55 protein-coding genes (2 of these 55 running past the window's edge) are annotated in these 56,327 nt (G+C 63.3%); 23 read left to right on the forward strand and 32 right to left on the reverse strand.

Features of this window, described 5'->3' with window-relative positions:
* The 5 genes from CLU94_RS09505 to CLU94_RS09520 form a co-directional block, all read right to left on the reverse strand.
* On the reverse strand, positions 1–521 hold the 5' portion of the coding sequence (locus CLU94_RS09505; protein ID WP_099668235.1) for a cytochrome c oxidase assembly protein. Its footprint begins 52 nt before the window's first position; only the first 521 of its 573 coding nucleotides appear in the window; it begins with the start codon at positions 519–521; its stop codon lies beyond the left edge, outside the window.
* Positions 518–637: a cytochrome oxidase small assembly protein gene (locus CLU94_RS28530; protein WP_218965284.1), complete on the reverse strand. Its 120-nt coding sequence runs from the start codon at positions 635–637 to the stop codon at positions 518–520. Before CLU94_RS28530 ends, CLU94_RS09505 begins: the two co-directional genes overlap by 4 nt.
* A 68-nt stretch (positions 638–705) precedes the next feature.
* Positions 706–2,304, reverse strand: a complete 1,599-nt coding sequence (ctaD, locus tag CLU94_RS09510) for a cytochrome c oxidase subunit I (protein WP_099665460.1) — start codon at positions 2,302–2,304, stop codon at positions 706–708.
* 13 nt (positions 2,305–2,317) lie between these two features.
* Positions 2,318–3,526 (reverse strand): cytochrome c oxidase subunit II, encoded by a 1,209-nt coding sequence (gene coxB, locus CLU94_RS09515; protein WP_099665461.1) that lies wholly within the window; start codon positions 3,524–3,526, stop codon positions 2,318–2,320.
* 465 nt (positions 3,527–3,991) lie between these two features.
* Complete coding sequence (locus CLU94_RS09520) at positions 3,992–4,915, reverse strand: methyltransferase domain-containing protein (RefSeq protein ID WP_251351052.1); 924 nt, start codon at positions 4,913–4,915, stop codon at positions 3,992–3,994.
* Positions 4,916–4,972: 57 nt separating this feature from the next.
* Between CLU94_RS09520 and CLU94_RS09525 the strand changes: the two genes are divergently transcribed.
* Both CLU94_RS09525 and trmL read left to right on the forward strand, forming a co-directional pair.
* Positions 4,973–5,722, forward strand: a complete 750-nt coding sequence (locus CLU94_RS09525) for a ComF family protein (protein ID WP_099665462.1) — start codon at positions 4,973–4,975, stop codon at positions 5,720–5,722.
* A gap of 38 nt (positions 5,723–5,760) precedes the next feature.
* The gene (gene trmL / locus CLU94_RS09530) at positions 5,761–6,231 is read left to right on the forward strand and encodes a tRNA (uridine(34)/cytosine(34)/5-carboxymethylaminomethyluridine(34)-2'-O)-methyltransferase TrmL (RefSeq protein ID WP_099665463.1); all 471 of its coding nucleotides are present in this window, start codon (positions 5,761–5,763) and stop codon (positions 6,229–6,231) included.
* 142 nt (positions 6,232–6,373) lie between these two features.
* On the opposite strand, the gene CLU94_RS09535 is transcribed toward trmL, so the two are convergent.
* The 8 genes from CLU94_RS09535 to CLU94_RS09570 form a co-directional block, all read right to left on the reverse strand.
* Positions 6,374–7,123, reverse strand: coding sequence for a hypothetical protein (locus CLU94_RS09535; RefSeq protein WP_099665464.1), 750 nt, complete (start codon positions 7,121–7,123; stop codon positions 6,374–6,376).
* Positions 7,124–7,140: 17 nt separating this feature from the next.
* Positions 7,141–8,379, reverse strand: a complete 1,239-nt coding sequence (locus tag CLU94_RS28345; RefSeq protein ID WP_180278623.1) for a hypothetical protein — start codon at positions 8,377–8,379, stop codon at positions 7,141–7,143.
* A 33-nt stretch (positions 8,380–8,412) separates the two neighbouring features.
* The gene (locus CLU94_RS09545; protein ID WP_099665465.1) at positions 8,413–12,111 is read right to left on the reverse strand and encodes a tubulin-like doman-containing protein; all 3,699 of its coding nucleotides are present in this window, start codon (positions 12,109–12,111) and stop codon (positions 8,413–8,415) included.
* Between the two features lie 36 nt (positions 12,112–12,147).
* Entirely contained in the window at positions 12,148–12,603 is a 456-nt protein-coding gene (locus CLU94_RS09550) for a hypothetical protein (protein WP_099665466.1), read from the reverse strand.
* Positions 12,604–12,647: 44 nt separating this feature from the next.
* Positions 12,648–14,123, reverse strand: coding sequence for a hypothetical protein (locus CLU94_RS09555; RefSeq protein ID WP_099665467.1), 1,476 nt, complete (start codon positions 14,121–14,123; stop codon positions 12,648–12,650).
* The gene (locus tag CLU94_RS09560) at positions 14,120–15,604 is read right to left on the reverse strand and encodes a hypothetical protein (protein WP_143451387.1); all 1,485 of its coding nucleotides are present in this window, start codon (positions 15,602–15,604) and stop codon (positions 14,120–14,122) included. Before CLU94_RS09560 ends, CLU94_RS09555 begins: the two co-directional genes overlap by 4 nt.
* Positions 15,605–15,730: 126 nt before the next feature.
* Entirely contained in the window at positions 15,731–16,213 is a 483-nt protein-coding gene (gene rfaE2 / locus CLU94_RS09565; RefSeq protein ID WP_099665469.1) for a D-glycero-beta-D-manno-heptose 1-phosphate adenylyltransferase, read from the reverse strand.
* A gap of 44 nt (positions 16,214–16,257) precedes the next feature.
* Positions 16,258–16,497 (reverse strand): DUF3717 domain-containing protein, encoded by a 240-nt coding sequence (locus tag CLU94_RS09570; RefSeq protein WP_099668236.1) that lies wholly within the window; start codon positions 16,495–16,497, stop codon positions 16,258–16,260.
* A 134-nt stretch (positions 16,498–16,631) separates the two neighbouring features.
* On the opposite strand from CLU94_RS09570, the gene CLU94_RS09575 reads away from it, so the two are divergent.
* The 8 genes from CLU94_RS09575 to CLU94_RS09610 all read left to right on the forward strand — a co-directional run bounded on the left by CLU94_RS09575 (position 16,632) and on the right by CLU94_RS09610 (position 21,765).
* Entirely contained in the window at positions 16,632–17,570 is a 939-nt protein-coding gene (locus CLU94_RS09575; protein ID WP_099665470.1) for a hydrogen peroxide-inducible genes activator, read from the forward strand.
* Positions 17,571–17,647: 77 nt separating this feature from the next.
* Positions 17,648–18,502: a 4-hydroxybenzoate octaprenyltransferase gene (gene ubiA / locus CLU94_RS09580; RefSeq protein ID WP_034784859.1), complete on the forward strand. Its 855-nt coding sequence runs from the start codon at positions 17,648–17,650 to the stop codon at positions 18,500–18,502.
* A 108-nt stretch (positions 18,503–18,610) separates the two neighbouring features.
* On the forward strand, positions 18,611–18,967 hold the full coding sequence (locus CLU94_RS09585) for a glycine zipper domain-containing protein (protein WP_099665471.1): 357 nt from the start codon (positions 18,611–18,613) through the stop codon (positions 18,965–18,967).
* Between the two features lie 56 nt (positions 18,968–19,023).
* Positions 19,024–19,410: a phage holin family protein gene (locus CLU94_RS09590; RefSeq protein ID WP_046683403.1), complete on the forward strand. Its 387-nt coding sequence runs from the start codon at positions 19,024–19,026 to the stop codon at positions 19,408–19,410.
* Positions 19,407–19,754, forward strand: coding sequence for a hypothetical protein (locus CLU94_RS09595; protein WP_077399688.1), 348 nt, complete (start codon positions 19,407–19,409; stop codon positions 19,752–19,754). The genes CLU94_RS09590 and CLU94_RS09595 overlap by 4 nt, the downstream gene beginning before the upstream one ends.
* A gap of 89 nt (positions 19,755–19,843) precedes the next feature.
* Positions 19,844–20,401 (forward strand): DUF3455 domain-containing protein, encoded by a 558-nt coding sequence (locus CLU94_RS09600; protein ID WP_099665472.1) that lies wholly within the window; start codon positions 19,844–19,846, stop codon positions 20,399–20,401.
* Positions 20,402–20,458: 57 nt separating this feature from the next.
* Positions 20,459–21,052, forward strand: coding sequence for a sigma-70 family RNA polymerase sigma factor (locus CLU94_RS09605; RefSeq protein ID WP_257218741.1), 594 nt, complete (start codon positions 20,459–20,461; stop codon positions 21,050–21,052).
* Positions 21,049–21,765, forward strand: coding sequence for an anti-sigma factor (locus tag CLU94_RS09610; protein WP_099665473.1), 717 nt, complete (start codon positions 21,049–21,051; stop codon positions 21,763–21,765). The genes CLU94_RS09605 and CLU94_RS09610 overlap by 4 nt, the downstream gene beginning before the upstream one ends.
* Here the strand turns inward: CLU94_RS09610 and proC are convergent, their stop codons facing one another.
* Positions 21,766–22,596 carry a pyrroline-5-carboxylate reductase gene (gene proC, locus CLU94_RS09615; protein ID WP_099665474.1) on the reverse strand — a complete coding sequence of 277 codons (831 nt, stop codon included), beginning with the start codon at positions 22,594–22,596 and terminating at the stop codon, positions 21,766–21,768.
* Positions 22,597–22,618: 22 nt separating this feature from the next.
* On the reverse strand, positions 22,619–23,320 hold the full coding sequence (locus tag CLU94_RS09620) for a YggS family pyridoxal phosphate-dependent enzyme (RefSeq protein ID WP_099665475.1): 702 nt from the start codon (positions 23,318–23,320) through the stop codon (positions 22,619–22,621).
* A 70-nt stretch (positions 23,321–23,390) separates the two neighbouring features.
* On the opposite strand from CLU94_RS09620, the gene CLU94_RS09625 reads away from it, so the two are divergent.
* The 4 genes from CLU94_RS09625 to CLU94_RS09640 all read left to right on the forward strand — a co-directional run bounded on the left by CLU94_RS09625 (position 23,391) and on the right by CLU94_RS09640 (position 28,361).
* Entirely contained in the window at positions 23,391–24,434 is a 1,044-nt protein-coding gene (locus CLU94_RS09625) for a type IV pilus twitching motility protein PilT (RefSeq protein ID WP_099665476.1), read from the forward strand.
* Positions 24,435–24,437: 3 nt separating this feature from the next.
* Positions 24,438–25,577, forward strand: coding sequence for a PilT/PilU family type 4a pilus ATPase (locus tag CLU94_RS09630; RefSeq protein WP_180278624.1), 1,140 nt, complete (start codon positions 24,438–24,440; stop codon positions 25,575–25,577).
* Position 25,578: 1 nt separating this feature from the next.
* Positions 25,579–26,064, forward strand: a complete 486-nt coding sequence (locus CLU94_RS09635) for a glutathione peroxidase (RefSeq protein ID WP_099665477.1) — start codon at positions 25,579–25,581, stop codon at positions 26,062–26,064.
* 185 nt (positions 26,065–26,249) lie between these two features.
* Positions 26,250–28,361 carry a putative bifunctional diguanylate cyclase/phosphodiesterase gene (locus CLU94_RS09640; RefSeq protein ID WP_099665478.1) on the forward strand — a complete coding sequence of 704 codons (2,112 nt, stop codon included), beginning with the start codon at positions 26,250–26,252 and terminating at the stop codon, positions 28,359–28,361.
* Here CLU94_RS09640 and glcF read toward each other — a convergent pair.
* Genes glcF through CLU94_RS09655 form a run of 3 tightly spaced genes read right to left on the reverse strand, consistent with a single transcriptional unit; the run spans position 28,354 to position 32,174 of the window.
* Positions 28,354–29,592, reverse strand: coding sequence for a glycolate oxidase subunit GlcF (gene glcF, locus CLU94_RS09645; protein WP_099665479.1), 1,239 nt, complete (start codon positions 29,590–29,592; stop codon positions 28,354–28,356). The genes CLU94_RS09640 and glcF overlap by 8 nt on opposite strands.
* A gap of 4 nt (positions 29,593–29,596) precedes the next feature.
* Positions 29,597–30,667: a glycolate oxidase subunit GlcE gene (gene glcE / locus CLU94_RS09650; protein ID WP_099665480.1), complete on the reverse strand. Its 1,071-nt coding sequence runs from the start codon at positions 30,665–30,667 to the stop codon at positions 29,597–29,599.
* 16 nt (positions 30,668–30,683) lie between these two features.
* Positions 30,684–32,174: an FAD-linked oxidase C-terminal domain-containing protein gene (locus CLU94_RS09655; protein WP_099665481.1), complete on the reverse strand. Its 1,491-nt coding sequence runs from the start codon at positions 32,172–32,174 to the stop codon at positions 30,684–30,686.
* A 150-nt stretch (positions 32,175–32,324) separates the two neighbouring features.
* Here CLU94_RS09655 and CLU94_RS09660 point away from each other — a divergent pair, with 150 nt between their 5' ends.
* On the forward strand, positions 32,325–32,879 hold the full coding sequence (locus tag CLU94_RS09660) for a cob(I)yrinic acid a,c-diamide adenosyltransferase (protein ID WP_099665482.1): 555 nt from the start codon (positions 32,325–32,327) through the stop codon (positions 32,877–32,879).
* 64 nt (positions 32,880–32,943) lie between these two features.
* Here CLU94_RS09660 and CLU94_RS09665 read toward each other — a convergent pair whose 3' ends face one another.
* The 9 genes from CLU94_RS09665 to CLU94_RS09705 form a co-directional block, all read right to left on the reverse strand.
* Positions 32,944–33,132, reverse strand: coding sequence for a hypothetical protein (locus tag CLU94_RS09665; protein WP_099665483.1), 189 nt, complete (start codon positions 33,130–33,132; stop codon positions 32,944–32,946).
* Positions 33,133–33,228: 96 nt separating this feature from the next.
* Entirely contained in the window at positions 33,229–33,420 is a 192-nt protein-coding gene (locus CLU94_RS09670; protein WP_099665484.1) for a hypothetical protein, read from the reverse strand.
* Between the two features lie 72 nt (positions 33,421–33,492).
* Positions 33,493–33,873 (reverse strand): glutaredoxin family protein, encoded by a 381-nt coding sequence (locus tag CLU94_RS09675; RefSeq protein ID WP_257218742.1) that lies wholly within the window; start codon positions 33,871–33,873, stop codon positions 33,493–33,495.
* 66 nt (positions 33,874–33,939) lie between these two features.
* The gene (locus CLU94_RS09680; RefSeq protein WP_099665485.1) at positions 33,940–34,137 is read right to left on the reverse strand and encodes a hypothetical protein; all 198 of its coding nucleotides are present in this window, start codon (positions 34,135–34,137) and stop codon (positions 33,940–33,942) included.
* A 266-nt stretch (positions 34,138–34,403) separates the two neighbouring features.
* Positions 34,404–35,543 carry a cytochrome-c peroxidase gene (locus tag CLU94_RS09685; RefSeq protein WP_218965285.1) on the reverse strand — a complete coding sequence of 380 codons (1,140 nt, stop codon included), beginning with the start codon at positions 35,541–35,543 and terminating at the stop codon, positions 34,404–34,406.
* A gap of 86 nt (positions 35,544–35,629) precedes the next feature.
* The gene (locus CLU94_RS09690; RefSeq protein ID WP_257218743.1) at positions 35,630–37,771 is read right to left on the reverse strand and encodes an FUSC family protein; all 2,142 of its coding nucleotides are present in this window, start codon (positions 37,769–37,771) and stop codon (positions 35,630–35,632) included.
* A 131-nt stretch (positions 37,772–37,902) separates the two neighbouring features.
* Positions 37,903–39,774, reverse strand: coding sequence for a 1-deoxy-D-xylulose-5-phosphate synthase (gene dxs / locus CLU94_RS09695; protein ID WP_099665486.1), 1,872 nt, complete (start codon positions 39,772–39,774; stop codon positions 37,903–37,905).
* A complete protein-coding gene (locus CLU94_RS09700) occupies positions 39,775–40,674 on the reverse strand; it encodes a polyprenyl synthetase family protein (protein ID WP_180278625.1) in 900 nt (299 codons plus the stop codon).
* 8 nt (positions 40,675–40,682) lie between these two features.
* Positions 40,683–40,934 (reverse strand): exodeoxyribonuclease VII small subunit, encoded by a 252-nt coding sequence (locus CLU94_RS09705; RefSeq protein ID WP_099665488.1) that lies wholly within the window; start codon positions 40,932–40,934, stop codon positions 40,683–40,685.
* A 405-nt stretch (positions 40,935–41,339) separates the two neighbouring features.
* On the opposite strand from CLU94_RS09705, the gene CLU94_RS09710 reads away from it, so the two are divergent.
* The 3 genes from CLU94_RS09710 to CLU94_RS09720 are packed head-to-tail and all read left to right on the forward strand — an operon-like array spanning position 41,340 to position 44,285.
* Entirely contained in the window at positions 41,340–42,440 is a 1,101-nt protein-coding gene (locus CLU94_RS09710) for an aromatic ring-hydroxylating oxygenase subunit alpha (RefSeq protein ID WP_092612841.1), read from the forward strand.
* A gap of 57 nt (positions 42,441–42,497) precedes the next feature.
* Positions 42,498–43,421, forward strand: coding sequence for a DMT family transporter (locus CLU94_RS28940; RefSeq protein ID WP_034784818.1), 924 nt, complete (start codon positions 42,498–42,500; stop codon positions 43,419–43,421).
* Positions 43,422–43,433: 12 nt separating this feature from the next.
* Positions 43,434–44,285 (forward strand): sulfurtransferase, encoded by an 852-nt coding sequence (locus tag CLU94_RS09720; RefSeq protein WP_099668242.1) that lies wholly within the window; start codon positions 43,434–43,436, stop codon positions 44,283–44,285.
* Positions 44,286–44,328: 43 nt separating this feature from the next.
* On the opposite strand, the gene CLU94_RS09725 is transcribed toward CLU94_RS09720, so the two are convergent.
* From CLU94_RS09725 to polA, 4 genes are all read right to left on the reverse strand, one after another.
* The gene (locus CLU94_RS09725; protein ID WP_099665489.1) at positions 44,329–46,071 is read right to left on the reverse strand and encodes an ABC-F family ATP-binding cassette domain-containing protein; all 1,743 of its coding nucleotides are present in this window, start codon (positions 46,069–46,071) and stop codon (positions 44,329–44,331) included.
* Positions 46,072–46,347: 276 nt separating this feature from the next.
* Positions 46,348–47,106: a ZIP family metal transporter gene (locus CLU94_RS09730; protein WP_099665490.1), complete on the reverse strand. Its 759-nt coding sequence runs from the start codon at positions 47,104–47,106 to the stop codon at positions 46,348–46,350.
* A gap of 246 nt (positions 47,107–47,352) precedes the next feature.
* Positions 47,353–48,237 (reverse strand): dienelactone hydrolase family protein, encoded by an 885-nt coding sequence (locus CLU94_RS09735; RefSeq protein WP_099665491.1) that lies wholly within the window; start codon positions 48,235–48,237, stop codon positions 47,353–47,355.
* Between the two features lie 28 nt (positions 48,238–48,265).
* Positions 48,266–51,025: a DNA polymerase I gene (polA, locus tag CLU94_RS09740; RefSeq protein ID WP_099665492.1), complete on the reverse strand. Its 2,760-nt coding sequence runs from the start codon at positions 51,023–51,025 to the stop codon at positions 48,266–48,268.
* Positions 51,026–51,329: 304 nt separating this feature from the next.
* Here polA and CLU94_RS09745 point away from each other — a divergent pair, with 304 nt between their 5' ends.
* The 3 genes from CLU94_RS09745 (at position 51,330) to CLU94_RS09755 (ending at position 53,559) form a co-directional block, all read left to right on the forward strand.
* On the forward strand, positions 51,330–51,725 hold the full coding sequence (locus CLU94_RS09745; protein ID WP_070278239.1) for a hypothetical protein: 396 nt from the start codon (positions 51,330–51,332) through the stop codon (positions 51,723–51,725).
* A gap of 83 nt (positions 51,726–51,808) precedes the next feature.
* Complete coding sequence (locus CLU94_RS09750; RefSeq protein ID WP_099665493.1) at positions 51,809–52,765, forward strand: homoserine kinase; 957 nt, start codon at positions 51,809–51,811, stop codon at positions 52,763–52,765.
* A 2-nt stretch (positions 52,766–52,767) separates the two neighbouring features.
* Positions 52,768–53,559, forward strand: coding sequence for a BPSS1780 family membrane protein (locus tag CLU94_RS09755; protein WP_034784808.1), 792 nt, complete (start codon positions 52,768–52,770; stop codon positions 53,557–53,559).
* A 64-nt stretch (positions 53,560–53,623) separates the two neighbouring features.
* Here CLU94_RS09755 and CLU94_RS09760 read toward each other — a convergent pair whose 3' ends face one another.
* On the reverse strand, positions 53,624–55,933 hold the full coding sequence (locus CLU94_RS09760) for a UvrD-helicase domain-containing protein (RefSeq protein ID WP_099665494.1): 2,310 nt from the start codon (positions 55,931–55,933) through the stop codon (positions 53,624–53,626).
* A 114-nt stretch (positions 55,934–56,047) separates the two neighbouring features.
* Here CLU94_RS09760 and CLU94_RS09765 point away from each other — a divergent pair, with 114 nt between their 5' ends.
* The gene (locus tag CLU94_RS09765) at positions 56,048–56,320 is read left to right on the forward strand and encodes a hypothetical protein (RefSeq protein WP_099665495.1); all 273 of its coding nucleotides are present in this window, start codon (positions 56,048–56,050) and stop codon (positions 56,318–56,320) included.
* Positions 56,317–56,327, forward strand: partial view of a GNAT family N-acetyltransferase gene (locus tag CLU94_RS09770; protein WP_099665496.1) — the start only. 514 nt of this gene lie beyond the right edge of the window; the window shows 11 of its 525 coding nt (coding positions 1–11); its start codon is at positions 56,317–56,319; its stop codon lies beyond the right edge, outside the window. Before CLU94_RS09765 ends, CLU94_RS09770 begins: the two co-directional genes overlap by 4 nt.

Here is a 56,327-nt window from a genome sequence, read left to right on the forward strand (position 1 = left end):
GTGTACGACAGGGTGATGGTCTTGACCTCTTTCGGCAGGGCCGGGTCGAGGAAGAACACCACCGGCATCTGCCGCGCTTCCTTCGGTTTCAAGGTCTGCTGCTTGAAGCAGAAGCACTCGACCTTCTTGAAATGCGGCGTGGCGCTCTGCGGCGCGTAACTGGGGATGGCTTGCGCATTGACGACGCGGTCTTGCGTGTTGACCACTTCATACATGACGGTCACCAGCTCGCCCGGATGCACTTGCATGCTCGACACGGTCGGGCGGAAGCGCCATGGCCCCTGCGCATTGCCGTCGAACTCGACGGTGATGCTGCGCGTCGTGTCGACTTGCGTATTGTTGTCGTAGGCTACCGTGCCATCTTTTTGCGTCAGCACGTTGATGCCCATCACTTCGCAAATCTGCTTGTAGACGGGAATCAGGGCATAGCCAAAGCCAAACATCAGCACGGCAATGACGAGCAGCTTGCCCAGCATCTTGCGGTTCAGGCCGCGTGTTTCCTGTTGGTGGGGCGTCGTCACGACAGCCACAGCCGCTTGGCGAAGACGGACAGGAAGAAGAAGGCCGCCAGGGCCCCCAGTATCAGTCCCGTACGCAGGTTGTTCGGTTTCTTGCGCTCAGTTTTCACTTCGGTCATGGCAGGCACTCTATTCAAAGGGGCCGGCAGCGGCGCCGGCCCGTGACACTGGCATTACTTGCGGATGACTACTTGACGGTAGGCGGCGTTTCAAACGTGTGGAAAGGCGCCGGGCTCGGCACGGTCCATTCCAGGCCTTCCGCGCCTTCCCATGGTTTCGCCGGGGCAGCCTTGCCGCCGCGGATGGTCGGCAAGACAACGAAGAACAGGAAGTACACCTGCATCAGGCCGAAACCGAAGCCGCCGATCGAGGCGATCATGTTGAAGTCGGTGAACTGCGCCGGATAGTCGGCGTAGCGGCGCGGCATGCCGGCCAGGCCCAGGAAGTGCATCGGGAAGAAGGTCACGTTGAACGTGATCAGCGACAGCCAGAAGTGGATCTTGCCGCGCGTCTCGTTGTACATGTGGCCCGTCCATTTCGGCGACCAGTAGTAGAAGCCGGCAAACAGGGCAAACAGCGAACCGGCCACCAGCACGTAGTGGAAGTGCGCCACCACATAATAGGTATCCTGCAGCTGGATGTCGATCGGCGTCACGGCCAGGATCAGGCCCGTGAAGCCGCCCATGGTAAACACGAAGATGAAGCCCACCGAGAACAGCATCGGCGTCTCGAACGTCATGGAACCCTTCCACATCGTGGCGATCCAGTTGAACACTTTCACGCCCGTCGGCACGGCGATCAGCATGGTCGCGTACATGAAGAACAGCTGGCTGGTCACCGGCATGCCGGTAGTAAACATGTGGTGCGCCCAGACGATGAAGGACAGGATGGCGATGGAAGCCGTGGCGTACACCATCGAGGCATAGCCGAACAGGGGTTTGCGGGCAAACGCGGGCAGGATCTGCGAGACGATGCCGAAAGCCGGCAAGATCATGATGTAGACCTCGGGATGGCCGAAGAACCAGAAGATGTGCTGGTACATGACGGGATCGCCGCCGCCTGCCGCGTTAAAGAAGGACGTGCCGAAATGGCGGTCCGTCAGGGTCATGGTAATGGCGCCAGCCAGCACCGGCATGACGGCGATCAACAGATACGCGGTAATCAGCCAGGTCCAGCAGAACATCGGCATTTTCATCAGGGTCATGCCAGGGGCGCGCATGTTCAGGATGGTGACGATGATGTTGATCGAACCCATGATGGACGAGGCGCCCATCAGATGCATGGCAAAAATGGCCATGTCCATGCCAGGGCCCATCTGCGTCGACAGCGGCGCATACAGGGTCCAGCCGGCGGCGGTGGCGCCGCCCGGCACGAGGAAGGACGTGGCCAGCAGCAGCGCAGCCGGCGGCAGCAGCCAGAACGAGAAGTTGTTCATGCGGGCAAACGCCATGTCGGACGCGCCCACTTGCAGCGGGATCATCCAGTTGGCGTAGCCGACGAAGGCCGGCATGATGGCGCCAAACACCATCACCAGGCCGTGCATGGTGGTCAGTTGATTAAAAAATTCTGGGTGGAAAAATTGCAAGCCTGGGTGAAACAGTTCCGTACGGATCATCAGGGCCAGCACGCCGCCCGACAGCAGCATGATGAACGAAAACCACAGGTACAAGGTACCGATATCCTTGTGGTTGGTGGCAAACAGCCAGCGGCGGTAGCCGGTCGGGTGGTCGTGGGCATGGTCGTGATCGGCGTGGTCCAAGGTACTCGTGCTCGTGCTAGTACTCATCTGCGGCTCCTAATTACTTGCGTGCAGCCACGACTTCGGCTGGTTGAACGATGTTCTCTGCGGCCTTGTTCGACCAGGTATTGCGCGTGTAAGTGATCACTGCGGCAATTTCCGTGTCGGACAGCTGTTTCCATGCTGGCATTTCAGCGGGATACTTGCCGCTCTTTTGCCCGTTCAGCAAGACGTGGATCTGATCCGCTTTCGGACCGTTCACCACGGCCGAGCCATCCAGCGGTGCAAACGCACCGGGCACGCCCTTGCCTGTCGCCTGGTGGCAGACCACGCAGTTGGCTGCATACACTTTCTCGCCCTTGACCTTCAATTCGTCGATGGTCCACACCTTGCTTGGATCATCAGCCAATGCGGCCATTTCCTTTTGTTTTACATCAACCCAGGCCTTGTAATCGTCGGCCGAGACGACCTTGACGACGATGGGCATGAATGCATGTTCCTTGCCGCACAGTTCGGCGCAATTGCCGCGGAAGGTGCCGATATGGTCGGCCTTGAACCAGGTGTCGCGCACGAAACCGGGAATCGCATCTTGCTTGACGCCAAAGGCAGGCACGGACCAGGCGTGGATGACGTCGTTGGCCGTCAGCACCACGCGGATCTTCTTGTTAACCGGCACGACGACTTCATTGTCGACTTCGATCAGGTAGTTTTCGCCCCGTTTTTCCGTCGGCGGCGCGCCTGGCGCACCCACTTGCGAGCGCGGCGTGGCCAGGTTGGAAAGGAAGGAAATGCCTTCGCCCTCGCCTTTCAGGTAGTCATAGCCCCATTTCCACTGCATGCCGGTGGCCTTGATGGTGATGTCGGCGTTCGACGTGTCCTTCATGCCGACGACCGTGCGCGTGGCAGGCAGGGCCATGCCGATGACGATCAGGAAAGGCACGACGGTCCAGGCGATCTCGACGGTGGTGCTTTCGTGGAAAGTGGCCGGTTTGTGGCCCAGGGACTTGCGGTGCTTGAAGATGGAATAAAACATGACGCCGAACACGGCCACGAAGATCACCAGGCAGATGATCATCATCAGGGTGTGCAAATCGTAGATTTCATGGGCGATCTGTGTCGCCGGCGGTTGCAGATTCATTTCGAACGGCACGGGACCGCCGGTGCCGGGATAGGTGCTGGCAGCCGGTGCCGCCGTGGCCCATCGCCCGATGCCAAACGCTGTCAAAGACAGCCCGAGCAGCAACGATTGAAGTCGCTTTGCATGTGTCATGTTTTCCCCAACCACCCAAAAATAATGATATTTTAAACGGCTGCGGACTTCTCCGTACTGGACCGCTGCCGCTCCTCCATGAAAGCAACACGGCCGGAATGCGGCCATGTGCGTCAAGCACCAGCGAATTCCATGCTGGCTGCGGCAGCAAAAACGGCGGCGCGCAACCATGCTGGAACCCTGTTTTTCTTCCCCACACTGAAATGGCCTCGTGTGGAAGATGGTTACTATACTAATGCAGTAACTTCGAATTAGTCTTGCTTTGTTTTTTTTATTTTGTATGCAGCCCTTGTTTTTTCTACTTAACAAGCTGACAAACAATCAACGATTATAATCAAGTAAACTTGAATCCATCAAGCAATAATCGGCTTTGTGCGCGCCCTTCTCCCGGCCGCCGCGCGCTTTGCAACGGTTGCTGCAACATCCATGCGCGGATGGCGACCAAGTGTCGGTTTCTTTATGCTTTTATTTAGGCTTGCGCGGTAAATCAAAGCGGATGATGGCTTCGCCATTGCGCGTCACGCGCGGTGCGGGACGGAAGGCGTGGCCATAGATCACCTCGAAACTCAGGCCCAGCTTGCCATCGGGGCGGCGCCTCTTTTCCAGCGCATCGAGCATGCGCTGCCAGGCCGCCTTGCCCATCAGGCCGCGCCGGCGCGTGGTCAGCGGATTGCCGCCGAAGGCGCGCACGTCCGCCAGCAGTTTTTCCGCCGTGTCGTAGGTGACGGTGATGATTTCCATGTCCAGCACGGGCGTGGAAAAGCCTGTCTCGACGAGCATGTCGCCAAAGTCGTGCATGTCGACAAAGGGCAAGGCGTGCGGATAGAGATCCGCTTCGGCGAAGGCGTCGCGCACTTCGCGGAAGGTGTCGGGGCCGAAACAGGAAAACATCAGCAAGCCGTCGAGGCGCAGCGCGCGCCGCCATTCGGCAAACACGCGGTCGGGCTGGGCATGCCAGTGCAGCGCCAGGTTGGACCACACGAGGTCGATGCTGCCCTGCGCCAGCGGCAGGTCGCCCAGGTCGCCGCACAATAAATCCACGCCCGCCTTGGCCGGCAAGAGTTTGCTGAGGAACTGGTTCAGGCTGGCCAGTTTCGACGCGGGCGCGCGCGCCGCCTGCATCATCGCTTGCGCTGCATCGAGACCGATAATCTGCGCTGCGGGATAATCCTTTTGCAACTGCGCCAAATCCGCGCCGGGGCCGCAACCCGCGTCGAGCACACGGTGCGGCGTGATTTTCACCAGCTCCAGGCGCTCGTGCATGCGTGCCGACACTTCGCGGCGCAGGAAGTCCGACGGCGCGACGCGCGCCGGACGGGAAAAGAAATCGCGTACTTGCACCGCATCGATGGGCGCACTCATTTTGGGCGGACTGGTGGGAACTGGCATGTTGAATCGGGTGAGGTGAGATAATGTCGGCAGTGTACATGGAACGACGCCATCGCGATGCGGACCGCCACCGGGCACCGCCTTGACGCCGCCTGGCAAGCGCTGCGACTGTGGCTGGGCGCCACGGTGCTGCCGGCGCAATGCGCGCTGTGCGGCATGGGCTGCCCGGAAGTGCTGTGTTCGCCCTGCCGCGCCCAATATCTGACGCAAGGGCGCCCCCGCTGCCGCCAGTGCGCCAATCCGCTCGACGATGCGGCGCGGCTGTGCGGACGCTGCGTGCGCCAGCGGCCCGCGTATGACGCCACCGTCACGGCGTTTGATTATGCGGCGCCCGTCGACCAGTTGCTGCTGCAGCTGAAATTCGGCGCGCGCCTGGCGCTGGCGCCCCTGTTGGCAGAACTGTTGTATGTTGCCATTCGGCAACAGCAAGCGTGGGAAGCGCCGCAGCTGCTGTGTCCCGTGCCGCTGGGCCCGGCCCGGCTGGCCGAACGGGGTTTTAACCAGGCGCTGGAAGTTGCCCGTCCGCTGGCGCGCCTGCTGGACGTGCCTTTACAGCCGCGCCTGGCGCTGCGCGTGCGCGAAACCCGGGCGCAAAGCGGCGTGGCGCCGCAGGAACGGCAAGCCAACCTGGCGCACGCGTTTGCCATCGCGCCCGAACATGGGGCCTTGTTACAAGGATGCCATGTGGGCATCGTCGACGACGTGATGAGCAGCGGCCATACCGTCCACGCGCTGGCCGCCGCCTGCAAGAGCGCAGGGGCGACCAGGGTCAGCATCCTGGTCGTGGCGCGCACGCCGCCGCACTAGAACCGCATCAGATTCGCTATATATATGAGGAGAGCATTTTGTTTCACGTTGTTTTGGTAGAACCTGAAATCCCGCCCAATACGGGCAACGTCATCCGCCTGTGCGCGAACACGGGCGCGCAGCTGCACCTGGTCGAACCGCTGGGCTTTCCGCTCGACGATTCCAAGATGAAGCGCGCCGGCCTCGATTACCACGATTACGCCAACATGAAGGTGCACAAGAACTGGGCAGCGTTCCTGGCCGACACCCAGCCCGACCCGGCCCGCATGTTCGCCATGACGACGCGCGGCTCGCGCCCGTTCGGCGACGTGGCCTTCCTGCCGGGCGACGTGTTCGTGTTTGGTTCGGAAACAAAAGGCCTGGACCCGGCCTTGCGCGACGGCTTTCCTGCCGAACAGCGCATCCGCCTGCCGATGCGCCCGGACAACCGCAGCTTGAATCTGTCGAACACGGTGGCTGTCGTCGTCTACGAAGCCTGGCGCCAGCACGGATACGCCGGTGGCGCGTAGCTGACACCTCACCCAGTCTACTGCGCGGCGCGCTTTGCGGCCGGCGATGCTCGCGCTACTAAAGTAGCGCTGCGCTTCTCGGCCACAAATCATCGCCGCTCGCTACGACTGGATGAGATGTTGAGACTCCTGCAATCTCCCTTTACCGCTGCGCCAATTGCTGCGCCGCGCCGCTATTGTCATCCAGCATCACCAGCTGCGTGCGCAGGTCGCGCGTGGCGGCCAGCTTGCCGTTCACGTACAGATTCGTCTTGACGCCGTACACGCCTTGCGACACGCCGGCAGGCAAGGTCAGCTCGAACGAGTTTTCAAAGCGCCCGCCCGACTTGTTGCTGCTGGCCAAGGCTTTCGAACCGGACTTGAAGGGCTGGCCTTGCGGATCGAGCACCACCAGCTCTTCGCGCACGTCGTTGACGCTTTGCGCGCTGCCGTTGACCAGCTCCACCACGGAATTGACCTTGAACGGCTGGCCGCGCTTGACGGTCGACGCGCTCAGCTGCGGCGTGTACGACACCACTTGCGGCTCGCGCGGCAGCGCGCCGCGCGTGCGGATGTAGTCGCGGTCCGCCTGCGCCGCCGTCTTGGTCTGGCGCGAATTGACATTGATGGCCAGGCAACCGGCCGCCGCCAGGCCGCCGCCGATGGCGGCCCCCTTCAGCGCGCCATTCTTGCCGCCCGCCAGCGCACCCAGCAATGCCCCCACTGCCGCGCCGGCAGCGGCCGTCGCGCCCACGCTGCACGGGTCCTCATCCGTGGCCGCCTGGGCGCCACCTTGCGGATAGGAACTGTCCTGCCGCACGCCGTTCGGATTCATCGGCGCCGTGGCGCAGCCGGCCAGCATGGCCGCGATGGTCAGCGCAGCGGCCGTCCGCAAGGTGGTGTGATTCAGCATGGTGACTCTCCAGATGACTAATTGATCGTTGTTTCCGTCTGCAACACTTGCCGTTCGCGCTCGCGGATGCGGCGCGACAGATTGTCGATGCGCGCATTGCCCGGATCGACGCGGCGCGCGCTTTCCAGATACGTCTTGGCCGCATCGAACTTACCTTCCAGCAAAGAACGCTCGGCATCGCGCAAGAACGCTTGCGCCATCTCGCCGCGCATGGCCGCGCCGCTGTCGACGGGCGCCGTTTCCTGTGGGCGGCGTTCAGCCACCGCTGTTCGTTCGACCGCGCGCGCGGGCGCCGGTTCCGTGGGCACGACGCGGGCCGGTGCCGTTTCCACCGGCGCCGGGACCGGTGCAGCGACGGACGCGGGCGCCGACAGCGCCTGCACATCGGCCCTCAACTGCGGCAATTCCGCCGCTTCGCGGTCGATGGCTTCCAGCCTGGCGATGCCATTGCCGGCCGCCGTCGCATCCTTGCCGTCCAGCGCCTGGCGCACGCCCACCAGCACGGACGCGGCTGCCGCTTGCTGGCGCGCCAGCTGCTTGCGCAGGGAATCCACGCTGGCAGCGCCCGCGCAATCGGCGTCGAGCGCGGCGATGCCCCTGGCCGCGCTTTGCAATTGATGGCCATCAATATGGCGTTCGATGGCGCGCACGCCCCGCTGGCAACTGCCCGATGCGGCGCCGGCCTTGCCGATCGCCGCCTGCAAATCGTCCGCCTTGGCGCTGGACTTGCCCGTGCACACATTCTTCGCCGTCGCCAGCTTTTGCCGGGCGCCATCCAGGCTGCCATTTGCCACCAGCTTCAAGCCGCTGTCGATGGCGTCGTTGCAAGCCGATTCATTCTTGCCGCCCGGCTTGCCATTCATGTAGACGATGACGGCCGCCAGCACGGCGGCGGCGCCCAGCCAGCGCAGCCACTTGCGCGGCGGTGGCGGCGGTACCGGTGTTGCCGGGGCAGGCGCCGGTGGAAGCACAGGCGCGGGCACGGGCTTCGGCGCCGCTTGCGGCGGCACCGGCTTGGCTGGCGGTACTGGCGCCGGCTTCGGCGGCGCTTTCGGCGCAGGCGCAGGCGCAGGCGTCACCGGCACGGGCGGCGGCTTGGGCGCAGGTGGCGGCGCTACCGGCGCAGGCGCAGGGACGGGCAGCGGCGGCGGCACGGCCGCGGCTGGCTTGGCAGCGCCCGCCATGGCGTGACCGCAGTACGGGCAATGGCTGACAACGGTCCACAGGCCCGTCTTGCATTTGTTGCAGATATCCAAAACTAATCCTTCATTCCAACGTCATTCCAGCGTTCACAAGGGCGGCGGCATCAACGGTGGCGGCGCGCCGAGGAACAAGGGCGCCAGTTCGGGGAACTGGGCCAGGTCGGCCCAGGCCGGCAAACCGGCGCGCCACACCTTGGTCGTGGCTGGCACGACTTGTCCCGCCTGCACGTACTGCACGATCTGCTGGGCCGTGAACGGTCCCTGCTGCTGGCCGTTGATGCCCAGGAAGTACTGGTATTCCACCAGCGGCGGCGGCATGCCGCCCAGTGGTGGCGGCGCCATGCCGAACGCGGCCGCCGCCGGCGCAGCCGCCGCTCCGGCCGGACGCAGCAATTGCTCCAGGCGCCCCGCTTCCAGCATTTCCGGCTTGATCGCATACTTCAGGCGCGGCTGGCCGTCCGCTTCCGGTTCGCGCACTTCCCAGTCGTAGGCATCGCTATCGGAGTCGCCGATGACGTTGGCCCACTCCTTCAGCCGGCCCAGCAAGGCTTGCACCGTGCGGTCGAGCTCGTCGCTGGCCATGCCCTTGCGGCGCGCCGACTCGCGCAGGCGCGTGCCCACTTCGGCGGAAATGGCGCTGCCAAAGCCGATGTAGGGCAGCTGCGAGCCATCGGCTTGCGCCACCAGCTTGGGCGCATACACGCCCCGCTCGTAGTATTTTGCCAGCGCCGCCATGGCCGCCGTCTGCACGGCGTCAAGCGCCGTCAATTTTTCTTCGATACGCAGGGCGATATTTTTCTCGTACGAGGCGGGCATGCCGTTCTGGCGGATGGCCCGTTCGTTGCCGATGCGGCGCAAGTCGCCCGGTTCGACGGCAAACTGGTACTGGCCCGGCGGCACGACCCGGCCCGTGTGGCGCGTCAGCACGCCCAGCATGATCGCTTGCAGGAATTCGCCGAAGTCTTCCGCCAGGCGCTTCATCTCGTCCGTGTTCGGCGCGATCGGGTGCGTGAATTGCGTTGGATCAATGTGCGTGTGGGTCGGCGCCTTGTCGTTGTCGCCTTCCTTGCGGTAACTGGTGCGCCAGCCTTCCAGGCCGCGCAGCACCGTCATCGGCACGCCGGCCAGTTCGCAATAGCAGACGGCGCGCCCGCGGATGCCCGTTTCGACGATTTCCAGCTGGCTCACCGTGATGCCCACCTGGGTCGGCACGCACGATTCGAGCTCGGCGCCGAACTTCGCCTTGAAGGCGGCCGCATTGGCCACGCCGATCACGCACTTGAACTGGTCCGACACGACCGTGAAGTCGCCCGCCATATTGGCGTCGATCCACGGCATGGAGCAGGCCAGCAGCTTGCGGAAGCGGTCCAGGCGTTCGGACACATCCATCTGTTCCAGCGCTTCGAACAACGGTTCGGGCGTGCTCGTCGCCCCTTCCGCCAGGCCGGCAGTAGCGATCATGTTTTCCGCCATGCGCGTAACCTTGGCCAGGATCAAGGCCCGTTGCGCCGGTTCGCCCAACATGGGGAACAGCGCTTTCGAGCCGCCCATGTCCTTGAACGCTTCATCGGCCCACTGGCGCAAGGTGGCCGCCGACGGCAGCGCGATGTCTTTTTCCGTGACGGGAATGACGATCAGGGTCGCGTGTTCCTTGTCCATATCCTTTTGCAGGATGGTATTGGCCGTTTTCAACTCCGTCAGCATGGCCAGCACGCCTTCGCGGCCCGATTGCAGCTCGCCCACCAGGCCATTCCACTGGGCCCGGCCTTGCGCATCGACGCCGACCCGGTTGCCCAGCCAGCGCGACAGCTCGCCCAGCAGGAGCACGGACTCGTCTGCCGCCTTGGCGCGCAAGTGGAATTTCAGCGCATTCGCCATTTCCGTGCGTAAATGGTCCATCACCACGCCCGCCTGCTTTTCGCCATTGCTGAGGAAACCGAAGGTGCTGCGCGTCTGTTCCAGGTTGTTCAACAGGCGCTCGTATTCGCGCGAGCGCACGGCTTCCTTGATTTCGCGGTAGCGCTCGGCATTGTTGCCGATCTGCGCCGTCAAGCCGCTGCCCGGCGCCTCGATGCGGTCCTTGATCTGTTCCACCAGCGACAGCACGTATTCCAGGCCGCCGAATTCTTTATTGTCAAGATAGCCATACAGCTGGTCGCGCACGACTTTCTTGACGTCTTCCAGCACTTCGCGGCGCCGCTTGCTGATGCGGTCTTCCGTCGTGTCGGCCGTGGAATCCTGGTCGCGCACGGCGTCGCGTTCCAAATGCTTCATGGCGTCGCGCACCTGCGCCGGCCATTCGCTGCGGTCGAAACCCGTGCGGATATCGTTGATGCGCGTATTGACCCGGTTTTCCACGCCGGCCAGCAAGTGGCCGTGGCGGTCTTCCAGCAATTCGTCGACGACGCGGAAATCGATGAAGTCGCCGCTGGAGCGCTTCAGTTCGATGCTCTTGTCGGAAAACTCGGGGAAATCGCTGAACGGCGTGCCCTTCAGGAACATATTAGCGGCGAGGAAATTGTCGCGTTGCGTATCCGTGGCCCGGTTGGCGCCCGCATCCGTGCCGCCCACGCCAAAGAACGCTTGCAGCATGGCGCCAGCCCAGCGGTGGGCCCGCTCGTCGCGCGCCGCTTCCTGGCGCGTATCGAGCACGGCCATGCCGAACGAGGAAAAGCGCTTCGAGAAATACAGGCGCATGTCGCCGAAGCGGTCTTGCGGCACGGGCGCGTTGTACAGCGAATTCTTGTGCTGCGCCTGGTTGACGGCGATCGAGCGCTTGGCGCGCGCGAAGTCGGCCGAGGCGAAATCCTCGAACAGCGAATCGGCCACCATGTGGTAGACGTCGCTGACATCCTTGGTATGCTGCTGGGCAAGATTGCCCGAATCGATCAGGTAAACCTCGCTGTACGGTTCGCGCGTCAGTTCCGGGCGGTCATACGCATCCCAGCGGCCCACATAGCCCTTGTTGCCCATCATCGCCGATTCCAGCTCCATCAGCGCCGCATAGCCGTTGGCCTCGACCCGGTCCTTGTTGGCCTTGGTGTAGCCGGTCGGCAAGAACAGCATCAGCTCCACGTCGGCCGCGCCCACTTCGCTGCGCGCCAGCCAGCGCGCCAGCAAGCCCATGTCCAGGAAGGAACCGGAACCCGTGCCGCCCGCAACGGAACCGACGATGACGATGCGGAAACGGTTCGTTTCCATGCGCAAGCCCAGTTCGGCCAGCTGGCGCTCGTGCGACAGGCCCGCCTTCAGGGCTTTCAATTTCAAGCGGATCTTGTCGCGGATCTTCGCGTACTTGTCAAAGAAATACAGGCGCGACACGGCGCGGATCTGGCCCGCGCCGCTGCTCATGTCGAAACGCAATTCGCGGATGCGCTGCGGCGTCAGCGGCAGCCATTCCTTGATATGCGGATATTTCTCCAGAGAATCTTCATCACGGCTGTACTTGTCCATGTCGAACGATTCGACCACCTTGTCGTCATCCGTGAACTTCACCTGGTCGAACTGCAAGTCCTTCGCCTGCGACTCGCCGCTTTCGATCACGGCGCCATTGTCGAGGTCGAAATGGATGAATTGCGCGATGGGAAAATCGGCCAAGCCCTCGATGCGCGTGCGGTTGCCCGCGCCGCCCCACAGGGTGTTGAGGATGCGCCGGCGCACGCGCATCAGCACTTGCATGCCCGTGCCGCCGATGCCGATGAACAGGGTCGGGCGCAGTTCGATAATCTTGTCCTGCTTGCGCTCGCTGGCGCCGCCGGTGATGGTTTGGTTCAGGTTCTCTGCCATGGTGATTCCTTCGATGATGCGTGCAACGGCGTGTTCTTAGCGGCGGCTGGAGGTAAAGGTCAACAACAGTGCAACGAGGCCCACCAGCACCAGCGGGCCCATGAACAGTGGCGCAAGGAATTTATGCGCATTCACGGCAGCCAGCACGACACCCGTCGCCAGGCTGGCCAGGAAGATGAACAGCCACCAGCCCGAGGCATTGGCCTTGTTCGGCGGCACGCGCTTGGCTACCAGGCCATTCGCATAGGCATTCTTGGCAAAGAAAAAGGCAATGAACAGCAGCAACAGCACCACGCCGCCGACCAGGGTGTCGCGCGACGAGGTATCGGTCGTGCCGGCTGCATCAAACGCGGGCGCAGCTTCGGTCGTTGCGGTGGCGGCGCTGGCCGCGGTGGCAGCGTCCGCGGCGGGCGGCGCCGACGCCGACGCCGGGGCCGTTACCGGGGCCGGCAAGGTAAAACCTGCGTTGTCTTTCGGAGTGTCTTGCGCCATGGTATGCCTCTATTGAATGGAAGGAATTTTTAAGGAATCTGTGTTCAGGCCAGGGTCAAGGCATGGCCTTCGGCCACGCGCACGACGGCCGGCTTGCCCAGGCCACGCTTGAGTTCGCCAATGTCGCGGCCGTCATCGTCGCGGATCTGCACGCTTTTAAATGGTTTTAATAACACTTGCCGCTGCACGCCGTCGGCCATCACCTTGTAGCGCGTGGCGCGCGTGCTGACCAGGCCCAGCGCCAGCAAGCCCAGCACGAGCGCCAGCACGCCGCCCAGTATCACCAGCACGGGCAGCAGCGGATACTGGATGCGCACCAGCAGCGGTATCGTCGCCTGCGACGCGCGCACGCTGTCGGGCGGCGTAAACATGCCGGAAATCGGGTCGCCAGGGAACAATTCCTGCAAATCCTTGCCGAAGCTGGACGCCAGCGCCAGCCGCTGTTCCGACAGGCCCACCTGCGCCTGCATCGGCAGCAGCACCTGCTTGCCCATGGCGGTGATCGCCTGCGCCGACCACGGCGACGGAATTTGCGCCATCGGCAGCGCGAACTGCACTTGCACGGACTGGCTGGCGCCCGGCTGCAACTGGCGGATTTGATCTGGCGCAACGTGCAAGGGCGCGTTCTGCCCGGCCAGGCTGGCATGCACCCTGGCGCTGTCGATCACGTATGGGAAAAACATGTTTTGCAAGGAGGCCTGCAGCACCACTTGCGGCACCAGGTTCGCCGCATCGACGTCGAGCACGATGGTGCGCCCATCGCGGCCCAGGCTGGCGTGCACGTTGGCGCTGTTCTTGACGGATTGCGGCACGATGCGCACGGCATCCTGGTCCACCGGTTTCAAGCGCGCGGGCGGACGCGTCAGCACTTGCGACAGCCGCCCTTCGGCCAGGATGCGGGTCAAGGCCTCGGATGCAGGCTGGCCATACGCGAGCGCATACACCATCAAGCCCTTGGCGCTGTACAGCTTGCCCTGCACGGGCATGCGCAGCGGAAACACCACCGTCTTGGTGATCGACGGTTCCAGGTGCAGCAGGCGGTAAAAGTCGCGGTTGCGCTCGGCCGTCTGGCTGTCGTTGTTCGGGCTGTTCTTGTTATTGGTAAATATCCACACGATGCCGGACGCGGACTGGAACGGGCCCGTGATGGTTTTTGTCACGGCTTCCTGGAAATCCGTGTCGGCCAGCGCGCCGCCGGCGCCCTTGCGCGCCAGGCCCAGGCTGGCCAGCTGGCCCGCCACGCCGGCGCCGCCCTGCCCTTGTCCCAGCAGCGACGGCGACACGTGCGCGCCGCTGCTCTGGCTGAAGGCCAGGGTATACACTTTATCGGACGGGTTTGTGGCAGCCTGCGCCACGGCGCCCACCAGGGCTTTCAGCTGCGAGTGTTCATCCGTGTAGAACGGCTCCATCCAGCCCGAATTCTGCACGAGGAACGCTTGCTGGATGCCGGCTGCCTGCGCGCTGGCGCTGGCGAAGGCGAGGAAGGCGGCACCGGCCGCGATCAGGACGCGCGCTTTCATGCCTGCAAGGCCCAGCCATCGATACGCGACAGCAGCGGGTGGTAAGCCCACAGCGTACCTTCATGCACAAACAGGCGCACGCGCCACGGTTCGCTGACGGCAAAGGTATGGAACACGTTTTCGCGCAATTCGTCGTCCTGCACCAACTGGGCCGCCAGGCGATCGTTCGAGCGCAGCACGCTCGACAGGCCGGCGCTGGTGGCAAACTTCACGCCGAAGACGCTGTTGCCCACACTCGATTCCAGCAGCGGCATGACGGCCTGGTTCTTGCCGCCGTCGTCGCCGTGTTCCGGCTCTTCCCACGGCGCCGTTTTCAGCTTGGTGGCGAAGCGGTAATTGAAGCTGCCCGAGCACAGGCGCGGCGCCAGCGCGTCGGCCCGTTCGGACTGCGCGCCCAGTTTCACGTAGACATAGGTGCCGCGGCTGCGCTCGAAGCACAGCTGCCACAGGCCGCCGTCGCGCGACACGTAGGGGCTGCCGAATTCGAAATGCGGCACCAGCCCTTCGGGCCAGGGGGTGAACGAGGCGGCCACGTTGCCGTCCGGCTGCAATTGCAGGCGCAGCTGGCCGTTGGCGCAAGGCCACACGGCCATGCGGTTGTAGGCGACGGGCGCGCTGACGGCGCCCAGGTCAACCACGCCGTCGAGCAGCACGTCGCTGCCCGGCTTTTGTTGCGCATCAAGGTTGACGAAGCGGATGCGGCCATCGTCGTCGCGCAGCGGCGCCCACAGACGGTTCTGGAACCAGACGGGCGCGGCCGCGCACGGCGCGCCGCCCACGTGCTCGACCACGTAGGTCAGCGACGGCACGTCGGGACGGATGCAGGCCAGGCCATGGCTGGTCGGCAAGACCAGCACGCTATTGAACTCCGGCACCAGCTCGGCGCGCCAGGCGCCGTGGGCCAGGTCCGATTCGGCAAGCAAGCTGCCATAGTCGGGGTCCAGCGCCAGCCAGCGTTTCGAGGCGGGCAACCAGGCGTGCAAGACGGCCTTGCGCGGGTCGAGCGCCAGCAGCGCGGGCGCGCTGGTGCCGAACTGGGCGGAAAAGAATTCGTATTCGCCGGGCGGCGGCATCGGCAGCGAGACATCGGCCTGCGCATGCTCTTCGCGCGCGCGCTGGTCGGCCAGTTTCAGGGGCGTGCTGGCCTGGCGCAAGCCGGACGGGCCCGTTGGCGGCACGTCGCTGACGGGAGATGCGCCGTAGGGCGGCACCCAGGGCGGCGTGGCGGCCGTGTCGGGCGGCACTTGCAAGGCCGCCCCCGAGGCGGGGTCGAACGCGAATTCGGGCGGGAACTGGCGCACGGGCGCACCGGCGGCTGCGGGCAGGCGCCGCGCATGCATCAGCTTGCCGATATCGGCATGGCTCACCAAGGGCGAGACGTTCTGGCCATCCGCGCTGCGCTGCATGGTCCACGCACCCTCGTCATCCACGTGCCAGGCGCCGGAAGGCAGTGGCCAATCCCCAGAAGTTTTATGATCCATTTATTTTCTATGACTAGCAATGCATTCAGACGATGTAACGTGCTGGGGCTGTCGAAACGAAGTCGCAGCCCTGGCAGTTCTCATAGTAACGTCTTTTTATCTGTATGGAAACATTGACGAGCTTCCTCAGCCTTGCTGCGTCCGCACTTTCGTCAACAGCTTGGTGGTCGAGCGGTCATGCTCGAAATCGATGGCCACGGCCTGGCCGCCATACGCCAGCACGGCGCGGCCTTCGGGAATGGCCGCCATGTCGTAGTCGCCGCCCTTGGCATAGATTTCCGGCTCGATATCCTGCACCACTTCCAGGGCGCTATCTTCCGAGAACGGCACGACCAGGCTCACCGCTTCCAGCGCGGCCAGCACGGCCATGCGGTCTTCGCAGCTGTTCAGGGGACGGTCATCGCCCTTTCCCAGGCGTTTCACCGAGGCATCGGTATTCACGGCAACGATCAGCGAGGCGCCCAGCGCGCGCGCCTGGGCCAGGTAAGTCACGTGGCCGCGGTGCAAAATGTCGAACACGCCGTTCGTCACTACCACCGGTTTCGGCAGGGCTGCGGCGCGGGCGCGCAATTCGTCGCGGCCGCACAGTTTGTTTTCAAAATCAGGCATGGATATCTCTGGTTGGGTTAAATGGGGTCACGCCATGGTCGCACTCAGGCGTGGCTATCGCCTTGGATGCCGCCGGCATCCCGGCGCCAGGCATCGATCAGGGCCACGACGGCCGGTTCCAGGGTCTCTTCGGCGATGCGATCTTGCCGGTAATAAATCATCAGCGCATACACGCCGGCCAGGCGGCTGACGGGCGGCGACAGCGCATATTCGTTGCCGCGCGCCGGTTGCCTGGTACGCCAGTAATTGATCGCCGCTTCCAGCGCCTGCATCCGCAGTTCCATCGCCATCTCCCTTCGACGCCCGGTCCCGCATTATAGGGGGCGATCCGCTACAATACGCCATCGGCGCCACAGTTTCACGTTTGCGCCACCTTTCATTCATTGCAAGTAAGTACTTCCTGTGTTTCAATCAACCTATGACACTGACTGAACTGAAATATATCGTTGCAGTCGCGCGAGCGAAGCACTTCGGCCACGCCGCCGAAGCCTGCTTCGTTGCCCAGCCCACCCTGTCAGTGGCCATCAAGAAACTCGAAGACGAATTGGGCGTGGTCCTGTTCGAACGGGGCGGCGCGGAAATCTCCGTCACGCCCCTGGGCGCGCAGATCATTGCGCAAGCCGAGCGCGTGCTGGAACAGACGGCCGCCATCAAGGAACTTGCCAAGCAAAACAAGGACCCGCTGGCCGGCCCCCTGCGCCTGGGCGTGATCTACACGATCGGCCCCTACCTGCTGCCGCCCCTGGTCAAGGCCATGATAGACCAGGTACCGCAGATGCCCTTGATCTTGCAGGAAAACTTCACGGTTCGCCTGCTCGAATTGCTGCGCCAGGGCGAACTGGACGTGGCCATCATGGCCCTGCCCCTGCCCGAACACGGCATGGCCATGCAGGAACTGTATGACGAACCGTTCGTCGTCGCCATGCCGCGCCAGCATCCATGGACGGCGCGCGAGAAAATCGCCGCGCAAGACTTGAAATCGGAAACCATGCTGCTGCTGGGCAATGGCCACTGTTTCCGCGACCAGGTGCTGGAAGTGTGCCCCGAAATGGCGCGTTTTTCCTCGCCCGGCAATGGCATGCAGCGCACGTTTGAGGGTTCCTCGCTGGAAACCATCCGCCACATGGTGGCCAGCGGCATCGGCCTGACGGTCTTGCCGCGCGCCTCCGTCGCCAATATGCACGCCACCGACGGCATGCTCGAATACCGGCCCTTCGCCGCCCCCGTGCCCTCGCGCCGCGTGGTGATGCTGTGGCGCAAGAGTTTCACGCGCAAGGCCGCCATCGACGCCCTGTGCGCGGCCATCGCCAGCTGCAACTTGCCGGGCATTACGCCGCTGTGCGAGGATGAAGACTAGCGCCCCAGGCGCAAAATAGTACATTTACATACTATTTGCGATAATCGACCTTTCTCTTCAACAAGATCGAGTCTTCCATGAACAAGCTGGCGCTGTATTTCCGCCTGATACGGCTGGACAAGCCTATCGGTACCGTATTGCTGCTGTGGCCTACCCTGTGCGCGCTGTGGCTGGCGCAGCAGGGCGTGCCGGACTGGCGGCTGCTGCTCATCTTTACCCTCGGCACTTTCCTGATGCGCTCGGCAGGCTGCGCCATCAATGACTACGCCGACCAGGATATCGACAAATTCGTCAAGCGCACGGCCGAGCGTCCCATCACCAGCGGACGCATCAGCGGCAAGGAAGCGCTGGCCGTGGCCGGCGTGCTGACCGTGCTGGCCTTTTGCCTGATCCTGCCCCTCAACGCGCTGACCAAGCAGCTGTCCGTGGCCGCCGTCATCATCGCCGGCACCTATCCCTATTTCAAGCGTTTCTTTGCGATTCCGCAAGCGTATCTCGGCATCGCCTTCGGCTTCGGCATTCCCATGGGCTTTGCCGCCATCACGGATGCCGTGCCCGCCGTCGCCTGGCTGCTGCTGCTGGGCAATGTCTTCTGGGCCGTGGCCTACGATACGGAATACGCGATGGTCGACCGCGACGATGACTTGAAGATCGGCATCAAGACCTCGGCCATCACCTTTGGCCGCTACGACGTGGCCATCGTCATGGCCTGCTATGCCGTTTTCCTGCTGCTGTGGCTGGCATGCGGCTGGTATCTGGGCTTGCGTTACTGGTTCGTCGCGGGCTTGCTGGTGGCGGCCGGCTGCGCCGTTTATCACTACACCTTGATCCGCGCACGCGAGCGTATGCCGTGTTTTGCGGCATTCCGGCATAATAACTGGCTAGGAGCGGCGGTATTTGCGGGCGTGGTACTGGACTTTGCTTTCCGTTAAGCAATGACCCTTGCGCCGCGGTAGCCCTTGAGGCGGCGCAAGACAAGCCTGGCCGCAGCTGCCTACACTGGTATTTCACTGTGCAGTTTCACTTCCATGAGGTAATACATGAGCTCGATACATACCGGAAAATCCAGCAGCGACAGCATCCTCGCCGACGCCGACAAGGCCCGCGACAAACTGGTCGGCGACTTGAAGACCGTCATCGATGAAGCGGAAGGCTGGCTCGATGGCGCCAAGGATCAGACGGGCGAGAATGTCAAAGCCGTCAAGGACAAGTTCATCGCCACCCTGGAAACGGCCAAGAAAGACTTGATCAAGCTGGAAGAAGACTTGCTCGAACGGACCAAGAAGGCGGCCAAGGCCACCGACGAATACGTGCAGGACAATCCCTGGAAAGCCGTGGGCGCGGGCGCCGTCGTCGGCGTGCTGTTCGGTCTGCTGCTTTCCTCGTCGCGCCGCTAGATTGTAACGACGCGGTACCGACGGCGCAGGCCGTCACCTGACGCGAAAGGCAGCATATGGCTATCGTGCACCATGTCGCCCAAGTCGCAGCGACCCTCGCCGCCATCGTCCAGACCCGTCTGGCCCTGGCGGCCGTGGAAATGGAAGAAGAGTCGCTGCGCTTCCTGTCCTATCTGGCGCTGGCCATGCTGGCACTGTTGTGCCTGTTTGTCGGCCTCGTCTTGATCGTGTTCCTCGTCATCGTGCTGTTCTGGGATACGCACCGCATCGCCGCCATCGCCATTACGGCCGCCGTCTTCATCGTCGCCGCCATCGCCACCCTGCTGGGCGTGCGCGCCAGTTTCCGCAGCAAGCCGAAACTGCTTTCTTTTACACTTTCCGAACTGAACAAAGACCTGGACGAGCTGCAATTGCTGGCGCGCCGGGGATCGGAGCGGCCATGACCACGCACCCCACCAAATTGTCCAGCGTCCACACGGCCGCCAGCCTGGCGCAGCGGCGCGACGCGCTGCTGGCCGAATGCGCGCTGCAGCGCCTGGCCCTGGGCGTGCAGACGCGCCAGTTGCTGGAACCGCTGACGGGCGGCAATCTGCGCCACACCCTGGCCACGCGCTTTAAAATTCCCCTGATGGTGGGCGGCGCCGTGCTGGGCCTGGCGCTGGTACGTCCGCGCCGCATCCTGCCGCTGCTGCGGGCCAGCGGCGCGCTGCTCAAGCACGCCACCACGGCCATGCCCGTCCTGCTGGCGCTGGCGCAGCGTTTCAGCAAGAAAGAAACGCCGTCATAAAATATTTTGACCTGGCTGCATCCAAATGGCAGACCCATGCGTAGTAATGGTATCAACCAGCCGGTTGAGCCAACTACCAGGAGTTCGCCATGCTTGCCTTCACCGCCCCACGCCACGCCGTTCCCGCCCTCGCTGTGCTGGGCGCCGCCCTGCTGCTGAGCGCTTGCGCCCCCATGAGCGCGCGCTATTCGCAAGAACAATTACCGAACGCCGTCAAGGTACCCGATGGCCACCAGGTGGCCATGCAGACCGTGGGCGTGGGCAAGATCGCCTACGAATGCAAGGCCAAGAAAGACATGACGGGCCATGAATGGGTTTTCGTGGGACCGGACGCGGCCTTGAACGACCGCAGCGGCATGCAGGTGGGCACGTATGTCGGTCCACCGGCCACCTGGGCCAACCTGGACGGTTCGAAAGTGACGGCGACGCAAGTGGCCGTGGCGCCGGCCGGCGCGGGCAATATCCCGTACCAGCTGGTGAAGGCCAATCCGGCCACGGGCAGCGGCGCCATGCAGGGCGTCAGCTACATCCAGCGCGTGGCCACCAGCGGCGGCGTGGCGCCAAGCAGCCCCTGCGGCATGGAAAGCATCGGCGCCAAACAATGGGTGCCCTATCAGGCCGACTACATTTTTTGGAAAGCCGCATAACAGCGTCAAATTGACGGTTGGCAAGCGGGTTTCTGGCCTATACTCGGCCTTGAAAACTTGCTAACCGTTTTATTCCTGACGATTGCGCCGACCTTGCCAACGCTAGCCACTCCGTTCGATTACGATGCCGCCCTGCGCGCCTGCGCCAGGGGCGAGCAGCAGGCATTGCACGGCCTGTACCAGCAGGAAAGCCGCTACCTGCTGGGCGTGGCCCTGCGCATCGTGCGCCAGCGGGCGCTGGCCGAAGACGTGCTGCACGACGCCTTCCTGAATATCTGGCGCCGCGCCGGCAGTTTCGACGCCACGCGCGGCAGCGGCAAGGGCTGGATCTATGTGGTGGTGCGGCACCAGGCGCTGGACGTGGCGCGCGCCCGCGCCCATGAAGTACCGGCCGACGAGGATACCGTGGAAACCCTGCTGCACGAACGCCACAGCCACGATGCGGGCGAGGCCTATGCCGACCAGGCGAACCTGGGCAAGCTGCACGATTGCCTCGGCCACCTGGATGAATCGAAGCGCAACAGCATCCTGTACGCCTACGTTGACGGCTGTTCCCACAGCGAAATCGCGCAGCGCCTGCAAGCGCCGCTGGGGACCGTCAAGGCCTGGGTCAAGCGGGGCCTGGCCGCCTTGCGGGAGTGCATGGGATGATCAACGGCGACGAAGAATTGCACAGGCTGGCCAGCGAATACGTGCTGGGCACCCTGGAGCTGGCCGAACGGGCGGAAGTGGAACAGCGCTTGCCGCGCGACGCCGTCTTGCGCGATGCCGTCGAAGCCTGGGAACGGCGCCTGCTGCCCTTGACGACCCTGGCGCCGCCCGAAACGCCCTCCGCGCAACTGTGGCCGCGCATCAGCGCCAGCCTGTTCACGCCTTCGGCCGTGCGGCAGGCGGGCGGCTGGCAGGCGTGGTGGAACAGCCTGGCGTTCTGGAGAATACTGGCGGGCGGCGGCTTGGCGGCCACGGCCGCGCTGGCCGTGCTGGTCAGCGTGCAACTGCAGGCACCCAGCGGACCCGGCTACCTGGTGGTGCTGGTGGCGCCGCAAGATAAATCGCCGGGCTGGATCGTGCAGGCGGGCGGACGCGGCGGCAAGAATCGCGACCTGAGCCTGATCCCGCTGGGGCCGACCAGCGTGCCGCAGCAAAAGGCCCTGCAATTCTGGACCAAGGGCAAGGACTGGGGTGCGCCCGTCTCGCTGGGCCTGGTCAAGCCGGGACAAAGCCTCAAGTTGACATTGGACAAGCTGCCGCCGCTGCAGCCGGAGCAACTGTTTGAAATCACCCTGGAACCGGCAACGGGCTCGCCCACGGGCCGGCCGACGGGGCCGGTTTTATACATCGGCCGCGCCGTCAAGGTGATCTAATTACTTCGACAGCTCATCACCCATCTCGCGCCCCCGCTGCGCGGCCGCCTTGATGCCCTTGACGATGGCCGCCTTCACGCCGCTCTCTTCCATGCTGGTGAGCGCCGCATACGTCGTGCCGCCCTTCGACGTGACCCGCTCGCGCAGCAAGGACACGGGTTCGCTGGAGTTCGCCGCCAGCTGCGCCGCGCCCGTAAACGTGGCAATCGCCAGCTGCGTGCCCTGCTCCGGCGTCAGGCCCAGCTCGGCGGCTGCCTGCTGCATCGCTTCGATAAAGTAAAACACATAGGCGGGACCGCTGCCGGACACGGCCGTCACAGGGTCGATCTTCGCTTCATCATCGAGCCAGACGGTCTGACCGACGGCGCGCAGGATGGCGTCCGCCGTCTTCTTTTGCTCATCGCTGACGCCGCTGCTGGCCACCATGCCCGTGATGCCCATGCCGATCAGGGCCGGCGTGTTCGGCATGCAGCGCACGATGGCGCGGTAATCGCCGAGCCAGCGCGACAGGTCGGCCGCGCGGATGCCGGCCGCGATCGACAGGATCAATGGCGCCTTGTTTCCGTCGAGGAAGGGCAGCAACTGCGCCGCCACGTCGCGCATGCTTTGCGGCTTCACGGCCAGCACGATCACGTCCACGCCGCGCAGCGCGTCGCCGGCGGCGGAAGCCGTCGTCACGCCGAATTGCGCCTGCAATTTTTCCAGCGCCGGCGCATGCGGGTCGATCACGTGGATGTTGCCGCCCAGGGTCAATTTACCCGCCAGGCCGGCGATCAGGGCCGCCGCCATGTTGCCGCCGCCCACAAAGGCGATATTCAATTCTGTCGTCATGGCTATGCTTTCTATCAATCAGTTAAGAGTAATTGCGGGAACCGAAGATGGCGCTGCCCACGCGCACGATGGTGGCACCTTCCAGCACGGCGGCGCGCAAGTCGGCCGACATGCCCATCGACAAGGTATCGAGCGCCAGGCCGTCCGCCTTCAATTGGTCGTACAGCATGCGCAATTGCGCAAAGGCGGCGCGCTGCAGGTTGACATCCGTTTCCGGCTCGGGAATGGCCATCAGGCCGCGCAGGCGCAAACGGGGCAGTTGCGCCACGGCATGCGCCAGCGTCGGCAAGTCAGCCGGCGTCACGCCGCTCTTGCTGGCTTCGCCGCTGATATTGACTTGCAGGCAGATATTCAAGTCCGGCAAGCCGGCCGGGCGCTGCTCGGACAGGCGGGCGGCGATCTTTTCCCGTTCCACCGTATGCACCCAGTCGAAATGTTCGGCGATGGGGCGCGTCTTGTTGCTCTGGATGGGGCCGATGAAATGCCAGACGGGTGCGCCTTGCGGCAGCGCAAGCTTGATGGCGTTAATCTTGTCGAGCGCTTCCTGCAGGTAATTTTCGCCAAACGCCGCCTGGCCCGCGCGCATGGCTGCCAGCACGGCGTCCGCGCCGAAGGTTTTCGACACGGCCAGCAGGGTCACGTCACCAGGGGCGCGCTGCGCCTCCAAGGCGGCCTGCGCAATACTGTCGCGCACGGCTTGCAAGTTCTGTTCGATTGTGGACATAATCATTTTCTAGTGTATAGGGGCGGCGGCACGGTGCGCCAGCCCATCAATGCAGGCACAGGGATTATAAATGGACATCTCCGAACTACTCGCTTTCTCCGTCAGCAACAAGGCTTCCGACCTGCACCTGTCTTCCGGCCTGCCGCCGATGATACGGGTCAATGGCGACGTGCGCCGCCTGAACGTGGCGCCGCTCGAGCACAAGGAAGTGCACAGCATGATCTACGACATCATGAACGACAGCCAGCGCAAGGCGTATGAAGAAGCGCTGGAATGCGATTTTTCGTTCGAGATTCCCGGCCTGGCGCGCTTCCGCGTCAACGCCTACAACCAGGAGCGGGGTGCCTCGGCCGTGCTGCGCACGATTCCGTCGAAGGTGCTGACCCTGGAAGAACTCAATGCGCCGCGCATCTTCGGCGAGCTGGCCATGCGCCCGCGGGGACTCGTGCTGGTGACGGGCCCGACAGGTTCCGGCAAGTCGACCACCCTGGCGGCCATGGTGAACCACGTCAACGAGCGCCTGAACCACCATATCCTGACCATCGAAGACCCGATCGAATTCGTGCATGAACCGAAGAAATGCCTGATCAACCAGCGCGAAGTCGGTTCGCACACGCATTCGTTCAGCAATGCGCTGCGCTCGGCCCTGCGCGAAGACCCGGACGTGATTTTGGTGGGCGAATTGCGCGACCTGGAAACCATCCGCCTGGCGCTGACGGCGGCCGAGACGGGCCACCTGGTGTTCGGCACCCTGCACACCTCGTCGGCGGCGAAGTCGATCGACCGCATCATCGACGTCTTCCCTGCCGAGGAAAAGGAAATGGTGCGCGCCATGCTGTCCGAATCCTTGCAAGCCGTCATTTCGCAAAACTTGCTGAAAACCAAGGACGGCGCGGGCCGCGTGGCCGCGCATGAAATCATGCTGGCCACGCCGGCCGTGCGCAACCTGATCCGCGAAGCGAAAGTGGCGCAAATGTACTCGGCCATCCAGACGGGCAGCAACGTGGGCATGCAAACCCTGGACCAGTGCCTCACCGACCTGGTGCGGCGCGGCACGATCTCGGCGGAAACGGCCCGCTCGGCCGCCAAGTCCCCTGAAAACTTCCCCGGATAAGCCATGCAGACGACGCACGAACACTATGGCGCCATGCATGCGCTGCTGGCGCAGATGCGCGCCCGGGGCGGCTCCGACCTGTTCATCACGGCCGGCTTTCCCGCCGCCATCAAGCTCGACGGCAAGCTGACGCCGCTGGCTGGCGGCGCGCTTGACGCGGCACAGGCGGCCGGCTACGTGCGCGCCGTCATGAACGCGCGCCAGGCGGCCGAGTTCGAGTCCAGCCGCGAAGCCAATTTCGCCATCAGCCCGGAGGGGCTCGGACGCTTCCGCGTATCCGCCTTCGTGCAGATGGGCCAGGCAGGCATGGTCTTGCGATTGATCAATACCGCCATCCCCAGCCTCGCTGGGCTGGGTTTGCCCGCCATCCTGCAAGACATCGTGATGAGCAAGCGGGGCCTCGTCATCATGGTGGGCGCCACGGGCTGCGGCAAGTCGACCACCCTGGCGGCCATGGTGGGCCACCGCAACGCCCACAGCCACGGCCACATCATCACCATCGAAGACCCCGTGGAATTCATCCATCCGCACGGCAACTGTATCGTCACCCAGCGCGAAGTGGGCGTCGATACGGACGACTGGGCCACGGCCCTGAAAAACACCCTGCGCCAGGCGCCCGACGTGATACAGATCGGCGAAATCCGCGACCGCGACACCATGGACCACGCCATCGCGTTTGCCGAGACGGGCCATCTATGCCTGGCGACCTTGCACGCGAACAACGCCAACCAGGCGCTGGACCGCATCATCAATTTCTTCCCCGAAGAGCGGCGCCAGCAGTTGCTGATGGACCTGTCGCTGAATTTGAAGGGCATGATTTCGCAGCGGCTGATCCCAAACAAGGATGGCGGCGGGCGCCAGGCGGCGCTGGAAATCCTGCTCAATTCGCCGCTGATGAGCGACCTGATCTTCAAGGGCCAGGTGCACGAGATCAAGGAATTGATGAAAAAATCGCGCGAGCATGGCATGCAGACTTTCGACCAGGCCCTGTTCGACCTGCACGAGGCGGGCGCCATCAGCTATGAAGACGCGCTGCGCAATGCGGACTCCGTCAACGACCTGCGCCTGACGATCAAGCTCAAGGGCGCAACGGCGCCGGAACCGGCCCCGCAGGCGGGCGCCACCAAACTGGGACTCCTCTGACATGACCAGCATCCACGATTTCCAGGCCGAGGCACTGGACGGCACGCCGATCGACCTGGCGCGCTACAAGGGCAAGGTATTGCTGATCGTCAATACGGCCAGCGCCTGCGGCTTCACGCCGCAATACCAGGGGCTCGAAACGCTGTACCGCGAATTCCACGACCAGGGCCTGGTCGTGCTGGGTTTTCCCTGCAATCAATTCCGCCAGCAGGAACCGGGCTCGAACGCGGAAATTGGCGCCTTTTGCGAAAAAAACTTCGGCGTCACCTTTCCCCTGTTTGCCAAGGTCGACGTGAATGGCCCGCATACCCATCCCGTCTTTGCACAATTAAAACAGGCGGCGCCCGGCATATTGGGCACGCAATCGATCAAATGGAATTTCACCAAGTTTCTGGTGCGCAAGGATGGCAGCGTATTTCGCCGCTATGCGACGGCCAGCAAGCCGGCCAGCCTGGCGGCCGACATACGGCAATTGCTACAAGAGTAGAAGCGCAATACTTTGACTTAAGACAACAATCATGTGAAATCAATAAAACTGTATTTATTTCATGCTTGATATCAATATTGTGTTTCAAATAGCAAATATCGGTGATAATGTTTACATAATTATTCGCAGATATCGATCATAAAACGATGCCAGTCTTTGGGAAAATATTATCTTCATGGATGCGGATGGGCAGTTATTCCCGCCTCTTCATCCCTATTACCTTCCTGATACTCGCCGTTTCCGCCTTTCGCTATCACGCCCTGCTCGGGACGGAAACGGCGCTGGCCAATGCCCGCTACCAGAGCGAAGCCCGGCAACTCGACCTGTTCCTGGCCAATAGCGTGCTGCCGCTGGCCGTGCATACGGACCGGCATGCGATGCACGACAGCGTGCGGCAAGTGCTGCGCAGCGCCCTGCCGCTGAACCGCAGTCTCGCCGCCATGCGGTGGGATACGGCTGGCGCGCATGTCGAAGTGCTGGCCGACAACAAGCTGACCGATACGCTGGCCGACGGCGTGCCGGCCTGGTTTGCACGCCTGGCGGGCATGGCGGCCATCCGCAGCCGCCTGACGGTGGCGCTGCCGGATGGCGGCGACGGCATCCTCGACGTGCATTACACGCCCGGCCTGCCGCTGGCGCAGGTATGGCAACGGGTGCGCGGGCAGGCCGTCCTCAGCACCATTAACATCGTCCTCGTCTTCCTCCTGCTGGGCCTGATCCTGGCGTCGCACCGCAAGCTGCTGGCGCGGCTCGTGCAGGCGACGGACCGCTTCCGCGATGGCAACTTCGCCGTGCGCCTGGCAGCCGGCGCCACGCCCGAAGCGCAAGCCGTGTCGCAGTCGTTCAACGGCATGGCCGGCGATATCGAAGAGCTGCTGACCTCGCTGAAGACCAGCCAGCGCCAGCTGGGCGAGCAGTTGAACGAAACCGTGCACATGCAGCAGGCGCTGCAAAAGCTGTCGTGGCAAAACTACAATGACGTGCTGACGGGCTTGCCCAACCGCGCCGCGCTGGCCGCCCGCTTCGAACAGGAGCTGTTCCTGGCGCGCGAACGCCAGCGCCTGCTGGCCGTCTGCCTGTTCGACCTCGACCATTTCCAGGCCATCAACGACCGCTACGGCGCCGAAGCGGGCGATGAAATCCTCAAGCAGGTGGCCGGCCGCCTGCACGGCTTTACGGGCCAGATCCACTACGCGGCGCGCCTGGGCGGCGATGAATTCGTCCTGCTGCTGTGCGGCCAGGCCAGCATCGCCAGCATCGAACAGAACATCACGCAATTGCTGCAGGAACTGAGCCGCCCCTACCAGGGCGACCAGCAGGCGCTGCACGTGACGGCCAGCGTCGGCATCGCCGTCTACGCGGGCAAGGACTTGAATACGGAAAGCCTGCTGCGCCACGCCGACCACGCCGTCTACCAGGCGAAACTGACGGGGCGCAACCAGTACCACTTCTTCGACACCAACCTCGATGAAGAAGTGCGCACCCACCACAACCAGCGCACGGAAGTGCGCCAGGCCCTGATCAATGGCGAACTGCGGCTGTACTACCAGCCCAAGGTGAACATGCGCGCCGGCACGGTGGTAGGCATGGAAGCGCTGCTGCGCTGGCAGCACCCGCGCCGCGGCGTGCTGGCGCCCGCGCAATTCCTGCCGCTGGTGGAACAGACGGATCTGATCATCGACATCGGCGAATGGGTACTGCGCCAGGCCCTGTGGCAGATGCAGCGCTGGGTGGCTTGCGGCAAGCACTGGGTCGTCAGCGTGAATATCGCGGCGCGCCACTTCCAGCAACCGGACTTCGTCTCGCGCCTGGAAACCATCCTCGGCGAATTTCCCGGCGTGCGCGCCAGCATGCTGGAACTGGAAATCCTCGAATCGTCGGCCCTGCACGACATCGAAGACGTGCGCCGCATCATCCGCGCCTGCCAGGCGCTGGGCATCACCTTCGCGCTCGACGATTTCGGCACCGGCTACTCGTCGATGTCATACCTGAAACGCCTGCCGGCGAATATCGTCAAGATCGACCAGAGCTTCGTGCGCAACATGCTCAACGACCGCGACGACCTGCACCTTGTGCGCGCCGTCATCGGCCTGGCCCGCTCCTTCAGCTTGACGGTGATCGCCGAAGGCGTGGAAAGCGTCGAGCATGGCGCGCGATTGATCCAGCTGGGCTGCGACCTGGCGCAAGGCTACGGCATCGCCCGCCCCATGCCGGCCGACGCCGTGCTGGAATGGGCCAACAATTTCATCCCGGCGCCGCAATGGCGCATCGCCCAATACAGCGAAGTGCCTATTTGACCGGGGTCAAGGCGGAGTCGATCAATTCGATCCAGTGCCGCACGGGCTTCTCCGTGCCCGACTGCAGGTGGCTCAGGCAGCCGATATTCGCCGACACGATCATCTCCGGCTCGCACGCTTCCAGGTTCGCCACCTTGTTGTCGCGCAACTGTTGCGACAGAGCCGGCTGCAGGATCGAATACGTGCCCGCCGAACCGCAGCACAGATGGCTGTCGGCGCACAGGCGCACGTCGACGCCGACGGCGCGCAGCACCTGCTCCACCTTGCCGCGCACCTGCTGGCCGTGCTGCAGGGTGCACGGCGGGTGGTACGCCACCCGCTTGCCGATGCGCCCTTGCAGCAGCGCCGCCAGTTCCGCTTCAAACGCGGGCATGATCTCGGACAAGTCGCGCGTCAATTCTGCGATGCGCCGCGCCTTGTCCGCATAGCGGGCGTCGTGCGCCAGCAGATGGCCATATTCCTTCACCGTGGCGCCGCAGCCGGAGGCCGTCATGACGATGGCTTCCGCGCTGTCCACGCAATCTACGTAGGGCCACCAGGCGTCGATATTGCGGCGCATGTCGTCCAGCGCCGCTTCCTGGTCGTTCAAGTGATGGCGCAGCGCGCCGCAGCAGCCGGCCTTGGTCGCGACGATCAGCTGCACGCCCAGGGCGTCGAGCACGCGCGCCGTGGCCGCGTTGATGTTCGGCGACATGGCCGGCTGCACGCAGCCGTCGAGCAGCAGCATGGTGCGCGCATGCCGGCGCGCGGGCCAGGCCCCGGCCTTTTCTCCGGGACGCAGCTTGTCCTGCAAGCCTTTCGACAGCAAGGGCCGCAGCGCCTGCCCCGCCTTGTACACGGGCGTAAACAGCCAGCGGCGCGGCAAGGCTTCCTTCAGGGCGAAGCGCAGCGCCCGTTCGCGCAAGGGGCGCTGCACGCGCTGTTCGACGACGTTGCGGCCGATGTCGACCAGGCGCCCGTACTGCACCCCCGAGGGACAGGTCGATTCGCAATTGCGGCAGGTCAGACAGCGGTCCAGGTGCGTCTGCGTCTTGACCGTGACGGGTGCGCCTTCGAGCACTTGCTTGATCAGGTAGATGCGTCCACGCGGGCCATCGAGTTCATCGCCCAGCAACTGGTAGGTGGGACAGGTGGCCGTGCAAAAGCCGCAATGCACGCAGGCGCGCAGGATGGCTTCGGCTTCGTCGCCTGCCGGCGTATTCTTGATGAAATCGGCGAGATTGGTTTGCATGCGCTCAAGTCATTCTGTGCGGGTTGAAGATGCCGGCCGGGTCGAAAGCGTGCCGCAGGCGCTGGTGGATTTTTTCAATGGCCGGCGCCAGCGGATGGAACACGCCCACGGCCTTGTCGCCGCCGCGGAACAGGGTGGCGTGGCCCCCAAGCGCGGCCACGGCCTGGCGGATGTGCTGGCTGCCTGCCGCATCGGCGTCGCCGTCGAGCTTGAGCCAGCGCTGCGCCCCGCCCCATTCGATCAGCTGGCCCCCCTTTAAAATCACGGCGCTGGCGTGCGGCGGCAGCGACAGACGCCACAGGCTGCCCGCGCCCGCGAAGAAAGCGTGCGTCTGTTCGCGCACGGACAGCCAGAAGGCGGCCGCGTCTTCCTGCACCAGCAGCTCGCCATTCAAGGATGTCAGGGCTGCCGACACGGCCGCCTCGGCGCCGGACAGGCGCACGCTCAAGACGCCGTCATGCCAGCAACTGGCGGAAATGGGCAGCGGCTTGCCCGCCCATTCATTGAGCATGCGCAAGGCGGCAATTTCAGCGCATTCCAGGCGCAAGGTCGCTTCGCGCAGCGGCAAGGGCAGCACCTTCAGCGACACTTCCAGGATCAGGCCCAGGGTGCCCAGCGAGCCAGCCAGCAGGCGCGAGACATCGTAGCCGGCCACGTTCTTCATGACTTGCCCGCCGAAGGCCAGGCGCTGGCCGTGGCCATCCATCAGCACGGCGCCCAGCACAAAGTCGCGCAGGGCTCCCGCGCTGGCCCGGCGCGGGCCGGACAGGGCGCTGGCGACGACGCCGCCCACCGTGGCACCCGGCCCGAAATGGGGCGGCTCGAAGGCCAGCATCTGGTTGCGCGCGGCCAGCGCCGCCTCGATCTCGGCAAGCGGCGTGCCGCAGCGGGCCGTGATCACCAGTTCCGTCGGTTCATAGTCGATGATGCCCGCATACGCACGCGTATCGAGCACCTCGCCTGCCAGCTGCTGGCCATACCAGTCTTTCGTGCCGCCGCCGCGCAGGCGCAAGGGGCTGCCTGCCGCGCTGGCCGCCAGGATCTGCTGCCTGAATTGTTCCGCTATCGCTTGCAAAAGAGTCTCCGGAAAATTAAAAACGGGGCAGGTTGGCGAACGGCAGGCGTCCCGCCGTCACATGCATCTTGCCGAATTCGGCGCAGCGGTTCAAGGTAGGAATCGCCTTGTCCGGGTTCAGCAAGGCATGGGGATCGAAGGCGCGCTTGACGGCAAAGAAGGCATCGAGTTCGGCGCGCGTAAATTGCACGCACATGGAATTGATCTTTTCCATGCCTACGCCATGTTCGCCCGTGATGGTGCCGCCCACGGCCACGCACAGGGCCAGGATGTCCGCGCCAAACGCTTCGGCGCGCTCGAATTCGCCGGGCATGTTGGCGTCGAACAGGATCAAGGGGTGCAAATTGCCGTCGCCCGCGTGGAACACGTTGGCGCAGCGCAAGCCATGCGTCGTTTCCATGCCGGCGATGCCCGTCAGGACTTCGGCCAGGCGCTTGCGCGGGATGGTGCCGTCCATGCAGTAGTAGTCGGGCGAGATGCGTCCCGCCGCGGGAAAGGCGTTCTTGCGGCCGGACCAGAATTTCATGCGCTCCGCTTCCGACTGCGACACGGCGATGGCGCTGGCGCCCGCCCCTTCCAGCACGGCCGTCATGCGGGCGATTTCCTCTTCCACTTCCTCGTGCGTGCCATCCGCTTCGCACAGCAAGATGGCGGCCGCGTCGATGTCGTAACCGGCCTTGACGAACGGTTCGACCATGCGCGACGAGGTCCGGTCCATCATTTCCAGGCCGGCCGGGATGATGCCGGCCGCGATCACGTTGGCCACGGCATTGCCGCCCGTGACGACGTCGTCAAAGGACGCCATGATGACCCTCGCCGTGGCCGGCTTCGGGATCAGCTTGACCGTCACTTCCGTGACGATGCCCAGCATGCCTTCGGAGCCGATGAAGACGGCCAGCAAGTCGAGGCCGGGCGAGTCCAGGCATTCGCCGCCCAGTTCCAGCACGTCACCGTCAATGGTAACAACCCGCGCGCGCAGCACATTGTGCACGGTCAAGCCGTATTTCAGACAATGCACGCCGCCCGAGTTTTCCGCCACGTTGCCGCCGATGCTGCAGGCGATTTGCGAGGACGGGTCGGGCGCGTAGTACAAGGCATGTTGCGCCGCCGCTTCGGAAATGGCCAGGTTGCGCACGCCCGGCTGCACCACGGCCGTGCGCGCATACGCGTCAAGGCGCACGATGCGGTTCAAACGCGCCGTCGACAGCACCACGCCGTCGGCGATGGGCAAGGCGCCGCCCGACAGGCCCGTGCCCGCGCCGCGCGGCACGATCGGCACCTTCAACGCGCGGCAGACGCCGAGGATGGCGATGACCTGTTCTTCCGTATCCGGCAACGTCACCACCATCGGCAGCTGGCGGTAGGCGGCCAGGCCATCGCATTCGTACGGGCGCGTATCTTCGGCGTCGGACAGCACGCAACGGGCCGGCAGCACGGCCAGCAGGGCCGCGACGACGGCTTGCTGGCGCGCGGCGGTCAATCCGGATTCAGGGGCGGCATTGAGCATAGGATGTGAGCAAAAGTGCATGGGCGTGCAACGATTGTAAGCACAAAAGCGGCGCGCAGCGCATTTTTTGTCCTATTTGCGGGCAAATCCGGGGCCAGGCGGCGCGCGGTGTCGTATGCTGCCCCCATTCTTCTTTACAGGATCGACATCATGGGCAACCGACTTTCGAAAATCGCCACGCGCACGGGCGACAATGGCAGCACCGGCCTGGGCGACGGCAGCCGCACCAGCAAGGACAGTGTCCGCATCCACGCCATGGGCGACGTGGACGAACTCAATTCGAATCTGGGATTGCTGCTGTGCGAAGCCATGCCCGACGCCTTGCGCGACGAACTGGTGGCCATCCAGCACGATCTGTTCGACCTGGGCGGCGAAATCTGCATCCCCGGCTACCAGCTGATCAAGGAAGAGCACGTGCTACGCCTCGACGACTTGCTGGCGAAATACAATGCGGACTTGCCGGCCTTGAGCGAATTCATCCTGCCGGCCGGTTCGCGCGCCGCCTCGCTGGCGCATGTGTGCCGCACCGTGTGCCGCCGCGCCGAGCGCAGCATCGTCGCGCTGGCCAATGCGGAACCGCTGCACGAACATCCGCGCCAGTACGTGAACCGCCTGTCGGACCTGCTGTTCGTGCTGTCGCGCGTGCTGAACCGCTTTGCCGGCGGCAGCGACGTGCTGTGGCGGCATGACCGCACGCGGGGATGAAATAAAAAACAGCGATGCCTGTCAAACCGCATCGCCATGCTTTATCCGCCTGACCGGGTGTTACTCAGCCACAGGCCTGAAGACACGCTTTATTGGCACGGACGCATGAGGGAACACTGAACTCCATGACGCAGGCATCGAGCGCCATATAGCACTCGGATTGGCATTCCGATATATCGGCGGTACTGCTGGCCATGGCATACGAGGCGCTGACGCCCGTGGCGAACAGAAAGAAACCCAGCTTTTTGAACATAAGCACTCCTTTGCGGCAATAAGGGACGGCAGGATGGATAAAGTGATGCAGCCGGCCTGGCCAGCGTACTGGCCAGCCGGCAAACTTTATTGAATGCTACTCTTGCGCGCAGCTGTTGTAGCACATCTGATGAATCTTGGTGCAGGCGCCTGGCGACCTTGGATGGTCGGTCATGCACTGGTCCAGCCCTTCATCGCATTGCGAATAGCATTCCGGCTCGCCGCCGGCGATCGCATACGAGGCGCTGAGGCCCATGGCAAACAAAAAGAAACCCAGTTTTTTGAACATAAGCACTCCTGTTGAATTGACAGACGATGACGTACATCCATGGCGCGCCGTCTCTTACGCGCCATCCGGCAATCAGATTTTCTTCAGCGCCGCTTCCAGCGCACCCGTATTGAAACCCTGGATCTTGCGGTTGCCGATCAACACCACGGGCACGCCGCCGCCGCCGAGTTCTTCATGGGCTTTTCTCGCTTCCGGCGATTTTTCGATATCGAGATCGACAAAGTCGATCTTGTTTTCCTTGAAGTACGCGCGCGTCTTGGCGCAATAGCCGCACCAGTCCGTGCCGTACAACACCACCTTTGCCTGGGCATTCGGGAAATACGCGGCGTAATTGCCTTCCGTGTAAGTCGATTTGAATAAACCAGGCAATAAAGACAGGCCATAACCGCTGCCCAGGCCGGCGGCCAGAATCACGCAATACATGGCGATGGTTTTAATTTTCTTTTGCATCATGAAGCCACCTTGACGTCGTTACTTCCAAGCCGGAGCAATGCTTGCGCCCCGGCACACCTGGTTTTCTTAATTCAAGGCGCAATCGGCCTTGCATGCATTTAACAAATCCTTGCACGTGTTGCTGGAATGGCCAGAATCGAGGCAATCGGTAAAGCTGCCATAGCACTCGCGCTGGCAGTCGCTCAAACCATTGCCGGCTGCTCCCACCGAATAGGACGCGCTGACACCGACGGCGAACAGGAAAAGTGCGATCTTCTTAAACATTTTCTACCTTTCGATTGACGTGGAAAAACAATGCCACTTGCGCTTGACTGCTTATTACCTTATAGAATTTATATCGTACAAAATCGAATATAGACCGCACTTATTTTAGAGTCAACGTTTCCTTTCGATAAATTTCCAATTTAGAAAATATATCGGGAAAGCCTCTTGAATGTGGAATTTGGAGAGATTGGGAGGCGCCAAACGTCTATACAATATCGGCGCCGCAAGCAAGTAAAGGCCGGCTGCGGGCGCAGCCGGCCGAGCGGCTACAGCACTTCCAGAAAACTCTTCAACGCGATGATTTCATCGGACGTCAGCTGCAAGCGCTGCAACAGGGGCGACGTGACGGGAAACTTCGGATCGGCCGCCTGCTGTGCGTTCTGCGGCACGGGGCGCGACATGCCCGCGTTATACATGTTCAACATGCCCACCATCTGCGCGAACGCGCCATTGTGCATCCACGGCCCCGATTGCGCCACGCCGCGCAAGCCCGGCGTGCGGAACTTGCCCACATCCTCATTCTTGCCCGTCACCAGATAGCGCCCCAGGTCTTCATACTTGCGGCTGCCGTAATTGCTCAGCCCGAGGTTGTGGAATTGCTGGTCCGTCAGCAAGGCGCCGCTGTGGCACGTCATGCAGCGCGCCTTGGTGCGGAACAGGTGCAGGCCCAGCAGCTCGCGGTCGTTCAAGGCCGTGCGTTCGCCCTCCAGGAAGGTATCGAAACGCGTGACGGGCGGCAGCAGGGTGCGCTGGTAGTCGGCCAGCGCCGTCAGGATGCGCGGCAAGGTCACGCCAGCGCCCCGGCCGAAGGCCGCGTCGAACTGCGCCGGGTAGTCGCCCTGTGCGGCCAGCTTGGCGGGCAATTGCGCAGCCACGGCCGCCATTTCATCCGGATGCTGCAAGGGGCCCAGCGCCTGCTCTTCCAGGGTGCTGGCGCGGCCATCCCAGAACAACATCCTGACCTGCGCCACGCCCAGCAAGCCCGGCGTATTGCGCTGTCCCAGCCGCCCCTCGTGTCCCACGGAAACGCGCTTGCTGTCGGCAAAGCTGTGGTCGGGACTGTGGCAGCTGATGCAGGCCACCGCGTTCGCGCGCGACAAGCGCGGGTCGTTGAACAAGCGCTGCCCCAGCGCCGCGACGGCCGGTGCCACGGGCGGCACAGGTATGGCCGAGACGGGTGCCATTTCCGCGGCGGCCACGCCGACGGGCAGGTGCGGACGGGGCCAGTCGGCAATGGGACGGGCGTACGCCTGGCGCAGACAGGCTGCATTCCAGCCCGCCGGCGTGGCGCAAACGGTGGTAGTGGCTTCGCGCGCCGCCGCATCCCCTCCTGCAGGCAATCCCACTGTCATGGCCAGCAGCGCTGCGGCCACCCATCCGGTCTTTCCTGCTGTAAATCTATACACGTCGCTCATTCCTCTTTTGTACGCTGGCTTCGAGCAATGATAACCAGCAACATGGCAGCAGCACAGCGAAAGGGGACAGGGCTTGTCTATTCGGCGATCTGCGTCAATTTTCCCGGCGTTTCCTCCGCCTGCGCCTGCACATGTTCGCGCAGCAAGCCGCGCAGCAACTGCACCTGGGCCACGGCATCGGCCTGCAGCGGCGTCAGGCTGTCGGCAACGCAGGGACCAGGCGCGCTGGCGTCGGCGGCGCCGCGCAGCAAGGCGTCGATTTCCCCGCTGACGCCGGCGATCCACTGCTGCAGTGCGGGCGGCGCCGGCTCGGCCTGGGGACTCAGGCTGATGCGCGCCGTGCTGCCCGCCACGCGGCGCAGCAGCGGCAAGGTGCGCAGCGCCGCCAGGCCCACGCCGCTGCTGCGGTCCAGGCGGCGCTCGATGCGCAAGCGCTGCAAGACCTGTTCCGCGTTATTGCTGGCCAGCCCCGCCTCGCGGCGCAGGCGCGCGATGGCGCTGTCCCATTTGCCGCCCGCCGCCAGCACGGCCAGCAGGTATTTCAGGTTGGCCGACACTGCCTTCGCCAGGCGCTGGTCCAGGTCGTCCGCCTCGCGGTCGGGCCACAGGAAGAACGTGGCCAGCAAGGCCAGCACGCAGCCCAGCACATTGTTGCCCAGACGACTCATTGCATACACCATCTCGCTGGCCGGCGCCGCATAGTCGGCCACCAGCACGAAGGCGGGCGTCATGAACAGCACGTGCAGGCTGTAGCTGACACGGCGCAAGGCCATGGTGGCGACGATCAGGGGAAACACCACGAGCGAGATGCCCAGCGGCGTGTAAATGACCAGGCCGATCAGCACGGCCAGCACGGCGCCCAGCACGCTGCCCGCCACCCGCTCGATGCCGCGCGGCCAGGTGGTCGACACGGACGGCTGCAGTATCAATAAGGTCGCCATGGTGGCCCAGTAGCCGAACGGAATGTGCAAGGCCTCGACCAGCAGGAAGCCGGCCGTCGTCGCCAGCGACACGCGCGCCGCATGGCGCCAGCTCAGCGACTGCGGCGTGGCGTTGACTTTCGCCGTCTGCCACGCCTGCCCCAGCGCCAGGAAAGCCGCCTCGCGCCACGGCAGCTGCGCCGCGCGCGGCAAGCCCAGCTCCATGAAGTCCACGTTCAGGCGCAGCGGCAGCAAGGCGCCCAGCGCCGCTTCCAGGCGCCGTCCGCAGCCAGCCAGGCGGCGCTGCAATTCCAGGGGCGGCGTTTCCGGCTGGCGCTGCACGGCTTGCCCCAGGCGGCGCAGCAGCACGGCCATCACTTCCAGGCTGCGCCGCGCGCGCGGGTCCTGGCGCAGGCGCTGCTGCTCGCGCTCGCACGTATGCGTGACGGCGATCAGATAGGCGAAGATGCGTTCGGCGTCGCTGAGCGCCAGCAGCAAGTTGTCGTACAGGGCGCTGCGGCCCGCGCGCGCGGGCGGCACGGCGGCCAGCGCCACGCGCGCCGCTTCCAGCGCGGCGCGCGCCTGCGAACGGTAGCTGGCGCCATGCGCGGCAACGTCCGCCTGCGCCGCATCATGTGCGAGGAAGCGCGCATTGTCGCGCGCGATGCCGGCCAGGCGCGAATACGCGGCGCGGATGGCGCGCCGGCTCGGGCCGAACGGGTGGATGCGCCAGACGGTAAAACTGAGCACGGTGGCGAACAGGCAGCCGAACATGTACAGGCCCAGGAAAGGCGCCGTCTGCGTCATCGATGCCAGCGGATGCGTGACCATCACCACGCAGGCCGTGGCGGCCAGGATGGCCACTTGCGCCGTGGCCGCGCCCCAGATGCGCGCCAGCGCGCCGGCCCAGGAAAACAGCAGCACGGCGATGGCGGCCGTCGCCACGCCATGGCCGGCCGCCAGCGCCGTCAGGCCGCCGGCCACGGTCGACAGCAAGCCGAAGCCCACCATCGAGACGAAGCGCATGCGCCGCGTGCCGGCCGCGTCGGCCAGGCACGTCCAGAAGGCGCCGATGGCGGCCCAGGAAAAATCGGGATGGTCGAACAGCAGGCCCAGCAGCAACATGGCGCTCGAGGCGCACGCGGCGCGCAAGCCTTCGGACAGATTCGTTTCATCGATGGCCAGGCTGACCATCCACAGGGGACGGCGCTGCGCCAGGGTGTCGGTATAGGCGTGCACGCCCGTCAGCCAGCGGCCGGCCAGTGCGCGCGAACGGCGGTGAAGTTTCCTGAGATACAAGTTGGACTTTGAAAGGGTATCAAAGCGTCATCGTAGCATTCCCGGGCGAAAAATGTTGCAGTGCAACGTAAAATCCCCGAGGGCGAAAAAAAAGCGACACCGCGGTGTCGCTTTTCCATAGGCAAGCCAGCTTAGCTGACAGCTGCCAGGCGCGGCGGCTGCGTGCCGCCAAAGCGCTGCTCGATCGACGCAGCGATGCCGCTGGCGTCCAGGCCGACGCTTTTCAGCAATTGTACGGGGTCGCCATGGTCGATGAAGACGTCGGGCAAGCCCAGCATCAAAATCGGCTTGACGATGCCTTCCGCCGCCAGCGCCTCGGCCACGGCCGAACCGGCGCCGCCCATGATGCAGCCCTCTTCCACCGTCACCAGGTAATCGTGCTCGGCAGCCAGCTGTTTCACCAGCGCCACGTCGAGCGGCTTGACGAAGCGCATGTTGGCCACCGTCGCGTCGAGCTTCTCGCCCGCCGCCACGCTAGTCGCCACCATCGAACCGAAGGCCAGGATGGCGATGCGCTGGCCCTGGCGCTTGATCTCGCCCTTGCCGATCTCGATGCTGGTCAGTTCCGGCACGATGGCCACGCCCGCGCCGGCGCCGCGCGGATAGCGGATCGCGGCCGGGCCTGGGTAGTGGTAGCCCGTGGTCAGCATCTGCCGGCATTCGTTTTCGTCCGACGCGGCCATGATGACCATGTTCGGGATGCAGCGCAGGAACGCCATGTCGTAGTTGCCCGCGTGCGTGGCGCCGTCGGCGCCCACCAGACCGGCGCGGTCCAGCGCGAACGTCACGTCCAGGTTTTGCAGGGCCACGTCGTGGATCAGCTGGTCGTAGGCGCGCTGCAGGAAGGTCGAATAGATGGCCACGACGGGTTTCAAGCCTTCGCAAGCCAGGCCCGCGCCGAACGTCACGGAATGCTGCTCGGCAATGCCGACGTCGAAGTAGCGGGTCGGGAACTTCTGTTCGAACTTGACCATGCCCGAGCCTTCGCGCATGGCCGGCGTGATGCCCACCAGGCGCTTGTCGTGCGCGGCCATGTCGCACAGCCAGTTGCCGAACACTTCCGTATACGTCATCTTGGCGGGCGCCGTGGCCGGCTTGATGCCTTCGGCCGGGTTGAACTTGCCCGTGCCGTGGTACAAAATCGGTTCCGCTTCGGCCAGCTTGTAGCCCTGCCCCTTCTTGGTCACCACGTGCAGGAATTGCGGACCCTTCAATTGCTTGATATTTTGCAAGGTCGGGATCAGCGAATCGAGGTCGTGGCCGTCGATGGGGCCGATGTAATTGAAACCGAATTCCTCGAACATGGTGGCGGGCACGACCATGCCCTTGGCATGCTCTTCAAAGCGCTTCGCCAGTTCCAGCACGGGGCCGGGCAAGACGGACTTGCCGACGTTTTTCGCGGCCGCATAGAACTGGCCCGACATCAATCGCGCCAGGTGGCGGTTCAGCGCGCCCACGGGCGGCGAGATCGACATGTCGTTGTCGTTCAGGATCACCAGCAGATTGACGTCTTCCTGCACGCCCGCATTGTTCATCGCCTCGAAAGCCATGCCGGCCGTCATCGAACCGTCGCCGATCACGGCGATCGCGTGCAGCGGGTCGCCCTTGATCTTGGCCGCCTGCGCCATGCCCAGCGCGGCGGAAATGGACGTCGACGAGTGCGCCGTGCCGAAGGTGTCGTATTCGCTCTCGTCGCGCTTCGGGAAGCCGGAAATGCCGTCTTTCTGGCGCAGGGTGTGCATGCGCTCGCGGCGGCCCGTGAGGATCTTGTGCGAATAGGTCTGGTGGCCCACGTCCCAGACGATGCGGTCGTGCGGCGTGTTGAAGACGTAATGCAGCGCGACGGTCAGCTCGACCGTGCCCAGGTTGGACGACAGGTGGCCGCCCGTCTTGGAAACGGAATCGAGCAGGAAGCTGCGCAATTCCTGGGCCAGCGGCACCAGTTGCGAGCGGGCCAGCTTGCGCACTTGCGCTGGTTCATTGATGGTTTCTAACAGTTTCATTTATGCCTTCCGCTGCACGACCAGGTCCGCCAGCTCGCGCAAACGGCGTGCCTTGTCCCCGAATGGCGCCAGCGCCGCATGGGCGTCGCACCGCAATTGTTCTGCCAGGGCTTTCGATGGTTCCAGCCCCAGTATCGATACATAGGTGGGCTTGTTGGCGGCCGCATCCTTGCCTGCCGTCTTGCCCAGGGTGGCCGAATCGGCCGTCGCGTCGAGCACGTCGTCGACCACCTGGAACGCCAGGCCCACGGCGCGCGCATACGCGTTCAGCGCCGTCATGTCGTCCGCCGTCAAGTCCTTGCCTGCCAGCGCGCCGAGAATCACGGCCGCGCGCAGCAAGGCGCCCGTCTTGAGTTGATGCATCTGTTCCAGCTGCGGCAGGGTCAAGGCCAGGCCGACACTGTCGAGGTCGATCGCCTGGCCGCCGCACATGCCGGCAGAACCGGAGGCGTGCGCCAGCAGCTTGATCATGGCCATTTGCCGCGCGGGAGGAATCGCCGCGCCATCGGCCAGCAGCATGAACGCCTGCGATTGCAGCGCGTCACCGACCAGCAGGGCCGTCGCCTCGTCGTAGGCGATGTGCACGGTGGGCTTGCCACGGCGCAAGGCATCGTCATCCATGCAGGGCATGTCGTCATGCACGAGCGAATACACGTGAATCATTTCCAGCGCGCAAGCAGCGCGCGCGAGGGTATCTTGATCGGCATCAAACAGTTCGCCAGCCGCCATCACCAGCAGCGGGCGCACGCGCTTGCCGCCGCCCAGCAGCGCATAGCGCATGGCAGCGTGCAGCTTGTGCGGCACGGCGTCCGCCGCCGGCAGAAACTGGTCGAGCCGGCCTTCCACGCCGGACTGGGTGCTTTGCATCCAGTCGCCGAAGGTGACGCTGTCTTGTTGCATGCTGGCCATCATTGGGCGGCCTCGCCGGCATCCACGAACGGTTTCAACATGTCGCCTTCGAGTACTTTCACCTGCGCTTCGACACTGTCGAGCTGGGTCGCGCAATACTTGACCAGTTCCGAGCCGCGCTGATACGCCGCGACCGATGCTTCCAGCGGCAACTGGCCCGCTTCCATTTGCGTTACCAGCTGCGCCAGTTCCGCCATTGCCTCTTCAAACGAGGCCGGCACTGCGGCAGCGGCAGTTAATTTCTTCGACATAGACTCAGATCTCTTCGTGGCACGAGGGGCTTGTAGGGAGACGCCGGGGATTCCCGGCCAGCATAGAAGCGTTATTTTAGAACAAACCACACTATTAAGTGAAAACTAAAGCGCAATCGACGCGCTCAAAGTCAATAGCGTTGCCAGCTTGTCAGTAGATTTTAGCCGAATCGCCCCTCTGCGCCGGAAATTGCGCGCCAAATGACAATGTTTCTCATTAAAAGCCTATTTGCCGGGGGGTTTTGATAATGCCGAGGCCGATCCGCGCTATAATCGCCGGTTCTGTCCGAAATACCGTTTCAACAAATTTGAATTCAGGTCTTTGCGGATTCTTTCTCTCTGTAGCGGTTGCCCAGGGAATGGCCTGGGGCACTGCTGACCGTTGTACATTTATGGGGGGTTGGGATGTCCGATCTGGCTACTCACGCCAAGCTGGCGCGCTCAAACGCGCAACTTCCGGTCCACGTCTATTTTGACGAAACGCTGTTGCAGCGTGAAATGCAACAATTGTTCCAAGCCGGCCCGCGCTATGTCGGGCACGAGCTGATGGTGCCGGAAACCGGCGATTTTGCGACCCTGGCGTCTGAGAACGAAGGGCGCATGCTCGTGCGCAACGCCAATGGCATCGAAGTGCTGTCCAACGTGTGCCGCCACCGGCAGGCGCTGATGTTCAATGGCCGCGGCAATGCGAACCATATCGTCTGCCCGCTGCACCGCTGGACCTACGACCTCAAGGGTGAACTGATCGGCGCGCCGCATTTCCCCGAGACGCCGTGCCTGAACCTGTCAAAAACGCCGCTGCAAAGCTGGAATGGCTTGCTGTTCGAGCAAAACGGCTACAACGTGATGGAAAAATTGAAAGATTTGTCCGTCTCGAAAGACCTCGATTTTTCCGGCTACATGTTCGACCACGTGGAAATCCACGAGTGCGACTACAACTGGAAGACTTTCATCGAAGTCTATCTGGAAGACTATCACGTCGAACCGTTCCACCCGGGCCTGGGCAGCTTCGTCAGCTGCGACGACCTGCGCTGGGAATTCGGCAAGGATTACAGCGTGCAGACGGTGGGCGTGCACCGCGGCTTGCAGCAAGCCGGTTCGCCTGCCTACAAGAAATGGCAAGAGCAGGTGCTGCAATTCCGCGGCGGCGAAGCGCCGCCGTATGGCGCCATCTGGCTGACCCTGTATCCGAACATCATGGTGGAATGGTATCCGCACGTGCTGGTCGTCTCGACCCTGTGGCCCGACGGCCCGCAAAAGACGCGCAACGTGGTGGAGTTTTATTACCCAGAAGAAATTGTGTTGTTCGAGCGCGACTTCGTCGAAGCGGAACGGGCTGCCTACATGGAAACCTGCGTCGAGGACGATGAAATCGCCCAGCGCATGGATGCGGGCCGCAAGGCCCTGATGGCGCGCGGCGTGAGCGAAGTGGGTCCTTACCAGTCGCCGATGGAAGATGGCATGCAGCATTTCCACGAGTGGTACCGCAACAATATCGAACTGTAATCCCTCAAGGGCCGCCTCGTGCGGCCTTTTTTTATCCCCGCGTTTTTCAGGAATCAGATGCAATCTCTTTGGATGCTGTTTGCAAGTTTCATGTTTGCCATCATGGGCGTGTGCGTCAAATTGGCGTCGGACATGTATTCGACGTCTGAAATCGTCATGTATCGCGGCATCATCGGCATGACCGTCATGAGCTGCACGATTTTGTACCAGGGCGGCAGTTTTAAGACCACGATGCCGGGCCAGCATCTGTGGCGCGGCGTGGTGGGCGTGATCGCCCTGTGGCTGTGGTTTTATGCGATCGCCATCCTGCCGCTGGCCACGGCCATGACGCTCAATTACATGGCGCCCATCTGGATCGCCGTGATTTTGCTGGCCGGCGGCTGGTGGAAGGCGACGCAGCAGGTCGAGTGGCCGCTGGTGGCGGCGATCGCCATGAGCTTTGTCGGCGTGACCCTGCTGCTGCAACCCGTGTTCGAAACGGACCAGGCGGCCGGCGCCATCACGGCCTTGATTTCCGGCATGTTGTCAGCCCTCGCCTACCTGCAAGTGCGCAAGCTGGGCTTGCTGGGCGAACCCGAATACCGGGTCGTATTCTATTTCTCGGTCGTCAATTTCCTCGCCGGCGTGATCGGCCACGTGGCCAGCGCCGGCGGCGGCCCCGTCGTCTGGCATGCGCACACGAGCGGCTACGGCATCGGCTTGCTGGCCGCCATCGGCCTGTGCGCCACCATGGCGCAGATGGCCATGACGCGCGCCTATCGCCTGGGCAAGACCCTCGTGGTGGCGAATCTGCAATACACGGGCATCGTCTTTTCCAGCTTCTGGGGCGTGGTGATCTTTGGCGACCTGTTCGACTGGCATGGCTGGGCCGGCATCGGCATCATTCTCGCTTCCGGCATCGCGGCAACCTATTACAATACCCGCAACACGGCCCGTGGCGCGGCGATCGCGCGCACGGATCCCATCGCCAGCGAAGTGTAAGGAGTCATGACCTTGTATACGACCTTGATCAACAGCAATGATTTGTCCAGCCACGTGAATGACAGCAACTGGGTCATCCTCGATTGCCGCCACGACTTGCTCAACCCGACGGCCGGCAGCGATGCGTTTGCCGCAGGCCACATCCAGAACGCCCAGTTCGCCGATATCGACACGGCCCTGTCCGGCCCCAAGACGGCGCGCGGCGCGGCCTTCACGGGCCGGCATCCCTTGCCCGACCGCAACGCCCTGCTGGCCACCCTGCGCGGCTGGGGCATCGATGACGACACGCAAGTGGTCGCCTATGACGGGCAAGGCGGCATGTTCGCCGCCCGTTTGTGGTGGCTGCTGCGCTGGGTCGGCCATCCAGCCGTGGCCGTCCTCGACGGCGGCCTAGCCGCCTGGCAAGCACAAGGCTTGCCGCTGGTCACGCCCGTGGCGCCCCGCCCTGCCGGCAACCTCACGGAAAAAGCCAGCCTGACGCGCACGGTCACCGTGCAAGACGTCATCGCCAACCTGGAAACCCGGGCCTTGACGGTCATCGACGCGCGCGCCCCTGACCGCTACCGGGGCGAAAATGAAACCATCGACCCCGTGGGCGGCCACATCCCCGGCGCGAAAAACCGTTTCTTCAAGGATAATTTACAAGCAGATGGCCGTTTCAAAGGCGCCGAGGAACTGCGGCGCGATTTCAGCGCATTGTTTGATGCACCGCAAGCGGCCATCCTGCAATGCGGCTCCGGCGTGACGGCTTGCCACAACTTGCTGGCCCTGGAAGTGGCCGGCTTGCCTGGCGCGGCCCTGTATCCGGGCTCGTGGAGCGAATGGTGCGCGGATCCGGCGCGGCCCGTGGCGACGGGTAACTAAAAAAAAGCGGACCTCGGTCCGCTTTTTTATGCGCTGTGGGTAACTACGACGTTATCCCCAGCGCTTGATTCAAGCGTTCCAGTTCCGCCTGCCACGCCTGCTGGCAGGCCGGCTTCTGGTGGCGCGGTTTTCTCGCCAGGTCTTCCGCCAGCAATTGCTCCAGTTCACACAAGCGTTCCAGCTGCACGTCGACGTCGGTTTGCGCTGGCGCAAGCGCAGCCGTTTCCACGCGCGGCGCGGACGCCGGCGCTTGCCCATCCTCAAGACTCAGCCGTGCATACGCGCTGGCTGCATCGGGCCACTCTTCCAGCCCGCCATCGGCCATTACCCAGTAACGGTTGCACGCCGTCTCGATCAGGTCGCGGTCGTGCGACACCAGCAGGCAGCCCCCTTCGAAGCCCTGCAGCGCCAGCCCCAGCTCCGCCTTGCCCTGCATGTCCAGGTGGTTGCTGGGCTCGTCGAGCAGCAGCAAGTGATAACTGGCCAGCGACAGTCCCAGGAACAGCAGCCGCGCCCGCTCGCCGCCACTCAGGGTGGCCACCGTCTGGCCATGGCGCGCATACGGGAAACCGGCCGCTATCAACGCCTGCTTGCGCGCCACCTGGCTGCGCGCAGCCTCGTTTTGCACGGCGAACGGGTACAGGGCGTCGGACAGGTCGGCCGTATCGGCCAGTTGCTTGAGCGACTGGTCGTAATAGCCGATGTTGGCCGCCTTGTGGTAGCGCAAGTCCGCACGTTCCTCCTGCGCCTGGATCGCTTGCCAGCACAGGCGCAGCAGCGACGACTTGCCGCTGCCGTTGGCGCCCAGCAAGGCGATACGGTCGCCCGGTTTCAGCCACAGCTGGCCGACCTGGAACAGCACGGGAGACGTAGGCACGGCGCGCACGTCCAGGCCATCGAGCGCCAGCAGCTGGTCGGCCGCCAGCGCCTTGCCGCGCAGACTCAAGCGCCACGGCGCGCCATCGCTGACGAACGATTGCTCATCCTTCAACTTGTCGATGCGCCGCTGCATGGTCTTGGCCTTGCGCGCCAGGTCTTCATTGTCATAGGTGCGGCCCCACAGGGCCAGGCGGGCGCTGCTGGCAGACAGGCGGTCGATTTCCTTCTGTTCGGCCGCATGCCGGGCGGCGGCGGCTACGTCCGCCTCGGCCAGCGCCGCCAGCGCGGGGCCGCACGGCAAGTCGAAATCGTAGAGGCGGCTATCGCGCAAGATCCAGCTGCGCGTGGCCACGTTGTCGAGCAAGCGCTGGTCGTGCGAGACGAGGATGAAGGCGCCGCGCCAAGCCAGCAGGAATTGCTCCAGCCACAGCAGCGACGGCAAGTCCAGGTGATTGCTCGGCTCATCGAGCAGCAGCACGTTCGGCTCTTGCAGCAGGGCACGCCCCAGCAGCAATCGCGTGTGCTGGCCGCCGGACAGCGAATGCACGGGCACTTGCGCCGTATCAACATCAAAGCCCAGTTCGGCCAGCAGGCTGTCGACCCGCCAATGCAGTTCCGGCTGCTCCAGCACGGGCGCCAGCAAGGCGTCGTACAGGCTCAGGCTGGCAAGTTCCGCGGGCAAGTGCTGCTCCACGTGCTGCAAGCGGCAGACACGGGCATAGTGGATGGTGCCGGACGTCGCTTCGCGGGTGCCGCTGAGCAATCCCAGCAAGGTGGATTTGCCGCAGCCATTGTGGCCGATCAGGCCGATGCGGTCGCCCTGGCGCAAGGTAAAGGCGAGTTCATTGAAGAGGAAACCGTCGTGGGTATCCAGTTGTAAAGCTTGTGTCGAGATCAGGGTAGTCATGGCTCTTGTCTTTGTTCGGGATGCAAGCATCCGCGTTAACAGGAGCGCTAACGACAACGGAGTACCAGGAAAGGACTCGTCTGGGAGGGTGACTTTGCTCTGGCCAGGTTATCGCAGCGCGATAGAACGTGGGCAAGAGCTGGCAAATGCGCTTAAAGAGCGTGCGCGCCATACGGCGAGCAACAAGTTTTCTTCCATGATATTTTCCTCCTTTCTGTGCAAGTTAGTCAGAAAGGCAATATAGCATAGGTAGCACTGCGCCGGCAGTGCCGGACATCAACCGCCGTGGCGCTTATGCGTCAGGAACAGCACGATGCACACGCCCAGCGCGATCAGCAGCACTTGCGGGATGGTTTCGCGCAAGGTGGCGCGGCGCTGCATCTGCGGCATCAGGTCGCTCAAGGCGATGTAGATGAAGCCGGATGAGGCAAACACGAGCACGTAAGGAATCAGGTTGCTGGCGCGGTCCAGGGTGAAATAGCCGAGCAAGCCGCCCGCCACCGCCATCAGGCTGCACAGCAGATTGAAGATGTAGGCGCGCAGGCGCGAGAAACCCGCGTTGAGCAGCACGATGAAGTCGCCGATTTCCTGCGGGATTTCATGCGCGATGATGGCCAGGCCCGTGACCAGGCCCAGCTTCGGGTCGGCCAGGAAGGCGGCGGCGATCAAGATGCCGTCCGTAAAGTTGTGCATGCCGTCGCCCACTAAAATCATCCAGCCGGACTTGCCCGCTTCGTGCTTGTCGTGGCCGTGCGCATGGTGGTGGCCGTCGCCTTCGTGGTGGTGCGAATGGCGCAAAATCGCGAATTTTTCCAACATGAAAAAGGCCAGCAAGCCCGCCAGCAAGGTGGCGAACAGGCTGCGCGGGTCCGCCTGCGATTCGAACGCTTCGGGCAAGGCGTGCAGCAGGGACGTCGACAACATGATGCCGACGGACAAGCTGACCATGCGCTCGACCACTTTGGAGAGGAATGCAAACGAAAAGATCGCCGCCGCGGTAATGCTGAACACGCCCGCGATCGTGGTCGCGAGCAAAATGGATATAAGGACGGGATCGATGATTTTCTTACCTCAAAATGGCGCCGGGTCACTGGCGCCCGCGATGCTGGCGTCTGGCCTGATGAATGCGTTGTTATCTATTGTTTAATTTTTTGCGCGTCTGGCGGCAGCGTCGCGCGATGAAGATGCAATTGTACTGCATTGGCGCGCACCGGACATTTTACAGCCCGGTACGGCTTTCACGTCAATTTCTGGAAAATGCGGTATTTTTCTGTTGCGGCATCACGCCACGCCGTGCTTTTTGAACCAGGCCAGGCAACGCGCATAACCGTCTTTCGCATCGGCCGCCACATAGCTGGGGCGGTAATCGGCATTGAAGGCGTGGCCCGCATCGGGATACACGACAAACTCGGATTGGTTGCCGCCCTTGGCCAGCGCATCCTTCATCTTGCCGATCGATTCCTGGCTGATGCCCGTATCCTTGCCGCCATACAAGCCCAGCACAGGGACTTTCAGGCTGGCGGCGATATCGATGGGGTTGCTCGGCTGCAAGGCAGTCGGTTCGCCGACGAGGCGGCCATACCAGGCCACGCCCGCCTTGACGGCCGGATTGTGCGCCGCGTACAGCCACGTGATGCGCCCGCCCCAGCAAAAACCCGTGATGCCCAGGCGGCTCGTGTCGCCGCCATTCTGTTTCGCCCATGCAACCACCGCATCGAGGTCCGCCATCACTTGCGCGTCCGGCGTCTTGGCGATGATGCCCTTCATTAAATCGGCAATGCTGGCCACCTTGGTGGCATCGCCCTGGCGCACGAACAGGTCGGGCGCCAGCGCCAGATAGCCCTGCTTGGCGAAGCGGCGCGCCATGTCGGCGATATGTTCATGCACGCCAAAGATTTCCGAAATGACCAATACCACGGGCAAACCCGTCTTGCCTTCCGGCTGCGCCGCATACACGGGCACGGCCTGGCCATCGACCATCACCGACATGCTGCCCGTGACGAGTCCGGCGGAATCCGTCTTGACGACGTTTTGCGCCGCCACGGGCAGCACGGCCACGGCAAAGCCCGTGCCCAGCGCCACCTTCAGGAAACCACGCCGGCCGTCAGGCCCGGACAAGCTGCTTTGGCCCAGCAAACTTTCACAATCGGTGATCATGTCGCTCATGCGTTTCTCCTGAAAATGTTGCGTTTAATTAATGCGCTTCGTCCCAGTTCTTCCCAATTCCCACCTCGGCCGTCAGCGGTACTTTCAGCGCAGCCACGCCGGCCATCAGTTCCGGCAGCTTGCGCTTGACCAATTCCAGCTCGGCGTCCGGCACTTCCAGCACCAGTTCATCGTGCACCTGCATGATCATCTTCGTCTGCAAGTTGTCCGCTTCCAGCCAGCCTTGCACGGCGATCATGGCCAGCTTGATCAGGTCGGCGGCCGTGCCCTGCATGGGCGCGTTGATCGCCGCCCGTTCCGCGCCCTGGCGGCGGGGGCCGTTCGGCGAATTGATTTCCGGCAACCACAAACGGCGGCCGAACACGGTTTCCACGTAGCCGCGCGCCTTCGCTTGCTGGCGCGTGTCTTCCATGTACTGTTTCACGCCGGAAAAACGGGCAAAGTAGCGGTCGATATAGCTTTGCGCGGCCGTGCGGTCCACGCCCAGATTACCGGCCAGGCCGAATGCGCTCATGCCGTAGATCAAACCAAAGTTGATGACCTTGGCGTAGCGGCGCTGTTCGCTCTGCACTTCCGCGGCCGGCACGCCAAAGATTTCGGCGGCCGTGGCGCGGTGAATGTCGATGCCGTCGGCAAACGCGCGCAGCATGGCTTCATCGCCCGAGATGTGCGCCATGATGCGCAATTCGATCTGCGAATAGTCGGCCGAAACGATGTGGCTGCCCGGCGGCGCAATAAAGGCTTCGCGGATGCGCCGGCCTTCCGCGCTGCGGATGGGAATATTCTGCAAGTTCGGGTCGTTCGACGCCAGGCGGCCCGTGACGGCCACGGCTTGCGCATAGTTCGTGTGCACGCGCCCCGTCGTGACGTTGATCATCTTCGGCAACTTATCGGTATACGTCGATTTCAGCTTGGCCATGCCCCGGTATTCGAGCAGCACCTTGGGCAGCGGATAATCCTCGGCCAGCTTTTGCAGCACTTCTTCATCCGTCGACGGCGCGCCCGTCGGGGTTTTCTTGACCACCGGCAGTTTCAATTTTTCAAAGAAAATTTCACCGATCTGCTTGGGCGAGCCTAGATTAAACGGCTGCTCGGCCAGCTCATACGCCTTCTTTTCCAGTTCGAGAATCTTGACGGCCAGCTCGGCCGACTGGATGTTGAGCAATTCATCGTCGATCAGCACGCCGTTGCGCTCGATCTTTTGCAAGACCACGGCCGTCGGCATCTCGATCTTTTCATAGATGAAGGTCAGCTTCTCATCATTTGCCACATTGCCCCACATGGCATTGTGCAAGCGCAAGGTGACGTCCGCATCCTCGGCCGCGTATTTCGCCGCCTGCTCCACTTCCACCTGGTTGAATGTGATCTGCTTGGCGCCCTTGCCGCACACGTCCTCGAACGGGATGGTCGTGTAGTTCAAGTGGCGCAGGGCCAGGCTGTCCATGTCGTGCTTCTTGTGCGATTCGAACACATACGATTCGAGCAGGGTATCGTGGGCGATGCCGCGCAGAATCACGCCGTGATTGGCGAAGATGTGGCTGTCATACTTGAGGTTCTGCCCCAGCTTGGGCTTGTTCGCATCTTCCAGCCATGGGCGCAGCTTCGCCAGCACGTGTTCGCGCGTCAACTGTTCCGGCGCGCCCGCGTAATCGTGGGCCAGCGGGATGTAGCAGGCGGCGTGCTCTGCCACGGAGAGGGAAATGCCGACCATTTGCGCCGTCATCGGTTCCAGCGAGGTGGTTTCCGTATCGACGGCCGTCAAGGCCGCCGCATCGATCAGCGCGATCCATTTGTCCAGCTGCTCATCCGTCAGCACGGTTTCATACACGGCTTCCACTGCTGGCGCGGCATCGGCAAACATGTCGCCCGTCGTATTGGCGGCAGCGCCGCCAGTTGCCGGTGCGCCAACGGGGGACATCGGCGGCGGCGTGGCGCCCAGTTCGCGCAGCAGGGCCTTGAAGCCGTAGCGCTGGAAGAAGGCCAGCAGCGCTTCCTTGTCTTCGTGTTTCGCCACCAGTGAGTCGGCGATGGTCGTCATGTGTTCGGACAAGTCGCAATCGGTCTTGACGGTGATCAAGGCGCGCGCCTGCGGCAGCCATGGCAGGGCCGTGCGCAGGTTTTCACCCACGGCGCCGCCCACCTTGGCCGCGTTTTCCATCACGCCTTCCAGGCTGTCGTACAAGGTCAGCCATTTGACGGCCGTCTTCGGGCCGCATTTCGAGACGCCCGGCACGTTGTCGACCGTATCGCCGATCAGCGACAAGTAATCGATGATACGGTTGGGCGGCACGCCGAACTTGACCAGCACGGCCGCTTCATCGAGCTTTTCATTGCTCATGGTATTGATCAGGGTCACCTGGCTGTTGACCAGCTGCGCCAGGTCCTTGTCGCCCGTCGACACCACCACGTCCATGCCGGCGGCGGCCGCCTGCACGGCCAGGGTGCCGATCACGTCGTCCGCTTCCACGCCGTCGACCATCAATATCGGCCAGCCCATGGCGCGCACGGCTTCGTGGATCGGTTCGATCTGCAGGCGCAGGTCGTCCGGCATCGAGGCGCGCGTGGCCTTGTATTCCGGATACATATCATCACGGAAAGTTTTGCCTTTGGCATCGAAAACGCAGGCGATATAGGCGGCCGGGTAGTCGGCGCGCAGGCGGCGCAGCATGTTGACCATGCCGTGCATGGCGCCCGTGGGATAGCCGTCCGGGCTGCGCAGATCGGGCAGCGCATGGAAGGCACGATAGAGGTAACTGGAACCGTCGACTAACAGCAGGGTGTTTTGCATAATGCCAATAAAATAAGGTGGGCCGCGCCAGCCGGGAAGAAACAGCGGCAGGCGGGCGGAATATCGCCCAATTATCGCAGAGTTTAGGGCCGCGCCACCGGCCGCAACGCCTGCCGCTTCCGGCGTTTTTGCCACCCTGGCGGCCCCGTGCGGGCGCGCGGGCCGCCGCCGCCAGCCATTTAGGCACATTAATCAGCCGTATTAAACAGCATTGCCTACCAGTTTGTTACAATGCCTTATAGATAAATTGACGGCATTACACTACTGCACGCGCTGCAGTCCCTCACATGGAAGCGAACCCATCATGATGCGTACATCGACACTCTGGACATTCCTCGCCCTGCCCCTGCTGGCATGTTCGGCCATCGCCAGCGCCCAGACGCCGGCCAAACCGAGCGACGCGCCGCCACAACTGGAACGCATCGAGGAAATGGGCGAAGCGCCCATCACCGTGGCACCGGCCGCGGCCAAGCAGCAGATTACCGAAAAACGCGAAGCGGGCGTGACGTCCGAAGTGAAAGTGACGAGCGGCGGCAGCACCTATTACATGAAGCCGGCCGCCGGCGGCGACCAGGCCCACAGCGGCGCCCTGCGCGGCCCGCAATGGAAAGTACTGGAATTTGATCTGGGCAAGAAGAAACAGAAACAACGCGACGAAGAGGCCGCGGACGCGCCAGCGCCGCCCGCACCAGCGAAGTAAGCAGCCACTCTCTTCTGCCCTGCCCCGGCCACCTGCGGGGCAGCCGGCTTTTTTTGACCTTTTAGACCATTCCTCTCTTTCCCATGGCAGTTTTTACCGCGCTACACCTGGACGATATCGGCCAGTGGATCACGCAATTTCCACTCGGCAAACCTCTGGCGCTCAAGGGCATCGCGTCCGGCATCGAGAACAGCAATTTCTTCCTGAGCACGGAGCGCGGCGAGTATGTGCTGACGATCTTTGAAAACCTCAGCTTCGAGCAATTGCCGTTTTATCTGCAACTGATGCGCCATTTGGCGGACCGGGGCGTACTGGTGCCGGCGCCGATCGCCAATGCGGACGGCGAACTGGTGACGGCCTTGCAAGGCAAGCCGGCCGCCATCGTCAGCAAACTCGACGGCAGCTCGCAGATGGCGCCGCAAGCCGTGCATTGCGCGGCCGTGGGCGCCATGCTGGCGAAGATGCACCTGGCGGCGCAGGATTTCCCCCTGCAACAGCCGAATCTGCGGGGCCTGAACTGGTGGAACACCACCACGCCGCTCGTCCTGCACCACCTCGACGATGCCAAAGCCCATTTGCTGCGCGCGGAAATCCACTTCCAGGACGCCTTTGCTGCCTGCGATACGTATAAAGCCATCCCGCGCGGTCCCGTGCATGCCGACTTGTTCCGCAACAACGTCATGTTTGACGGCGAACAACTGACGGGCTTTTTCGACTTTTACTTTGCCGGCTGCGACACCTGGCTGTTCGACGTGGCCGTCACCGTCAACGACTGGTGCGTGGACCTGGCCACGGGCGTGCTCGACACGGCAAGAGTGCGCGCCCTGCTCGACGCCTACCGGGCCGTGCGTCCGTTTACGCATGAAGAACAGACGGCATGGCAACCGATGCTGCGCGCCGCCGCGCTGCGCTTCTGGCTGTCGCGCCTGTACGATTATTACCAGCCGCGCGAAGCGGAAATGCTGACCCCGCACGATCCCACGCATTTCGAACGCATTCTGCGCGAACGTATCGCCACACCTGCTCCGGAACTGTTTTAAACATGGAAAAATTACCTGCAAGTACAGGTTGGCAATGGGTGAAACAAGGCTTCGCCCTGTTTCGCAAGCAACCTGGCGGCATGTCGATGCTGTTTCTCGGCTATATGTTCTGCATGCTGGCCGTCAGCATCGTGCCCGTGCTCGGCCAGATGCTGCCCGTCATCCTCGTCCCCGTCTTTTCCGTCGCCTTCGTGCAAGGCTGCCTGAACATCGACCAGGGCAAGCGCGTCTTGCCCAGCCTGTTGATCTCGGGCTTCCGCAAGCCGGCCTTTCCTTCCCTGTTCGGCCTGGGCGTGCTGTACATCCTGATGGCCATCGTGGCCATCGGCGCCTCGACTTTGGTGGACGACGGCTTGCTGTGGCAACTGGTCACGGGGCAATTGACGGAAGAAGCGGCGCGCACCGCCATCCCCGAATCGCGCCTGGGCCTCGGCATCCTGCTGGCCATCGTGCTGTACGTGCCGGCCGCCATGGCCTTCTGCTTTGCCGCACCGCTGATCTACTGGAAACAAACCGGGCTGGGCAAGGCGCTGTTCTTCAGCTTTTTCGCCGTCTGGCGTTCGCTGTCGGCCTTCATCGTCTTCGCCGCCACCTGGTTCGCCATCAGCGTCGTCACCAGCCAGTTGCTGGCCGTCATCTTTGGCCGCACGCCGCTGATGATGCAACTGATGATGCCGCTGTCGATGATCTTGACCATCATCATGCATTGCTCGTTCTACGCCGCCTACCGCCAGATCTTCGGCTTGCCCGTCGATGAGAGCAAGACGGTGTCGCTGGACAAGCCGAACGACTGATTTTCACGCCGCATGAAAAAAGGGCAGCCTGCGCAGGCTGCCCTTTTTTATGGCCGCTCGTGTCTCAACGCCCCAATCGCTCCAGCTTGGCGATGCCCAGGTCGAGCACCTTCATGCCGTGCTGGCCGAAGTTGATTTGCGCGCGCGCATTGCCGCCGCCGCCTTCGATATTGACGATCACGCCTTCGCCGAACTTGGCGTGCGCCACGGATTCGCCGATGCGCCAGCCGCCACCCGTGGCTTTTTGCGCGATCTTTTGCGCAATCGCATTGTCCGAACCCAGGCTGGCCAGCTTCGGCGCCTCGTCCCAGGCCGACTTGCGGTTGCCGAACCAGTTCGCCTGCACCTTCGGCGACAGCCATTTCAGCGATTCTTCCGGCAATTCGTCGAAGAAGCGCGACTTCATGTTGTAGCGCGTCTGGCCGTGCAGCATGCGCGTCTGCGAAAAGCTCATATATAAGCGCTTGCGCGCGCGCGTGATGGCCACGTACATCAGCCGGCGTTCCTCTTCCACGCCATTGTCTTCCTTCGAGCTGCTTTCGTGCGGGAACAGGCCCTCTTCCAGGCCGGTAATGAACACGTTGTCGAATTCCAGGCCCTTGGCCGAGTGCACCGTCATCATCTGCAGCGCATCCTGGCCCGCCTGCGCCTGGTTATCGCCCGCTTCCAGCGACGCGTGCGACAGGAAGGCGGAAAGCGGCGACATCACGGCCGGCAGCGGCGCATCGGCGTCCAGGATTTCGATGCCATCCTGGTTGACGACGGGCGCGCCCGATTGCGCCTGGGCGGCTGGCCCCAAATGCGCGGGTGCGCCCTGGCCAAAACCTTCTTCGGAAATGAACTGGCTGGCCGCGCTGACCATCTGCTCCAGGTTCTCGATGCGGTCGGCGCCTTCCTTTTCATTCTGATAATGTTGCAGCAAGGTACTCGCTTCCAGCACCACTCTGACCATTTCCGGCAAGGACAATTGCTGCGTTTCGAAACGCACGCCTTCGATCAGCTTGACGAAGCCGGCCAGCACGCTGCCCGCCTTGCCCGCCACATACGGCACGGCCGCATACAGCGAAATGCCGTACTGTTCCGACGCGGCCTGCAATTGCTCGATCGAGCGCATGCCGATGCCCCGCGTGGGGAAATTGACCACGCGCAAGAAAGCCGAATCGTTGTGCGGATTGTCCATCAATTGCAAATAGGCAATTGCGTGCTTGACCTCGGCGCGCTGGAAGTAGCGCTGGCCGCCATACACGTGGTACGGAATCGCGGCCGAGAACAGCGCGTGTTCGATCACGCGCGACTGCGCATTCGAGCGGTACAAGATGGCGATTTCACTGCGCGACGCGCCATCGGCGATCAGGCTTTTCGCCTCTTCGATGATCCATTGCGCTTCCTGCAAGTCGGAACTGGCTTCATACACGCGCACCTGCTCGCCATGGCCCGCGTCCGTGCGCAGATTCTTGCCCAGGCGCTTGCTATTGTTCGCGATCAATACGTTGGCGCTGTCGAGGATGTGGCCGTGCGAGCGGTAGTTCTGCTCCAGCTTGATCAAGTTCTTCACCTGGAACTCATGCTCGAAGGCACTCATGTTGCCCACGTTGGCGCCACGGAACGCATAGATGCTCTGGTCATCGTCGCCGACGGCAAACAGGGCGCCGCCATCGCGGCTGCCGTGGCCGGCCAGCAATTTGAGCCAGTTGTATTGCAGGTTATTCGTATCCTGGAACTCGTCCACCAAAATATGGCGGAAACGCGCCTGGTAGTGTTCGCGCAAGGGCTGATTGCGGCTGAGCAATTCATACGTGCGCAGCAGCAATTCCGCGAAGTCGACGACGCCTTCGCGCTGGCACTGGTCGTCGTACAGCTGGTACAGCTCGACCATCTTGCGCTCGTGCGCGTCGTACGCTTCCACATCCGTGGCGCGCAAGCCCTGGTCCTTGGCATTGTTGATGAAATACATCACCGTCTTCGGCGGGAATTTTTCATCATCGATATTGTTTGCCTTCAACAAACGCTTGATCACGGACAATTGATCCTGGGAATCGAGGATCTGGAACGTTTGCGGCAAGGCCGCGTCGCGGTAGTGCGTGCGCAGCAAGCGGTTGCACAGGCCGTGGAAGGTGCCGATCCACATGCCGCGCGTGTTAATCGGCAGCATGGCCGACAGGCGCGTGAGCATTTCCTTGGCGGCTTTGTTGGTAAACGTCACGGCCAGGATGCCGGGCGGCGATACCTGCTGGGTCTGGATCAGCCACGCGATGCGGGTGGTCAGCACGCGGGTCTTGCCCGAACCGGCGCCTGCCAGGATCAGCGCATGCTGCGCCGGCAAGGTGACGGCAGCCAATTGTTCGGGATTGAGGTTGTGAAGAAGATTTTGCATGCCGTGATTATACCGGCATGGCTAAAAATACTGTGCATTTGTCCAGCGGTCGCGCCGGATTCGCCGCGTGCGCGCTACAATCGGCATCACTGCACAGCTGATGAAAACATGCCCATGACACCTCCCAGCCACCTCGACGGCGCCCGCGTACTGGCCTGGGCCTGGTCCGACTTGCCTTTCGGCCATGTTGCCGCTGAAGATGGCGCCGCCCCCATCGCCATCCACGGCCTGGCCGTATGCCGCTACGGGGACGAAGCGCAAGTCTACCGTTTCAGCTGCGACGCGCGCTGGGACACGGTGCAGGATGAGGCATATGCCAGCGAGGACGACGCCAGGCAGTTGCCGGCGCAATACCGCGCCGTGGCCGCCGCGTGGCATACGCCGTGAAGTACGC

The organism is Janthinobacterium sp. 13, assembly GCF_002749695.1.
In the GTDB taxonomy this organism is placed as follows: Bacteria; Pseudomonadota; Gammaproteobacteria; order Burkholderiales; family Burkholderiaceae_D; genus Janthinobacterium; species Janthinobacterium kumbetense.

What these genes read in the sequence shown, in the direction of transcription:
- CLU94_RS09765 (WP_099665495.1), top strand. Translation starts at nt 56,048, where the DNA reads ATGACACCTCCCAGCCACCTCGACGGCGCCCGCGTACTGGCCTGGGCC.
- glcF (WP_099665479.1), bottom strand. Translation starts at nt 29,592, where the DNA reads ATGCAAACCAATCTCGCCGATTTCATCAAGAATACGCCGGCAGGCGAC.
- CLU94_RS09680 (WP_099665485.1), bottom strand. Translation starts at nt 34,137, where the DNA reads ATGTTTAAGAAGATCGCACTTTTCCTGTTCGCCGTCGGTGTCAGCGCG.
- polA (WP_099665492.1), bottom strand. Translation starts at nt 51,025, where the DNA reads ATGCAAAACACCCTGCTGTTAGTCGACGGTTCCAGTTACCTCTATCGT.
- CLU94_RS09620 (WP_099665475.1), bottom strand. Translation starts at nt 23,320, where the DNA reads ATGTCCACAATCGAACAGAACTTGCAAGCCGTGCGCGACAGTATTGCG.
- CLU94_RS09700 (WP_180278625.1), bottom strand. Translation starts at nt 40,674, where the DNA reads ATGCAACAAGACAGCGTCACCTTCGGCGACTGGATGCAAAGCACCCAG.
- CLU94_RS09610 (WP_099665473.1), top strand. Translation starts at nt 21,049, where the DNA reads ATGATCAACGGCGACGAAGAATTGCACAGGCTGGCCAGCGAATACGTG.
- CLU94_RS09595 (WP_077399688.1), top strand. Translation starts at nt 19,407, where the DNA reads ATGACCACGCACCCCACCAAATTGTCCAGCGTCCACACGGCCGCCAGC.
- CLU94_RS09590 (WP_046683403.1), top strand. Translation starts at nt 19,024, where the DNA reads ATGGCTATCGTGCACCATGTCGCCCAAGTCGCAGCGACCCTCGCCGCC.
- CLU94_RS09660 (WP_099665482.1), top strand. Translation starts at nt 32,325, where the DNA reads ATGGGCAACCGACTTTCGAAAATCGCCACGCGCACGGGCGACAATGGC.
- CLU94_RS09575 (WP_099665470.1), top strand. Translation starts at nt 16,632, where the DNA reads ATGACACTGACTGAACTGAAATATATCGTTGCAGTCGCGCGAGCGAAG.
- CLU94_RS09520 (WP_251351052.1), bottom strand. Translation starts at nt 4,915, where the DNA reads ATGCCAGTTCCCACCAGTCCGCCCAAAATGAGTGCGCCCATCGATGCG.
- CLU94_RS09555 (WP_099665467.1), bottom strand. Translation starts at nt 14,123, where the DNA reads ATGAAAGCGCGCGTCCTGATCGCGGCCGGTGCCGCCTTCCTCGCCTTC.
- CLU94_RS09665 (WP_099665483.1), bottom strand. Translation starts at nt 33,132, where the DNA reads ATGTTCAAAAAGCTGGGTTTCTTTCTGTTCGCCACGGGCGTCAGCGCC.
- CLU94_RS09640 (WP_099665478.1), top strand. Translation starts at nt 26,250, where the DNA reads ATGGGCAGTTATTCCCGCCTCTTCATCCCTATTACCTTCCTGATACTC.
- dxs (WP_099665486.1), bottom strand. Translation starts at nt 39,774, where the DNA reads ATGAAACTGTTAGAAACCATCAATGAACCAGCGCAAGTGCGCAAGCTG.
- CLU94_RS09655 (WP_099665481.1), bottom strand. Translation starts at nt 32,174, where the DNA reads ATGCTCAATGCCGCCCCTGAATCCGGATTGACCGCCGCGCGCCAGCAA.
- CLU94_RS09760 (WP_099665494.1), bottom strand. Translation starts at nt 55,933, where the DNA reads ATGCAAAATCTTCTTCACAACCTCAATCCCGAACAATTGGCTGCCGTC.
- ctaD (WP_099665460.1), bottom strand. Translation starts at nt 2,304, where the DNA reads ATGAGTACTAGCACGAGCACGAGTACCTTGGACCACGCCGATCACGAC.
- CLU94_RS09705 (WP_099665488.1), bottom strand. Translation starts at nt 40,934, where the DNA reads ATGTCGAAGAAATTAACTGCCGCTGCCGCAGTGCCGGCCTCGTTTGAA.
- rfaE2 (WP_099665469.1), bottom strand. Translation starts at nt 16,213, where the DNA reads ATGCCTGATTTTGAAAACAAACTGTGCGGCCGCGACGAATTGCGCGCC.
- CLU94_RS09600 (WP_099665472.1), top strand. Translation starts at nt 19,844, where the DNA reads ATGCTTGCCTTCACCGCCCCACGCCACGCCGTTCCCGCCCTCGCTGTG.
- CLU94_RS09710 (WP_092612841.1), top strand. Translation starts at nt 41,340, where the DNA reads ATGTCCGATCTGGCTACTCACGCCAAGCTGGCGCGCTCAAACGCGCAA.
- coxB (WP_099665461.1), bottom strand. Translation starts at nt 3,526, where the DNA reads ATGACACATGCAAAGCGACTTCAATCGTTGCTGCTCGGGCTGTCTTTG.
- CLU94_RS09570 (WP_099668236.1), bottom strand. Translation starts at nt 16,497, where the DNA reads ATGGAACTGCGGATGCAGGCGCTGGAAGCGGCGATCAATTACTGGCGT.
- CLU94_RS28530 (WP_218965284.1), bottom strand. Translation starts at nt 637, where the DNA reads ATGACCGAAGTGAAAACTGAGCGCAAGAAACCGAACAACCTGCGTACG.
- CLU94_RS09750 (WP_099665493.1), top strand. Translation starts at nt 51,809, where the DNA reads ATGGCAGTTTTTACCGCGCTACACCTGGACGATATCGGCCAGTGGATC.
- CLU94_RS09560 (WP_143451387.1), bottom strand. Translation starts at nt 15,604, where the DNA reads ATGGATCATAAAACTTCTGGGGATTGGCCACTGCCTTCCGGCGCCTGG.
- CLU94_RS09525 (WP_099665462.1), top strand. Translation starts at nt 4,973, where the DNA reads ATGCGGACCGCCACCGGGCACCGCCTTGACGCCGCCTGGCAAGCGCTG.
- CLU94_RS09550 (WP_099665466.1), bottom strand. Translation starts at nt 12,603, where the DNA reads ATGGCGCAAGACACTCCGAAAGACAACGCAGGTTTTACCTTGCCGGCC.
- CLU94_RS09735 (WP_099665491.1), bottom strand. Translation starts at nt 48,237, where the DNA reads ATGAGCGACATGATCACCGATTGTGAAAGTTTGCTGGGCCAAAGCAGC.
- CLU94_RS09675 (WP_257218742.1), bottom strand. Translation starts at nt 33,873, where the DNA reads ATGATGCAAAAGAAAATTAAAACCATCGCCATGTATTGCGTGATTCTG.
- CLU94_RS09725 (WP_099665489.1), bottom strand. Translation starts at nt 46,071, where the DNA reads ATGACTACCCTGATCTCGACACAAGCTTTACAACTGGATACCCACGAC.
- CLU94_RS09745 (WP_070278239.1), top strand. Translation starts at nt 51,330, where the DNA reads ATGATGCGTACATCGACACTCTGGACATTCCTCGCCCTGCCCCTGCTG.
- CLU94_RS09585 (WP_099665471.1), top strand. Translation starts at nt 18,611, where the DNA reads ATGAGCTCGATACATACCGGAAAATCCAGCAGCGACAGCATCCTCGCC.
- CLU94_RS09535 (WP_099665464.1), bottom strand. Translation starts at nt 7,123, where the DNA reads ATGCTGAATCACACCACCTTGCGGACGGCCGCTGCGCTGACCATCGCG.
- CLU94_RS09630 (WP_180278624.1), top strand. Translation starts at nt 24,438, where the DNA reads ATGCAGACGACGCACGAACACTATGGCGCCATGCATGCGCTGCTGGCG.
- CLU94_RS09625 (WP_099665476.1), top strand. Translation starts at nt 23,391, where the DNA reads ATGGACATCTCCGAACTACTCGCTTTCTCCGTCAGCAACAAGGCTTCC.
- CLU94_RS09755 (WP_034784808.1), top strand. Translation starts at nt 52,768, where the DNA reads ATGGAAAAATTACCTGCAAGTACAGGTTGGCAATGGGTGAAACAAGGC.
- CLU94_RS09545 (WP_099665465.1), bottom strand. Translation starts at nt 12,111, where the DNA reads ATGGCAGAGAACCTGAACCAAACCATCACCGGCGGCGCCAGCGAGCGC.
- proC (WP_099665474.1), bottom strand. Translation starts at nt 22,596, where the DNA reads ATGACGACAGAATTGAATATCGCCTTTGTGGGCGGCGGCAACATGGCG.
- CLU94_RS09635 (WP_099665477.1), top strand. Translation starts at nt 25,579, where the DNA reads ATGACCAGCATCCACGATTTCCAGGCCGAGGCACTGGACGGCACGCCG.
- ubiA (WP_034784859.1), top strand. Translation starts at nt 17,648, where the DNA reads ATGAACAAGCTGGCGCTGTATTTCCGCCTGATACGGCTGGACAAGCCT.
- CLU94_RS28940 (WP_034784818.1), top strand. Translation starts at nt 42,498, where the DNA reads ATGCAATCTCTTTGGATGCTGTTTGCAAGTTTCATGTTTGCCATCATG.
- CLU94_RS09670 (WP_099665484.1), bottom strand. Translation starts at nt 33,420, where the DNA reads ATGTTCAAAAAACTGGGTTTCTTTTTGTTTGCCATGGGCCTCAGCGCC.